The organism is Brachybacterium sp. AOP29-B2-41, assembly GCF_052378395.1.
In the GTDB taxonomy this organism is placed as follows: domain Bacteria; phylum Actinomycetota; class Actinomycetes; order Actinomycetales; family Dermabacteraceae; genus Brachybacterium.
The window spans coordinates 113,838-154,760 of sequence record NZ_JBQSXR010000011.1; the positions used below are offsets into that span (position 1 = coordinate 113,838).

Here is a 40,923-nt window from a genome sequence, read left to right on the forward strand (position 1 = left end):
GCAGCACCACCACGTCCAGCCCTCGGGAGCGGACCGCGAGCGCCCCGACCGCCCGCACCGGAAGCACCGCTCTCAGCACGGCGAGCACCCCCAGCAGCGCGGCCAGCAGCAGCCCGGCCAGCGGCACGGAGGCGAGCACGGCGATCGCCACGACCGCACCCAGTGCGCACAGGGCAAGAGTCAGCACCGCCTGCCGCTGGAAGGCGGCGGCGAGGGTGGTGGGGGAACGACGCTCGGACACGGACCCATCGTACGGTCCACGCCGTACGGTCCTCGCGTCGGCCCCGACGCGGCTACCCTGGCCGTGGTCGGCAGCGCCGTCGACCGCAGAGCGACCTGGAGGACTCCTTCACATGACCATCCCCGGTGCGATGACCGGTACTGCGACCCGCACGGAGCATGATCTGCTCGGCGATCGCGAAGTGCCCGCCGATGCCTACTACGGTGTCCAGACCCTGCGTGCGCAGGAGAATTTCCACATCACCGATGTGGCGCTGAGCCACTTCCCCCGACTGATCGAGGCACTCGCCCAGGTCAAACGGGCCACGGCCCGCGCGAATCACGGTCTCGGAGCGCTCGATGACGAGCGAGCGGCCGCTATCGAGCAGGCCTGCTCCGAGATCGCCGGCGGTGAGCTCCACGAGCACTTCGTGGTGGACATGATCCAGGGCGGCGCCGGCACGAGCACCAACATGAATGCGAACGAGGTGATCGCGAACCGGGCGCTGGAGATCCTCGGTCACGCCAAGGGCGAGTACGAGCACCTCCATCCGAACAACCACGTCAACCTCTCCCAGTCCACGAACGACGTGTACCCCACCTCGCTGCGGCTGGCGATCCTGCTGACGTTCCCGGCTCTGGTGGACTCGATGGAGCATCTGATCTCCACCCTCCGCACCAAGGGCGCGGAGTACTCCGAGATCCTGAAGATGGGTCGCACCCAGATGCAGGACGCGGTCCCGATGACCGTGGGCCAGGAGTTCAACGCCTGGGCCACCACGATCGAGGAGGACGTCGAGCGACTCACCCGCACCGCGTCGGCGTTCCAGGAGATCAACCTCGGGGCCACCGCGATCGGGACCGGCATCACCACGGATCCGCGTTACGCGCAGCGTGCCACCGAGGAGCTCTCGTCCCTGACCGGCATCGACTTCATGGTCTCGATCGACCTCGTCGAGGCCACCAGCGACACCGGCGCGTTCGTGACCTTCTCCGGGATCCTGCGCCGCATCGCGGTGAAGATCTCCAAGATCTGCAACGACCTGCGCCTGCTGTCCTCGGGCCCGCGGGCCGGCTTCCACGAGATCAATCTGCCCGCGGTGCAGCCGGGCAGCTCGATCATGCCGGGCAAGGTGAATCCGGTGATCCCGGAGGTCGTCAACCAGGTCGCCTTCGAGGTGATCGGCAACGATCTCACGGTGGCCTTCGCCGCCGAGGGCGGGCAGCTGCAGCTGAACGCCTTCGAGCCGGTCATCGCGTTCAACATCCTCGAGTCCACGCGCATCATGACCCGGGCGATGAACACGCTCGCCGATCGCTGCATCGCCGGCATCACCCTGAACGAGGACATCCTGGAGGACCACCTGCGCCGCTCGATCGGCGTGGTCACCGCGCTGGTGCCGGTGATCGGCTACGCCGCCGCGACCGATGTGGCCGCCACCGCCCTGGACACCGGCCGTCCCGTCGCCGATCTGGTGCTCGAGCGAGGCCTCCTGGACGAGACCCGGCTGAAGGCACTGCTGTCCCCGGCCTCGATGACCCGCCCGCACCGCACCACCCCCACCGGCACCCTGCCGGCGCTCTCGGAGGAGTGGCTGGACTCGGGGGAGATCGCCCGCCTGCCCGAGGAGCCGATCACGGAGGGCTGACTCCCCTCGCTCCCCTCGCCCTTCCCCCGCCCCTCACTCTCGACCGCGACACGCCGACCGAGAACACCGGCTCCGTCCCCGAACGGGAGCTGCCGGTGTTCTGGGCCGGCGTGTCGGTGCGTGCGAGTGCGGGAGGGGTGCGTGCGTGCGCGCACGGTATATGCGGGCGCGCCGAGGGAGCATCAGCTCACTCGTCGGCCTCTTCCATCTTGCCGCGCATGACGAGCTTGGGATCGGGGAGCCCGACGACCTCGTGGTCCTTGTCCTCGTACTCGAACTGCGAGAGGAAGTAGCGCATCGCGTTCAGCCGCGCCCGCTTCTTGTCGTTCGAGCGGATGATGGTCCAGGGCGCGTACTTCTTGTCCGTGCGGCGGAACATCTCCTCTTTCGCCTCGGTGTACGCCTCCCAGCGGTCCAGGGACTCGAGGTCCATCGGGGACAGCTTCCACCGCCGCACCGGATCCAGCTGGCGGATCGCGAAGCGGGTGCGCTGCTCCTTCTGGGAGACGGAGAACCAGAACTTGGTGAGGTGGATGCCGGAATCGACCAGCATCCGCTCGAAGTAGGGCACCTGGTTCATGAACGTCTCGTACTGCTCGGGCGTGGCGAAGCCCATAACCCGCTCGACTCCGGCCCGGTTATACCAGGAGCGGTCGAACATGACCATCTCGCCATCGGTGGGCAGATGCTGGATGTAGCGCTGGAAGTACCACTGGCCGCGCTCGCGGTCGCTGGGCTTGTTCAGCGCCACCACCCGGGCGGTGCGCGGGTTCATGTGCTCGGTGAAGCGCTTGATGGTGCCGCCCTTGCCGGCCGCGTCCCGCCCCTCGAAGATGATGATCGACTTCTGATCGTTGTCTTCGAGCCAGTACTGGTACTTCAGCAGTTCGACCTGGAGCTTGTACTTCTCGCGCTCGTACTCGTCCCGGTCCATGCGGGTCTCGTACGGGTATCCCTCCTGCCAGGTGTAGACGGGATTGCCCTGAGGGTCGATGAGATCCGGGTCCGGAGTGTGCCCGTCGAGGACCGAGTACCCCTCTTCGCGCAGATGCTCGATGTACTCGCGCAGGCTCTGGTTGTCAGGGATCTTCACGGTCGCTCCTTCGCACGCTGGTGTATGGGTCCAACTCTAGAGGCCCCGCATGTCCATTCGGTGAACTGAGGGCCCCTCGACATGCGCGATGGGGGCACCGGCGCCCCGCGTGAGCGGGACGCCGGTTCCGCGGGCGCGGATGCCTGCACCGCCCCGGCGAGAGTCCTCGCCGCCGGGGCGGGCGACCGGCTCAGTGCGCGAAGTGGCGCGTCCCGGTGAGGTACATGGTCACCCCGGCTGCACGGCAGGCCTCGATGACCTCCTCGTCGCGGATCGAGCCGCCCGGCTGGACGATCGCGCGCACGCCGGCGTCGAGCAGGATCTGTGCACCGTCGGCGAAGGGGAAGAACGCGTCCGACGCGGCGACCGCACCGCGGGCCCGCTCAGGCACCGCGGCACCGTCGGCGGCCTGTCCCAGGCTGTTCGCACGGGCGACGGCAAGACGGCACGAATCCAGGCGGTTGACCTGGCCCATCCCGATGCCGACCGCTGCGGAGTCCTTGGCCAGCAGGATCGCGTTGGACTTCACAGCCCGCACCGAGCGCCAGGCGAAAGCGAGGTCCGCGAGGGTGGCGGCATCCGCCGCGTCGCCCGCGGCGAGGGTCCACTGCGAAGGATCGTCGCCCTCAGCGGCGATGGTGTCCGCGTCCTGGATCAGCATCCCGCCCCAGATCTCACGCATCTCGACGCTGCGGGAGTACTCCCCCACCAGTCGCAGGATCCGCAGGTTCTTCTTGGTGCGCAGCAGCTCGAGCGCCTCGTCCTCATAACCGGGGGCGAGGATGACCTCGGTGAAGACCGGCTTGACCTGCTGGGCCATGGCGAGGGTGACCGTACGGTTGGTCGCGATGACACCGCCGTAGGCGGAGACCGGATCGGTGCCGTGGGCGCGGGCATGGGCGAGTGCGATGTCCTCGGACTCGTCGGCCACCGCGATACCGCAGGGGTTGTTGTGCTTGACCACGGCGACGCTCGGACGGTCGTGGTCGTAGGCCGCGCGCACGGCGGCGTCGGCGTCGACGTAGTTGTTGTAGCTCATCTCCTTGCCGCCGAGCTGCTCTGCGCCGGCCAGGCCCGGGGCGCTCTCGTCGGTGACGGCCAGACGCGCCCGCTGGTGCGGGTTCTCGCCGTAGCGCAGGGTCGCGGTGATGCCGAGCTCGGCGGCGTCGGCATCGGAGAGGTCGAGGATGGAGATGTCCTCGTCGTCGTCGAAGGAGCCGTCCTCGTCGGAGTCTGCCTGGTCGTCGGCGCCGGTCGGGGTGTCATCCTCGGCCGTGTCCTCGAGCTGCTCGAGCATCCAGTCGCTGATCGCGTCGTCGTACTCGGCGGTGCGGGTGAAGGCGATGGTCGCGAGCTCCTGGCGCTCAGCGAGGGTGAACCCGCCGGCCTCGGCGGCCTCGGCGGCGATCCGGTAGACCTCCGGGTCGACGACGACGGCGAGGGAGGCGAAGTTCTTCGCTGCGGCGCGCACCATGGTGGGGCCGCCGACGTCGATCTTCTCGATGATCTCGTCGAAGGTGCCCCCGGCGGCGACCGTCTCGCTGAACGGGTACAGGTTCACCACGACCAGGTCGAAGGGTGCGATGTCGTGATCGGCCAGCTGGGTGCGGTGCGCGTCGAGCCGCTGATCGGCGAGGATCCCGCCGTGGATGCGCGGGTGGAGGGTCTTGACCCGGCCGTCGAGCATCTCGGGGAAGCCGGTCACGCTCTCGACGTCGGTGACGGCGATGCCTGCGTCACGGATCGTGGACCCGGTAGAGCCGGTCGACACGATCTCGACGCCGTTCTGCGCGAGGGTGCGGGCGAGGTCGACGATGCCGGTCTTGTCGAAGACGGAGATGAGGGCTCGACGGATGGGGCGGCGTTCTGCGGTGCTCACGGGGCGTGCTCCTGTTCGGATCTGCTGCTGCGGGCACCCAGGCGGTCGATGTCCACGCTCGTCACTCCCCGGTGGTCCCCCACCTTCGCCAGTCGTGTGCCGCCATCCTAGCCGGGGCCCGTAGGCCCCTTCGGCTCAGCCAGCCGCGGTGAGACGCCGCACAACCTCGACCAGCAGCGGCTGCTCGACGGCCTTGATCCGTTCGTGGAGGGTCTCCTCCGTGTCCTCGTCGAACACCTCCACGGCGGTCTGGGCGAGGATCCGTCCGGTGTCCACACCGGCATCGACCTCGATCACGCTGCAGCCGGTGACCTTGACCCCGTGCGCGAGCGCGTCGCGCACCCCGTGAGCTCCGGGGAAGGAGGGCAGCAGCGCGGGGTGGGTGTTGATGATCCGCCCGCCGAAGGCTTCCAGCAGCGGCGGCCCCACGAGCTTCATGAAGCCGGCCAGCACCACCAGGTGCGGGCTGTGCGCCGCGACAGCGGTGACGAGCGCCTGATCCCAGGCGTCGCGGTCCGGATGCGCGGACAGTGACACCACCTCGGTGGGGATGGCAGCGGCCCGGGCATGCTCGAGGCCCGTGGCATCGCGGTCGGCGATCACGGCGACGACCTCATAGGGACAGTCCTCGCCGCGCGCGGCGGCGAGCAGGGCGGCGAGGTTGGAGCCGGTACCGGAGATGAGGACGACGACGGGGAGGCGGTTCACCGCTCCAGAGTAGTCATCGCAGTCCTCCTGCAGCAGCCACGACGAGCTGCGCGGGCCGCATTCCCTCGAACAGGTCAGAACGACGGGTGCGGCTGACGGGTGCGGCTGACGGCTGCAGCCGACAGGTGCGACCGACAGGCCCGGCCGACGGATGCAGCTGACGGGCCCGACTGACGGGTGCGGCCGACGGGTCCGACCGACAGACCCGTTCGACGAGCGCGTGGTGACGAGTCGGCGATAGAGAACCGGGTTGGCCGTGCCTGCGCGCGCGAACGGGCACAATGGACTCGATGAACAGCGACTCCTCCCCCGGCCCGAAGCAGGACCAGGCATCGCGGCGCCGCCCCCGCCTGGTGGGCGGGCTGACCCTGGCGATGCTGGCCTCCTGGCTGCTGATGCTCTCCCCGCTGCCGTATTCGCTGCTGTCCGGAATCACGGGCCTGGTCGCCCTGGGACTGCTGATCCCGGTGATCGTGCTGTCGATCAGGGAACGGCGCTATTCGATGGCGGTGATCGGTGCACTGCTGGGCGTGCCGGCGACGCTGCTGATCATCGCGGGCGCGACACTCAGCATCCTGTTCTACGGACCGATGGCCGAGCTCGAGGAGTGCCGCTCGACGGCGATCACCGAGCAGGCCCGGATCCAGTGCGACGACGCCGCTCAGGGCTCCATGGCCCAGTGGATCAGCGGTCTGTTCGGCGGCTGATCCCCGAGCCGGGCTGCGCGGGGTCCGAGGCATCCTCGGTATCGAGCGACCAGGCATCAGGCTCGAGGTCGGCGCTCGCCTCTGCGCTGGTCTTCCCTGCGCCGGTCTTCCCCGCGTCCGTCTTCCCTGCACGGTTCCGCCCTGCGCCAATCTTCTCAGCGTCGAGCTTCACGGCGTCGGCGGTCGCAAGGATCACGGGCTCGGGGACGTCCTCGACTGCTGAGCTGTCCGCCGACTCCGCCCCGTCCGCCGTCGCAGTGTCCTCGCCACCGGCGTCCTCTCGACCTCCGGCGTCCCCACTTCGCTCGGTGCGCTCCGCTGCCTCGACCCGCTCCCGCATGGACCGGAACGCATCGCGGGTCCAGGGGATCAGCGGGGTCGCGAGCACCCCGAGCACGACGGCTGTGGTGAGCACCACGACCCCGATCAGCGGGAGCACCAGGGTGCTCATCTGCGGTCCCAGATGCACCAGGCGCCCGTCACCGATGCCGCCGGTGGACAGACCGGCAAGCAGCAGCAGGGCGACGATGACGACCAGCGGATACGCCACCCAGGCGGTGATCCGGTCGCGCCGCTCGAGGGCGGCGACGTCGCGCACCAGTCGCACCGCCCCCAGCGCCACCGGGATCGCGGGCAGGATCATCAGCACCCAGGCCCACCCGGGGAAGGACCCGGGAGCCGGCAGCGCACCCAGCAGAGGCAGCGCGGGCAACACGCCGGTCTCCGCACCGGCCAGGGAGATGCCGGTGGCCGTCCCGACGCCCACGGTGCCGCCGAGCACCACCGTCAGCGCCCACACCGCGAGCAGCGGCAGCAGGGCGAGCTGGACCAGAGCGAGCACGAGCCCGCCGACGGGGCCGGGGGCGAGGCCGTCGAACAGCGCGGACTGCGCCGGCACGGAGAGCAGGAGCATCACCACCACGACCGCCATGCCGACGCCGAGCAGCCCGGTCACCGCGAGCAGCGCGGAGCGTGCGATATCGCCATACGGTGCGGGCAGCAGGTCCAGGACCCGCACCCCGGGCACCGACTCCGTCGGCTCCCGGCGCAGGGACCACAGCAGCCCGATCAGACCACCGGTCACCGCGACCATCGCCCCGGAGACCACCGCGGAGGTGACCATGGGCGAGGAGTCCGCACTGCGACCGATGCTGGCCACCAGCGCCAGTCCGATCGCATAGACCAGCGCGTACATGCCCAGCGCGGAGCCGACGTCACGCAGCGCGCCGGTGCGCAGCAGGCCGTCGTCCCGCACCGGCCGCAGCGCCCGGCCCACCCGTCGCATGGCGCTGGCGGACAGCAGCACGAGCAGGAGCAACAGGCCGAAGGGGGTCAGCGTCACGGCGCCGTCGATCACCCCGGTGCTCAGCATGATGCCGCCGCCGTGCCCGAGGATCAGCAGGTTCAGGGAGATGATGATCGCGTCGAGCGCGGTCGCGGTCGACGCGGTCCCGGCGACCTGTGCGGCCAGCGCCGGCACCACCACGACGGCGACGGCGATGCCGAGCGAGGTGAGCGCCCCGAGGACACCGCGGACCAGAGGTGTCGCGATGCTTTCGGCGGTGCTGCTCACGTGCTCGCTCCTTCAGGAAGTGAGGGGACGGGGACGCGGGGCCGGGAGCGGCTCCGCACGCCCCTCGGGCGGGGTCGCCGGTCCATGGTCGCACCTCGCAGCAGCGGCTCGGCGCATCTGGCCACGGGACGCGGGTCACGGCCCAGAGCGGCTGCGGTGTCGCATAATGACGGGGATGTCTGCCCCGCTCCATGCCCCCGACGCCCCCGCGGCGACCCTGTTCGTGCGCACCCAGCGGATCGAGGACCCGGTCGACCTGCTCGAGCACGTCCCCGCCGAGGTCAGCGGTGCCTGGATCCGTCACGGCCAGGGAGTGGTGGCCCTGGGCACGGCCTGGTCCGTGCAGACCACCGGCCGGCACCGCTTCACCGCCGCGAGCGCCGCATTCCGCGAGATGGCCGACCGCGCCCGGGTCGATGACGAGGTGCGGGTGCGCACCAGCGGGCTGATCTCGCTGGGCAGCTTCTCCTATGCCGACGCCTCGCAGCGCCCCTCGACGCTGATGGTGCCGCGCGCTCTGCTCGGCGTGCACGACGGCGAGGCCTTCCTCACCGTCGTCGGCGTCGACGAGGAGCCCTCGCTGCCCACCTCCTGGCGGGACCTCTTCCCCTCGCCCCCGGTGTCCGCGGCGGGCCCCGACCAGTTCGACCTGGAGGCCGACCACACCCCGGAGGAGTACCAGGCGCTGGTGCAGGAGGCGATTCTCGAGATCCACGCGGGCCGCGCCGCGAAGGTGGTGCTCTCCGAGCGGACCACCGTGCGCAGCCGCGTCCCCCTCGAGCCTGCGGTGCTGCTCACCCGGCTGGCCCGCGCCTATCCGAGCACCTGGGTGTATCACCTCGAGGATGTGGTGGGCGCGAGCCCCGAGATGCTCGCCCAGACCGAGGACGGCCGGGTCTTCTCGCGGGTGCTGGCCGGCTCCCGCCCGGTGGCCGACGACGGCGAGCTCGACGAGGTGGACCGCCGCGCCTTCCGCGCCGATGCGAAGGAGCGCTCCGAGCATGCCTTCGCCGTCGATTCCGTGGTGGACCGGCTGGCCGGCCTGGCGGAGGAGATCGAGGTCTCGCCTGAGCCCTTCGTGCTGCGCCTGCCGGGACTGGAGCATCTCGCCTCGGACGTCTCAGCACGGCTGCGGAACGGCACCACGAGCCTCGATGTGGCCTCGCGCCTGCACCCCTCGGCTGCGGTGTCCGGCACGCCGCGGGAAGAGGCCGACGAGATCATCGCGCGGCTCGAGCCCCAGGACCGCGGCGGCTACGCCTCTCCGGTGGGCTGGATGGACGCCCGCGGGGACGGGCAGTGGGCGATCGCGCTGCGGATGGCGCACCTGGTCGATGACCGGACGGTGGTGATGCAGGCCGGTGGGGGCCTGGTCGCCGCCTCGGATCCCGTCTCCGAGCATGCTGAGGCGCTCGCGAAGTGTCGGCCGATGCTGCGCGCCCTGCGCGGAGAATCCTCCGCCTGAGGCTCAGGAGGGACGCACCCCGAGGGTGACCTCGAGCGTCTGCACGGCACCATCCCGCACCACCTCGAAGCGGTGCGTCGAATCGATCTCGAGCCCGCGCACCACGCCCGTGAGCGCCGCGGCACCGCCGACCGGGACGTCGTCGACCTCGATGATGAGATCGCCTTCCCGCAGATCGACCTCGGAGGCGGGACTCTGCTGCTCGACGCTGACGACCTCGGCCCCACGATGGGTCGCTCCACCCTCCGAGGAGGATCCATCCTTGCTGGTCACTCCGAGGAAGGCGTGCTCGGCGGTGCCATCTTCCTGGAGCTGGCGGGCGATCATCGTCGCGGTGTTCGACGGGATCGCGAAGCCCAGTCCGATGCTGCCGGCCTGACCGGAGGCGTTGGGGATCCCGGCGATCGCGGTGTTGATCCCGATCACCTGGCCGGCGGCGTCCACCAGCGGGCCGCCGGAGTTGCCGGGGTTGATCGCGGCATCGGTCTGGATCGCGGACGAATAGGTGGTGTCGGACCCGTCGGACTCCTCCCCGGAGGCGGTGACCGGACGGTCCAGGGCGGAGACGATGCCGGTGGTGACCGTGTTCCGCAGTCCCAGCGGGGTGCCCAGCGCCATCACCGGCTGCCCGACCTCGACCGTCGTCGAGTCGGCGAAGGCGGCGGGCTGGAGGTCCCCAGGCGCGGAGTCCATCCGGAGCACGGCGAGGTCCGTGATGGAGTCGGTGCCGACGATCGAGGCCGGGTAGCTGAGCCCGTCGCTCGTGGTGACCTCGACGCCCTGGGCTCCATCGACGACATGGTTGTTGGTCAGGATCGTGCCCTGCTCGTCGAGGATCACGCCGGTGCCCTGGCTGGTGCCGCTGCCGGTGGAGACGTGGATCGCCACCACACTGGGCCCGACCAGCTCGGCGATCCTCGCCCAATCAGCGTCCTCGCCGCTGGACAGCGCGGCCGGTCGGGCCTCGGCGCTCGAGACGGGGGCCTCCTGCACGATGGGGGCGAGATCGGAGCCGCTGAGCTGGTCGTAGGCGACCACTCCCCCGAGCGTCGCCCCGCTGGAGAGCAGCATCCCGAGCGCCACCAGACCGGTCACCCCGCCCCAGCCCGGCCCGCGACGCGACGGAGCAGGTGCTGGTCCAGGAGCAGGCGCAGCTGCACCGCTCATGACGGTGCCGGCGGTGGCGGCGGTGCCAGCGGGGTCAGGGGTCGAGACGGCGGGGATCGCGGTGGTGGGAGTGGCTGCAGCGGACACGGCTGCAGGGTTCGACACCTCGGCAGTGGCCGAGGGGGAGGTGCCCTGATCGGTCCGAGAGTCGGGAGCCAGAGGGTCGGGCGCCAGAGGGTCGGAAGCCGGAGACTCTGACTGCCAGGGCTGCCCGGAGGCGGAGAAGTGATCATCCTCGTGCGAAGCGCGCTCGTCCTTCATGGGGTCCATATCAGCATCCCTGTTCAAGAGTTCCTCGGGATGCTGCTGGATGTCTCCTGGACGACCAGAACGCGCAGACCGTGGGCCGGCTCGGCCAGAGCGGCCGGGAGCGTCTGAGGGGTGACCTGCTGGGTTGTCGCCCCGAGCGCAGCGGCCGCGGCGGTGATATCGACCCCGTGCGGGGTCGTGAAGAAACGTCGCAGCAGCGCGGGCGGGGCCGCGGCATGCTCGAGTCCGGAGAAGATCCGGCCGCCGCCGTCATCGACCACGATCAGGTCCAGCTCTGGAGTCTCCTCCTCCGGTCCGATGATCAGCCCGGTGAGGTCGTGCAGGGCCGTGAGGTCGCCGACCAGCGCCCGCACGCGTCCGGGAGCGTCCCGCGTGTCGGGGGCCCGCTCAGCCGGCTGAGCCGGCTGCGCCGATTGCGCCAGCTGGGCCTGCAGGGCCTGCAGGGCCAGGGCGATGCCTCCGGCCATCGCGGCGGTGCCGTCGATACCGGCCAGACCACGATTGGCGATGACCCGGGCCGCGCTCGGGCCTGCGTGCTGTTCGAGGTCGCGGATCAGGCTCGAGGAGCCGAGCACCAGCACGTCCTCTGGGCCGGAGGCTTCCCAGACGGCGAGCGCGGCGTGCTGCTGCCAGGTCATCGGCAGCGCCGCTGCGGCAGCGGTGGCCGCCTCTGCCCAGGCCGCCAGCCGCTCGGTGCGCCGTGTCTCGTCCACGGGGAGCGTCTCCTGCCCTACCGCGGCAGGGACCACGAGTCGCGCCCGGCGGGCGACGTCGGGCCAGTCCAGGTGCGGATCCACCACGATCACCTCGACGTCCTCGGCCCCGAGCAGGGCGCCGACGACGGGACGGGAGAGCGTGGGATGGCCGAAGACGATCGCCCGCTGCGGTCGCAGCAGATGCTCCGGATCAGCCATCACGGCGCGCAGCTGCGCGGGATAGCGGGGCACCAGGCTTACCCCGTGGAGCGCACCGGAGCTCGGTTCGGCCAGGAGCGGCAGCTGGTGGCGGGCAGCGAACTCGGCGGCGGAGGGACCTGCGCCGTCCCCTGCGACGACCACCGTGCGGTCATCGACCGGCACCGGCTGCGGGGCAGGTGCCACCGGGTGGGCGCGGTGGGTGAGCACGATCCGCTCACGGGAGGGTTCGGAAGCGCTCCGGGTCGAGTCGTGGTCCGGTGAGTCACCGGCCTGTGGGCGCGGCACCAGCGGGTCCCGGAAGGAGAGATTCAGGTGCACCGGGCCCGGATGTTCCGCCGTCGCCGCGGCCAGCGCCCTCGCAGCGGTGGAGACGGCGGTGCGCAGCTCGAGGGGGCTCGCCTGGACGGCCGCAGGAGCCGGCAGGTCCACGGCCAGGCGCACCAGGGAGCGGAACATCCCGGCCTGCCGGGTGGTCTGATTGGCACCCACCTCCCGCAGCTCGGCGGGACGATCCGCAGTGAGCACCAGCAGCGGGATCCGGGAGTGGTGGGCCTCCATCACCGCGGCATGCAGGTGCGCGGTGGCGGTGCCCGAGGTCGTGACCACCGCTGCCGGATGCGCCGGGTCCTGACGGCTCAGCCCGAGCGCCGTGAAGGCCGCCGCCCGTTCATCGATCCGCACGTGAGCGCGGATCCTTTCCGCGTTCCCCTCCACGGCCAGGGCGTAGACCAGCGGGGCCGATCGGGAGCCGGGGGCGATCACAGCCTCGCGCACGCCGAGCGCTGCCAGCGCGCTCCAGAGCGCCACGGACTGGTCGACCGCCCCGGAGCCTGTGGGCACGGGGGCGTCGATCCACGCGGGCGGGGTGGTCAGGGAGGTTCGCTCAAGCACCCCGTCAGCGTAATGCGCGCGGGGTCAGCACCGCGGCGAGCGTCGAGTCAGAGCTGCGCGGTGCACGCCTCGAGGCGCTGCTCCCAGCGGGCGGTGAGCTCGGCGCCCGCGGCGTGGCGCTCCAGCAGCTCAGGAGCCGGCTCGGGGCGGTCCACGGGCAGGACACCCTGCGCCGCGCGGAGCGGCTCGTCGACGAGATCGCCGGTGAGCAGCGTGGCGGTGGCGAGACCGCAGGCATAGGGCAGCTCCGGCAGCGCGGCGGCGAGGGCGAGGCCGGCGCTGAGTCCCACGCTGCTCTCGAGCGCGGAGGAGACCACCACCGGCAGGCCGGCCTGTTCGGCCAGCTCCAGGCAGCGCTGCACTCCCCCGAGGGGCTGGACCTTCATCACCAGCAGGTCAGCGGCCTCGGCGCGGGCGACGAGCAGCGGGTCCTCGGCGCGGCGCACGGATTCGTCTGCGGCGATGGGAATGCCGAGGGCGCGGCGCAGGGCTGCGAGGTCCGCAAGCTCGGCGCAGGGCTGCTCGGCGTACTCGAGACCGCCGGCGGCGCGCTCCAGCACGGGCAGTGCTGTGAGTGCCTCCTCGAGGGTCCAGGCGGCATTGGCGTCGATCCGCAGGCGGGCGGCGGGGCCCATCGCGTCACGCACCGCCTCGAGCCGCTCGGCGTCCTCGGCGAGGGTCGATCCCGGATCGGCGACCTTGATCTTCGCGGTGCGGGCTCCGCCGACGGTCGCGATGCGATGGGCGAGCACCGCGGGGACCACGGGGATGGTCGCGTTGACCTCGATCTGGTCGCGAAGCGGGGCGGGGCGTTCGGTGGTGGCGTCGGCGAGCGCGGCGCGCAGCCAGGCAGCGGACTCCTCCGCGTCGTAGTCCCAGAACGGGGAGAACTCCGACCATCCGGCCGGGCCGTGCAGCAGCAGGCCGTCGCGCTCGGCGATGCCGCGGAAGCGAGTGGTCATGGGGATCGACCACGCGTGGACGCGATCGATGCCGCGCTCGCGCAGGGCGGAGGGGATTCTCATGCCCTCGAGGGTAATGAGGTGGCGGCGTCGAGACCAAGCCGAGAGGATGGCACCGTGACCGCGCCCTTCCTCCCGGACTCTCCCACACCCTCCGCCCGGCCTCTTCCTCCGGACCCATCCCACGGCTACCGGCTGCGTCCCGTGCGCACGGACGACTCTCCTGCCCTCCTGGAGGCCTACCGCTCCGCGCCGGACATGGCCCGGCAGGGCACCGTGACCACTCTCGAACAGGCTCGGGAGCAGACGGCGTGGCTGCTGTCCTCTGAGCGCCGGGCGACCGCGATCGTCGATGGGAACGACGTTCTCGTGGGCCTGGTCGCGATCAGCATCGACGAGGAGAACCGGAACGGCTGGTTCTTCTACTGGCTCCATGCCGCGCACCGCGGGAGCGGATTGGCTGCCCGGGCGGCGGCAGCGGTCGCCGATTGCGCGCTGGCGCCGTCGGCCTTAGGAGGGTGGGGGCTGGAGCGCCTCGAGCTCGGCCACCGCGCGAACAATCCCGCCTCCGGCGCCGTGGCCCGCGCGGCGGGTTTCGTTCACGAGGGCACCGAGCGGGGGAAGTTCCTCATCGACGGGGAGCGCCTGGACGTGCTGACCTACGGCCGGCTCGTCGGCGATCCTCAGTCGACGGCGGCCGGACTACCCTGGCTTCCATGACCACCCCGCCTGCTCCGCTGCCCCGTCGGGTCTCCGACACCTTCGATCCGCACCTCTGGCGGGAGGTGCCCGCGAGCGAGCACGGCGGGCCCGCGCTGACCGACCTGACCTACCATCGGGCGGTCCAGCGGATCGAGTCCGCCGATGGGGAGCGCACCGAGCGGGACCTGCCCACCGTGCGGATCGCCTTCGACCGCCCCGAGGTGCGCAACGCCTTCCGCCCACACACAGTCGACGAGCTGTACCGGGCGCTGGACCATGCGCGGCTGGACACCGGCGTGGGCGTCATCCTGCTCACCGGCAACGGCCCCTCTCCCAAGGACGGCGGCCATTCCTTCTGCTCTGGCGGGGACCAGCGGATCCGGGGCCGCGCAGGCTACGAATACGCGGCGGAGGAGGAGTACGGCGACACCGCGCAGGTGCGGACCGGCTCCTCCGGCCGGCTCCACATCCTCGAGGTGCAGCGCCTGATGCGCACCATGGGCAAGGTCGTCATCTCGCTGGTGAATGGCTGGGCTGCGGGCGGTGGGCATTCTCTGCACGTGGTCTCGGACCTCTCGATCGCCTCCCGCGAGCACGCCCGGTTCAAGCAGACCGATGCGAACGTCGGCTCCTTCGACGGCGGCTACGGCTCCGCCTATCTCGCCAAGCAGGTGGGTCAGAAGCGGGCCCGGGAGATCTTCTTCCTCGCCGAGGAGTACTCCGCCCAGGACGCCTACGACTGGGGCGCGGTCAACCGCGTGGTCGATCACGCTCAGATCGAGAATGTGGCGCTGGAGATGGCGGCGACCATCGCCACCAAGTCGCCGCAGGCGATCCGGATGCTGAAGTTCGCGTTCAACCTCGCCGATGACGGGCTGATGGGCCAGCAGGTCTTCGCCGGGGAGGCGACGCGCCTGGCGTACATGACCGACGAGGCCGCCGAGGGTCGCGACGCCTTCCTCGAGAAGCGCGACCCTGACTGGTCCCGGTTCCCGCACCCGCAGGGCTGAGATGAGCGACCACTCCCCCGCGGGGTCCCTGCCCTGGCTGGTCCCGCCCGGCTATGACGCCTCCGCAGCCTCCCTCACCGCTCACGTCGAGGCGATCGGTGAGGTGATGGCAGGGCGGGCACGGCTGTGGCTGGGGCCGTTCGCCGCTCCGTCGCAGCTGCCGGCCGGCTTCGAGGACACCGCGCTGGTGGTCCCCACCTCCGGTTCGACCGGCATCGCCAAGGCGGTCGCGCTGACCCGCGAGGCGCTGCTGGTCTCACAGGATGCGACCGCGCAGCTCTTCGCGGCCGACGGCACCGCCGCGGACAGCCGGGGGCATGGCTTCTGGCTGCCCCTGCTGCCGCCCACCCATATCGCCGGGGTGCAGGTCATCGCCCGCGCTCACCGCACCGGCCAGGTGCTGGGCCTGGGCCGGCCCGCACTCCCGGAGCCGCTGCCGGATCTGCGCGGCCACTTCGATGCCGCGGCGTTCGTGGCGCTCGCTGGACCCGCTCTTACCCGGGCCGAGCAGCTCGGCCTGCCCACCTTCACCTCGCTCGTTCCCACCCAGCTGAGCCGGATCGTCACCGGCACCTCCGGGGCCGACGTGCGCGCCCGCTCCCTGCTCAAGCGCTTCGCCGCCGTGCTGGTGGGTGGTGCGGCGACCAGTGCCGACATCCTCGCCCGGTGCCGCGCCCAGAAGATCGCTGTGCGCACCACCTACGGCTCTTCCGAGACCGCTGGCGGCTGTGTCTACGACCGCGCGCCGCTGCCGGGCGTGCGGCTGCGGCTCACCGAGCCTGACGCCTCCGGGGCCGGGCGGCTCGAGATCTCCTCCCCCACCCTCGCACTCGGGTATCTCACCGCTGACGGCGGCGTCGACACCACCCCCTTCGCCTCTCACACGACTGCGGATGCAGGCGCAGGCGCGGATGCGAGTGCAGGTGCAGGTGCAGGTGCAGGTGCAGGTGCAGGTGCAGAGCGTGCGTTCCTCACCTCCGACCTCGCCGAGCTCTCCGTCGACGGAGCGCTGACCGTGCTGGGCCGGGCCGACGACGTGATCAACACCGGGGGCCGCAAAGTCCTGCCCCAGGACGTCGAGCGCGCCATCGACCGCTCGCTGATGCTGCGCGGGATGGTGCGCACGAACGTGGTCGTGGGAGTCGCGGACCCGGAGTGGGGGCAGCGCATCGAGGCTCTGGTCACCCTCGAGCCGGGGATCGACCCGGCGGAGGCCACCTCCCTGGTGCGTTCGGCGCTGCGAACCTCTGAGGTGCCTGCCCACATGATCCCCAAGCGGGTGCACGTCGTGGAGCAGCTGCCGCTGCTGGGCATCGGCAAGGTGGACCGGGCCACCGCCCGCCGCCTCGCCAGCGAGGCCAGGTAGCGCCCCACCCGAGCGGGGCCTGACAGGCGGAGTGCAGGGGCCGGTCGCTGAGGCGCGATCCAGAAGCGGGCGTGATGCAGAGGCGGGGTGTGATTCGGTGCCGGGGCCGGTTCCGGGATCTGACCGCGGCGTATCCTCGTGGAGGCCGTCGTGCGGCGGCCAGCACTCTTCCCCCACTCTTCCCCCGCATCCTCGAGGAGCACGATGGCCAGTCTGTCCCAGTGGGTGCAGGGCGCCCGACCCCGCACCCTCCCCGCCGCACTGGCCCCGGTCGCCGCCGGCACCGGCGCCGCCGTCTGGCAGCTGCAGAACCTGCACGGGGACGTGGACTGGTCACTTGTCATCCCCCGGGCGCTGCTCGCCCTCGCTGTCTCGTTCTCCCTGCAGATCGGCGTGAACTACGCCAATGACTACTCCGACGGGATCCGCGGCACGGACGATGACCGGGTGGGACCTTTCCGCCTGACCGGCTCCGGCGCAGCCGCCCCCGCCACCGTGAAGCGCGCCGCGATCCTCGCACTGGCCCTCGGTGGCCTGTTCGGGCTGGCGCTGATCGCGCTCGCCCAGATCTGGTGGGCCCTGGTGGTGGGCGCCGCCGCCATCGCCGCCTCCTGGTTCTACACCGGGGGGAAGAAGCCCTACGGATACCTGGGGCTCGGGGAGCTGTTCGTGTTCGTGTTCTTCGGGCTGGTCGCGGTCAACGGCACCGCCTACGCGATCACCCAGCAGCCCACCTGGATCGCGATGCTCGCCTCGGTCGCGATCGGGCTGCTCGCCGTGGCGCTCATGCTCACCAACAACCTACGGGACATCCCCACCGACGAGGTGGCCGGCAAGCGGACCCTCGCGGTGCGGCTCGGGCAACGGGGCACGCGCGGGCTGTACGCCGCGACGCTGCTGGTGCCCTTCGTGCTGATGGTGCCGGTGATCGCAGAGCAGTGGCCGGTGGCCCTGGTGCTGCTCGCCCTGCCGCTCGCGATCGGCCCGGTGCTCACCGTGCTGCGCGGGGCCCGGGGTCGTGATCTGATCCCGGTGCTCGGCGCGACTGGTCGCCTCGAGCTGGTCTACTCGCTCCTGCTGCTCATCGGTCTGATCCTCTGACCTGACCCGGCTGATCAGGGCCGGGCTGATCGTGGTCGGGCTCATCAAGATCCGGCAGCTGCGCCGGTCCCGCAGCAGGGCCCGCCGCGCCCGCGCCCCGAAGATCGCTCCCGGTGCCCGCCTCGCCGTTCCGGGCGGCATCGTCGAGCATGGCGTCCTCGTACTCGGCGTCCTCGTCGATGTCGGGGCCGCGGCGCTCTGCCCGGCGTTCGTCGGCCGCCTTCCAGCGCATCGCGGCGGCGTCCCGCAGCCGGTCCAGGAACAGGATCGAGATCAGCATCGCGATCAGCGCCGCCAGCACCCCGGCCAGCATCACCCCGACGTCCAGCAGGGTCAGTGCCCACCAGAGCAGGATCCACAGTCCCAGGCGGATGACGGCGTAGAGCAGGAATTGACGCATGGGTCCAGGGTAGTTCTCCTGCCTGGATCCGCTCGCAAGCCGCTGCCCGCGCCATCGGATCTGCCTCCCCCACCCGGCGATCAGGTCCGTTGCCTAGACTTCGGTCATGGCCCGCGGCATTCTTGCAGTTCTCTCCATCGCCCTGACCGTCTTCGCGCTCGCCGATTGCGTGCAGACCGAGGACGAGAAGATCCGCGGGCTGCCGAAATGGGCGTGGATCGTGCTGGTCGTGCTGATCCCCTGGGTGGGGCCGATCACCTGGCTCTTCGTGGGCAAGGACCGCAGCGTTCCCGGTGGCGGCGGGCGCCCGCGCCGGCAGGGCCCGTTGGCACCTGACGAGGACCCCGACTTCCTGCGCAGGCTCGACGAGGACATCCGTCGGGAGCGTCGGGAGCGGACGCAGCATGACCAGGATGAGCAGGGCGTGCAGGGAGAGGACCGGCCCGGCCCGGATGGCGGGAGCGATCCTGCTGCGGGCGAGGACGACCGCGGCGCCTGAGCCCCGCAACGGGACTGAGCACCGCACCGTGACCGCACAGTGACGGAGCTCCGCACCGAGACCTGAGCACCGCACACGGCACTGACGACGGGCACTGACGACGAACAACGGCCCGGGACGGAGGGATCCGTCCCGGGCCGAGTGCTGCCTGCTGCGGCTTCTGTGCCTGCTCAGATGCTCCTGATCCTGCTCACAGGCCCGAGTAGGAGTGCAGGCCGTTGATCACCGTATTGACGATGGTGTAGTTGAAGACCACGGCCACGAAGCCGGCCAGGGCGAGGCCCGCGGCGCGGCTGCCGCGGAAGCCGCCGGTGGCCCGCGCATGCAGGTAGGCCGCATAGATCACCCAGATGATGAAGGTCCACACCTCCTTCGGGTCCCAGCCCCAGAAGCGGCCCCACGCCTCTCGTGCCCAGATCGCGCCGAACATCAGGGTGAAGGTCCAGCACACGAAGGCGATCGAGTGGATGCGGAAGCTCAGCGACTCCAGCACCTTCGAGGTGGGCAGGCGGTCCAGCACATGGCCGGCGCGCCCCCAGTGCTCGGGCAGCACCTCGCCGGCGGCCGCCTTCTCCGCCAGAGCGTGCTCATGGCGGCCCTGCAGCAGCTGCAGGGCCGCGACCACCGCTCCGAGGATGGACAGGGCGGTGGCGATGATCGCGATGCCGATGTGGATGATCAGCCAGTGCGAGTTCTGGAGGCTCGGGGTGAGCGCCGCGGCGGGGACGATCCAGAACGTCTGGGCGAGCAGGAGCATCAGCAGCACCGGGCCGACCACGAAGGTGCCCAGCGTGCGCAGCTCGGTGCGCTTGATGCTGAAGACCAGGAAGGCGACCATCACCAGGGCGGAGCTGGTGGTCGCGAACTCGTACATGTTCGCCCAGGGCACGCGCTGGGTGGCGATCGCACGGGCCAGCACTCCCAGCACGTGCAGCAGCGTCGCGCCGATGGAGAGGATGAACGCGAACTTCTGCGCGGTCATGGCGCCGGGAGCATGCACCCCTGTTCCCTCGGCGGCGGCGAGCGGGCCATCCGGACCACTGGTCCCGCGCTCCACGGAGACCGGGGCGGCCCCTTCGGAGGCGACCGTCGCGGTCTGCAGGACGCGCGTCTCCTCCTGCTCGTCCAGGGCTGCGAGGCGCGCATCGCTGCGTCGCTGCGAGGTCGAGGAGAGATCGGCGGAGAAGCCGATCAGGGCGAGCACGTAGAGGACGATCGCCACCACGAGCGCGAGGTTCGAGAGCTCTGCGAGCTGCTCATTGATCACTGTGCACTTCCTTCAGAGGAGTTCTTCGCGGCTCGTGGGAGCCGTTCGTCGTCATTGCTGCGGTCCTCGGCCAGGGGTCCATCTTGCGCCGTGGAGAGCTTCGAGGCCAGAGCGTGCACGTCTGCCTCGAGAGTCGGGTCGTCGCTGCGGGCCAGTCCTGCCACCTCGAGCACGGCGCCATCGGCTGTGCTCCGCACCCGCACCCACACCCGGCGGCGGGGCACGAAGAGCGACAGGATCAGCCCGCCTGCAGCGACCAGGGCACTGACCAGGATCCCGCGCTCGAAGGGGTTGTGGGCGATGTCGAAGGCGGCGTAGCGCCGCAGCCCGTCGAAGCTGACGGTGGTGCCGTCGGGCAGCTCGAACTCCTGGCCGGGGTAGAGGCGGATCAGCACCGGGGTGCCGTCCTCCCCCGCCACTGGGGTGAGGGTGGTGACGTCCACCTCGTAGGCGTTCTGCGGGATCCCGGAGTCGAGGCCCAGATCGCCCTGGTGGACGGTCAGCGCGAGCTGTGGGTCCAGGGAATCCGGGTACAGCGAATGGGGGCCCTGCTCGTCGATGGTGCCGGTGGGCAGGAAGTATCCGACCACGGCGGTCTGTTCGGGCCGGGCATCCGGGGCCTTGATCACGAGCTGTGAGGTGTAGCCGACATCGCCCATGGGAACGGTGATGATCGGGCCCTCGGCGACCACGGTGCCCTCGGGGTCGGTGACGGTGACCTCGGGGGCGTAGCCGTTGCCCAGCAGGTACATCGAGGCGCCGTCGATGTGCAGCGGCTTGTTGACCTGCACGGTCTGCGAGCGCTCGGGGTCCCCGGGGGTGGTCACGGCGACGTCGGCTTCGAAGGAGCGGGGCTCGCCGACGTTGCCGGACTCCCCGGGCTGAACGTAGGTGGCGCGGAAGTCCTCGAGGGTGAGGCGGAAGGCCGGCATGTCCCGCTCGTCGAACCAGGCCCCGGACTCGAAGGAGTCGTACTGTGTCAGCGAGTTCGAGAACCCGGTGCCCTCGATCACCGTGATCTGGCCCCGGTAGCTGGTCATCTGCCCACCGGCGATGCAGACCAGCACCCCGACCAGGGCGATGTGGAAGGCCAGGTTGCCGGTCTCCCGCAGCAGGCCCCGCTCGGCGCTGACTGAGCGGGAGGCGGTCTCCTCCCGCACCTCGGTGCGATAGCGCGAGCGGCGCAGCGCATGCTGCGCCTGCTGCAGCAGGGTGTCAGCATCGGCACCGGGCAGCTCGACCCGGGTATGGCCGACGAACCGATTCAGCCGCGAGGGGGTCCGCGGCGGCTTCGAGCGCAGCTGCCGCAGGTGCACGCCGACGCGCGGCACGATGCAGCCGATCAGCGAGATGAACAGCAGCAGGTAGATCGCGGAGAACCACGGCGAGGAGAAGACCTCGAAGAAGCCCAGCGCGTCGAGGAACTCCCCCCACTTGCCGTTCTCCTCGAGGAACTGATCCGTCAGTGCCGGGTTCACGCTGCGCTGCGGGTAGAGCGAGCCGGGCACCGCGGCGACCGCCAGCAGCATCAGCAGGATCAGCGCGGTCTGCATGCTGGTCAGCTGGCGCCAGAGGAACAGCAGCGTGCCGCGCAGGCCCAGGCCGGGCACGGTGACCGGCGCGGTGCCGTCGATCTCGGGCTTGCTGCTCCAGGAGCCGCTCGCCCCGCGAGCGGCAGTGTCCGGAGCAGGAGTGTCCGGAGCGTCGGTGCCAGGGTTGTTCCCGGGCGTCTTCTCGTTCATCACACCACCGGCTCGAAGGTCGCGATCAGGCCCTGCAGCCCGCTCATCCAGGTCGACCACACGCCGGTCATCAGCAGCACCCCGATCGCGATCAGCAGCGCCCCGGAGAGCAGGCCGATGGTGCGCCGGTGGGCGGCGAGCTTCTTGCTCAGGCCCAGTGCCCGCTCGAAGAGCAGCGCGAAGACGATGAAGGGGATGCCCAGGCCCAGCGAGTAGGCCAGTGCCAGCACGGCGCCGCGCAGCGCAGCACCTTCGCCTCCGCCGTCGAGGGAGAGGGCGACGATGGCCGCGTAGGTGGGTCCGATGCAGGGTGTCCAGCTGAGCCCGAAGATCAGTCCCATCAGCGGAGCACCGAGCAGTCCCGCATCGGGTCGCTTCGAGGAGACGGGCCGGGTGGCGGACAGGCCGGGGAACACCCCCATGAACAGCAGACCCATGAGGATCACGATCGCGCCAGCGACGCGGTTGATCCACACGCTGTACGCCTGGAGCAGGTAGCCCAGCGCGCCGGCGAATCCGCCGAGCACCATGAAGACGATGGCGAAGCCGGCGACGAACAGTGCGCTGCCGGCGAGCAAGCGCCCGGTGCGGGGTCGGGCGCGCTTCGCGCCGGCGCCCGTGCCCGGTCCCACCGCGCTCTGCCCGGCGAGCCCCGAGACGTAGCCGAGGTATCCGGGCACCACCGGCAGCACGCAGGGAGAGAGGAAGGCGACCAGGCCCGCGGCAGCGGCCACGGCCACGGCCAGCAGCAGCGAGCCGGACAGCGCGGTGGCCTGGAAGGCGGCCCCGACCTCGGCGACGATCATTCGGCGACCACCACATCGATCATCGCGCGCAGCACCGAGGGGTCCGCGGCGCCGGAGATGCGTGCGGCGACCCGACCCTCGCGGTCGATCACCAGGGTGGAGGGCACCGCATTGGGTGCGACCTGGCCTCGCAGCGAGAACATGATCTCGGCGTCCGGATCGGGCAGTGAGGAGTAGGTGATCCCGTAGCGCTCCTCGAAGGCCTGCGCCGGGCCGGCGGCATCGCGCACGTTGACCCCCAGGAAGGACACGCCCTGCTCCGCGTACTCCTCGTGGATCGCCTGGAGGTCAGGAGCCTCCTTGCGGCAGGGCGGGCAGGAGGCGTACCAGACGTTCAGCACCAGCACCTCGCCCCGCCGGTCGGCGGCCGCGATCTGCTCACCGTCGTAGGAGGTGCCGGAGAACTCGAGCGGCTCACCGCGGTCCGCCGGCGGGATCTCGGTGGCCACGCCGTCGCCGGAGACGTATCCGGAATCCCCGGAGGCATAGCGTTCGCCGGTGTCGGTCCCGCAGGCGGCGAGCAGCAGCGCGGCGGAGGCGCCGCCGGCCGCTCCCAGCAGGCCGCGCCGGGTCAGGCGCAGGGTGCGCGAGGATGAGGTCCTGATGCTCACGTGAGCTTGCCTCCGGTGGCGTCGACCGCCCCGGCGTACAGCGCGGCAGCGGGTTCGGCGTAGCCCACGTCCGCGAGGTGCGGGCCCACGAAGCGGAGGCTGGTGACCGAGCACAGCCCGCACTGGCGGCGGCGCGGATCATGGAAGAGAGGCTTGCCCTCGGCGCTGCGGCGCGTCACCCAGATCGGGAGCTGGTGGAGCACGAGCACGGCCTCACGGCCTTCGGCCGCGGCGCGCGCGTCGTGCACCGCCGAGACCACCCGTGCCACCTGCGCACGGTAGGGCTCGCCCCAGGAGGGGCGGAAGGGGTTCAGGAACCAGCGCCAGTTGCGCGGATCGCTCAGCTTGGCCTCACCATGGCCCATCCGGTGGCCCTCGAAGTGGTTGCCGGACTCGATGAGCCGCTGGTCGGTGGTGATCTCGAGGCCGTGCGGGCTGGCGATCGGGGCGGCGGTCTGCTGCGCGCGCAGCAGCGGGGAGGAGCGGACCACCGCGATATCCGCCTCAGCGAGATGCTGGCCGACCAGGCCTGCCATCTGCTCACCACGATCGCTGAGCCGGTACCCGGGCAGGCGGCCGTACAGGATGCGCTCGGGGTTGTGCACCTCGCCGTGGCGGACGAGGTGGACCGTGGTGGTGGTCATGGGCGGGGAGTCCTCTTTCACTGTCGCGCTGCGGGCTCAGGCCCGAGCCGCTTCACGGTACCAACCGAACCTCCGGATCAGCGGGGAGCGGAGGCCGTCTCGTGAGGTGCCGGACATCCGACGGCCACGGGGGCGTCCTCGTCGAGCGTCTTGCCGAGGATCCGGCCCAGCTCGAGCAGATCGTCGTGGCCGATCACATCGAGCAGGTGCTCGCGCACGGAGCGCACATGCGTGGGGGCGGCGCGCTCGAGCATCTGCTCTCCGGCTGCGGTCAGCTGGGCCTGCCGGCCGCGTCCGTCATCCGTGCAGCGAACCCGCTCCACGAGCCCCCGCTTCTCCATGCGGGTGATCGTGTGGGTCAGGCGGGAGCGGGAGTGGACGACCTTGTCCGCCAGCTCGGACATCCGCAGGAACTTCTTCTCCGCCTCGGACAGACGCACCAGGATCTCGTATTCACCGAGGGTCAGGTCGATCTCGGCATCCGCCTGGAGCGCCTCGCTGAAGCGGTCGTTCAGCAGGGTCGTCGCGTAGAGGTAGGTGCGCCATGCCGTCTGCTCCTGCGGAGTCAGCCAGAGCTCCCCCGGGGTCGAGCCTCGACCCTCGCCGGGCGTTATCGTGTCGTCCATCACGTTCTCCTCTTTCCTGGGATCCGATGCTTGCCATCCTCCCCCAGATTAGTTTATATTTCAAGCAAGCTCGTGGTGATCGCTTCCAGACCGCCACTGTCCATTCAACTCCAAGGAGACCTCTCATGACGGACCTGACCCCCGGCACCTGGACCCTCGACCCCGCCCACACCTCCGCTGCGTTCACCGTGCGTCACGCCGGCATCTCCAAGGCTCGTGGCCAGTTCCATGACCTCGAGGGCTCTCTCGAGGTCGGCCAGGGCGGCGAGAACCTCTCCTTCTCCACCGCGCTGAAGACCGCCTCGATCAACACCGCTCAGCCGGATCGGGACGCTCACCTGCGCAGCGGCGATTTCTTCGACGCCGAGAAGTTCCCGGAGATCACCTTCACCTCCACCAAGGTCGAGGGCGACAAGCTGATCGGTGACCTCACCATCCGCGACATCACCAAGCCGGTCGAGCTGGACTTCACCTACGAGGGTGCAGCCACCGACCCCTTCGGCATCTACCGCGCGGGCTTCACCGGTGAGACCACCATCTCCCGCAAGGAGTTCGGGCTGACCTGGAACGCGGCCCTCGAAGCCGGTGGCGTGATGGTCGGCGACAACGTCAAGATCCTCATCGAGGCCGAGTTCACCGCTCCGGCCGCCGCCTGAGCCTCCCCGCTCCCCCGGCGCGCTGCGCCGTATGAGTCCGACGGGCCGTCCGCACTGCGCGGGCGGCCCGTCGTCGTTCCCGCACCAGCTCGTCGGCCCCGCATCACCGCCGACCCCCGGCGCATCGCCGCCCGCCCCGCCTCGATAGGGTTCGCCCATGACCGCACCGCGCATCCCCTCACCCACCGATCCGGACGCTCGCGTCCTGTACCTCACCCGAGAGGGCTGCCACCTCTGCGAAGAGGCCCTGCCGGTGGTGCGGGCCGAGGCGGACCGGGTCGGCTCCACCGTGGAAGTACGCGACATCGATGCCGATGATCAGCTGCGCGAGGACTGGGACTACGACGTGCCGGTCATCATCGTGGACGGCAAGGTCCACGCGAAGTACCGGGTCGATGCCGGGCAGCTCCGCGCAGCACTCGCCAAGCGCCCCTGGTGGCGCCGCCTCACCGGCCGCGCCTGAGCATTGGCCGTCCGGCCGCGCCCGAACCTCCCGCTGGCCGCGCCCGAGCGTCTCTCCGGCCGCGCCTGAACGCCGCGTGATGAATGCCCCGTGACATGCGTCGGCCCCCGCCTGATGGCGGGGGCCGATGTGCGTCACGCAGAGATCACCGTGCGGCGATCACTTCTTGTTACGACGCTGGTGACGGGTCTTGCGAAGCAGCTTGCGGTGCTTCTTCTTGGACATGCGCTTGCGTCGCTTCTTGACGACTGAACCCATAGGGAACCTCAGTTCTGCAGGTCAGTGCCTGCGGTGATGCAGCGGATCAGGTATGCGCGGCCCGCGGAGACTGCACGGGGAGCTGCCTCGTGCGGGCCCGACGCCACGGTCGACCAGTAATTCTACACAACCACCCTGCATCCTCAGCCGTGGGCGAGTGCGAGATCCCTCGCAGCCGTCGCCGCGAGCGTCAGCTCGGCCTCGACCTCGTCGACGACGAGGTCGTGCGCGACCTCCCTGACACGGGCCGTGAGCACTCGTCGCGCCCGGCGGCGGTGCCAGGAACCGGTGAGTGCGGCGACCACTCCCCCGGCCACGCCGATCAGGATTCCTGCCGCGATCCCGAGCACCACCAGCACGGTGGGCAGCGGGATCGGGATCCAGAGCTCCTCGACCATCGGCATCGGCGGCGGCGGAACCCCGAGGAATGCCAGCAGCGCGTTCAGCCCGAGCCAGCCCAGGCCCACCACCCAGGTGAGCAGCGCCAGCCACTGGAGCACATCGAGCACCGGCCACCACCAGGAGGTCGTCGTCGCGCGCAGATCGGCGCCGGCGACCGCCTGGTCGAGGGCATCGGGCAGCTCCTCCTCATGGGAGCGGGCCGCTGCCCGTACGGCGGCGCGCCAGGGATCGCTGCCGCCGACGGAGGCGGCATCGGCGAAGCGACGAACCCCACCGGCGGCGCGGGCTCGGGCTGCGGCGTCCGGTGCGGGCAGGGACGTGCGCTCGAGCCCTTCGCCGTCGCGTGCCCGGCCGATGCCGAGGCGGCGCAGCGGATCGGGCCGCGCAGCGCGCAGCCAGCGCAGCGGGGGCCAGCCCACCTTCCCCGCCGCTCGGTAACGGTAGGAGGCGCCCACGGCGCGGGCCACCGGCTCGACGCGGGCTGCGGTGGCGAGATCCTCGACCAGGTCATCGATCTCGGCCGGGGTCGCGGCCGCCGGCAGCCCGGTGGGGTCGGCGGCGTCCTGCAGTGTCTCGGCGGCGCCGCACACGTCGGCCCGGTGCCGGGAGGCGATGGCCTCGCGGCTGCGGGCGATCTGCAGCAGATGCTCGCGCAGCTCGTCGACGCCCTCCCCGGTGCTCGCAGAGGTGGCGAACACGGGGGCCTGCTCGAGCCCATCGGTCCGGGCGAGGGAAGCGAGGGAGGCGAGCACGGCCTCCCGCTCACTTTCGCGGATCCGGTCGATCTGGTTGAGCACCAGCACGGTGACGGCGTCGTGGCCGGCAAAGGGGCGCACGAACTCCTGGTGGAGGACGGCGTCGGCGTACTTCTGCGGGTCGGTGACCCACACCAGCACGTCGACCAGGCCCGTCATCCGTTCGGCGACGGCACGGTTGGCGCTCTCGACCGAATCGAGGTCAGGCAGGTCCAGCAGCACGATGCCGGGAGCACCCGAAGGCCCAGAGGCCTGCTCCCGCCGGGCGCGGCGGCCCGAGGGCGCCTGGACGGCGGAGGTGGCGAGGGCGGCGTCGGTCCCGTCGAGATGGTGGCGGTCCTCGACCTCGAGCCAGTCCAGCAGCGCATCGCTGCCGGGGGCGCCGAGCACGGCGGCGACCGGCTTCGCGGTGGTCGGCCGGCGCACCGCGGCGCGGGAGACATCGACCCCGACCAGCGCATTGACCAGCGATGACTTTCCGGAGCCGGTGGCCCCGAAGAGCCCGATCACGGTGTGTTCGGCGGAGAGCGCGCGGCGCCGGTCGACGCGGTCCAGCAGCTCCGTCACGCTCTCGAGCGGTCCGTCAGCGGCGACGCCGTCGAGCGCCTCGAGGGCGCTCTCCAGGGCGTCGATCCGTTCTGCGAGCGGGGCGGGGCCCTTCGCGGAGCGGCTCAGCAGCGGGCTCATGCGTCCTCCCGGATGTCGCGGGCGAGCTGGGTGAGGGCATCGGCGTCGGCGCCCAGCAGCTCGCCGGTGCCGACCTCGCCGAGGGCGTCGAGACGGTCGAGGAAGGGTCCGGAGCGTTCGGCGACCAGTGCGTCCAGCCGGGAGGTGAGGCGCTCGCGGGCGATCGCGGCCATGCGGCGCACGGCGTCGTCGCCGAAGATCGTCTCCAGCAGCTTCTGGCCGACGACCGCGGTGGCGGCCCCCGCCCCGACCTCGAGGCCGGTGGGGATGAAGGCGGTCGAGGCGAAGACGACGACCATCAGCGCGACGCCGACGACGTTGACGCCGAGCGAGAGCATGCGGGCCTTGGTCCGGCGGTCGGCGCCCTCGGAGCGGACCAGTTCGAGCACGTCTCCCTGCCAGGCCCGGATCGCGCTCGAGACCTCCTCGCTGTAGCCGTCGGGGAGGCGGGAGAGGTCCTGTCCCTCGGTGAGGTGTCGCCCCGCGGCGGAGGAGCGCCAGGCGTTCTCGGCCCGTTCTGCGCCGCGGGCGGTCTCGTCGATGACCACGTGCACCAGGCCGGTCCCCAGCGCCTGCTCGGCGGCGACGGCCGGGGCGGGCTTCCCGCTGAGCATCTGGCCGATCCGGTCCCGGGCCCTGGTGACCAGGGACTCCACGCCGCGGAAGAACTCCCCGGTGCCTACCACATCCTGCCAGCGGGCGAGCACCTCGCCGCGCAGCAGCGAGCCGTCCCCGAGGGCGTCGTCGATCCGTTCGCGCGCTCCGGAGAAGGCGGCGATCGCCTGCTCGCGCAGCTGCTGGCGCTCGGCGTCCTGCACGGCGGCGTGCTCGGCGATCGTCCGCGCGGAGCCGGCCAGGCCATCGAGTGCGCCGGCGAGGGTGCGGCGGGCGATGCGGCTGCGGGCCTCGCCGTCGGCCGCGAGGGTGCTGAGGTGCTCATGCAGCTCGGCGATCACTGCGGGCGGCAGCATGCCGTCCTCGTCGATGTCGGTCTCGGGGACCAGGAATAGGCGGTCCACGTCGATGCCGTTGCGCTCGAGCATGCCGCGGAGGTCCTCGGCGAGCTCCTCGGAGACGCCCTCGCGCGGAGGGATCCGGTTCATCACCACGTCGACGGTGACATCGCGCTCGGCGGCGGTGCGCAGCACGTCCCATGGCACGGCGTCGGCGTAGCGGTTGGCGGTGGTGACGAACAGCCACAGATCCGCAGCCCGCAGCAGCTGCCGGGCGAGCTCACGGTTGCCGACCGCGACGGAGTCGATGTCCGGCGCGTCCAGCAGTGCGAGGCCCTGCGGCACCCGCTCCTCCCCACGCAGCTCGAGGGAGGTCGCAGGATCGATGTCGCCGGTGGTGTCGCCGGTGCCCGGCGCCTCGGGATCACGCCGCTGACCCGCATGGACCCGGGCGAGGCCGGGCAGGATGCGGGCGCCGGTGAACCAGGGCTCATCCAGCGGATGGTGCAGCAGCACCGGCCGACGAGTGGTGGGACGGATCGCGCCGGACCGAGTGACCGGATGGCCCACCAGCGCATTGACCAGGGTGGACTTGCCGGCACCGGTCGAACCGCCGATGACCACCAGCAACGGGGCGTCGAGCGACTTCAGGCGCGGGATGACATGGTCGCCGAGCTGGGAGCGGGCGGCTCGAGTCTCGGCGCGGGCGATCTCGACACCCTCGACAGGCAGCGGGAGCTCGAGGACACGCAGATGCTCGGCGAAGGCGTCGAGCACGGCGGTGGTCCGGTTCGTCATGGATCCCCCTGAGGTCTGTGCACGAGTGGTGACGGCGTCATTGTGGCAGGCTCGCGCCATGACGACGGCGTTCAGAGCATTTCCCCCGGTGCTGATCCTGGCCGCGCTGACGGTGATGGTGCTGCCCACCTGGCGGACGGAATGGATCGGCCCGACGGTCGATTCGGTCCATGTCGTCGAGTTCCGCTGGTTCGCGCCGATCATCCTGGGGTACGGGAATCCGTTCCCGCTGCTGTGCCTGGGATCCACGGTGCTCGCGCTGGTCATCGCCCTGGCGCGACTGACCGGCGGCCCCGGCGGCCCCGGCGAACGCAGCGGTCGCCGCGGAGCCGACGGCAGCCGCGGACTCGGTGACGGGCGCGGAGCCGGTGGAGGGCGCGGCATCGCCCTCGAGGTGGTCCTGGGCGTCGCGATCGCCGCAGCGGCGTGTGGCGCAGTGATCTTCGACGGCTTGCACGGCTGGGCCCTCGCGGCGCCGGCCCTCCTGCTGCTCTGTCTGCTGGTCCTGCTGCTCTCGCGTCTGGTCGCGAGGGTGAGGCGCTCGCGAGCTGGGCACTCACAGCCAGGGAGCCCACCGCCGGGGAGCCCACAGCCGGGGAGCGTGCGAGAAGAGATCAGTCCAGGAACGGATCCAGGCCCCATTCGGGGAAGCTGACCCGCCGCGCCGCCTGGACCGCTCGGTCCAGGCCGTCCTCGGGATCGAATCCCTGCTCCCAGTCCCGTACGGCCAGGGGTCGCCCGTCCCCGAAGGTGATCAGCCCCGGCTCCGGGGAGAGCCCATGGGCGGTACGCGCCGCATCGGCAGCGGCGATGTACTGGGCCGGCAGCGGGGCGGTGGCCTCGATCGCCTCGCCGGTCGCGATCGCGATCAGGTGCGCCCAGGAGCGCGGCACCACGTCGATCACCGCATACCCGCCTCCGCCGAGGGCGAGCCAGCGCCCGCCGCAGACCTCATCGGCCAGCTCTCGCATCAGCAGCATCACCCCGCGCTGTGCCTCGAGGGAGACCGTGAGATCCGCCAGCGGGTCCAGCCGGTGGGTGTCGGCTCCGTGCTGGGTGACCAGCAGCGTCGGCTTCACTGCGCGGACCAGGGCGGGGACGGTGGCGCGGATCGCGCGCACCCACCCGTCGGCCGTGGTGCGCGAGGGCAGCGGCACGTTGATCGCGGTGCCTGCGGCCCCTGCCCCGCCGGTGTCCTGCACGAAGCCGGTGCCGGGGAACAGCCGTTCCCCGGTCTCGTGGACGGAGAGGGTGATCGCGCGGGGCTCGTCCCACATCGCGCGCTCCACGCCGTCACCGTGATGGACGTCGACGTCGACGTACATCACGCGCTCCTCCCCCGTGTCCAGGGCGTGGCGGATGGCGAGTGCGGCGTCGTTGTAGACGCAGAAGCCCGAGGCGGTGGCCGGCTTGGCGTGATGCAGCCCTCCGGCGAAGTTCACGGCGCGCCGCACCCGGCCCGAGAGGATCGCGTCGATCGCGGCGATCGACCCACCGGCGATCCGGGCGGAGGCGATGTGCATGCCGGGGAAGGGCGGGACATCATCACCGCCGAGTCCGAAGCGGATCAGCTCGTCGAGCTCCTCCGCCGTCATCTCCTCCATCGGCCGTGAGGCCTGCTTGACCGCCGCGATGTAGTCGGGGTCATGGACTCGGGCGAGCTGTTCATCGCTCGCCACCGGTGCCGGGAGGGTCACCACCCCGGGGCGGCCCAGCAGCCCGGCACCGCGGGCGAGCTCCCGGGTGAGCGTGAGCCGGATCGGGGCCATCGGGTGGAAGGGTCCGAAGTCGTACTCGCACAGCGCGTCGTCCCACACGATCCCGGTGGGGGCCGGCGGATCGGCGTCGTCGACCGGGTCGACGGGGAGGGAGGGCAGCGCAGCATCGAGCATGGATCGAAGCGTACCCAGGGTGACGGGTTCGTGCCCGCCCACCGGTCCCCCGCCTGCCCGGCCGTCGCATGGACGTCCCGCACGGGCATCAGCGCATGGGAGCGCGCCGGTGCAACGGTCGTAGACTGCCGCGGACCGCGACCGCCGGTCACGGTCGTGGAGCGAGGAGCAGTATGAGCACACCCGGAAGACGCGCACGCCTGCAGCGCACCCGGCCGCTCGGTGCCCAGAGGCGTCCACCCGAGTGGCGCATCGCCATGCATTCCCTCACCCGCGCCACCCCGGCACGGATCGCGCTGGCCGTTTTCACGGGCTTGATCGGGGCGTTCACCGCACTCCTGTCGCTGCCTGCAGCGACCCTGGAGGGGGTGCGCACCAGCTTCACCGACGCGCTGTTCACCGCGGTCTCCGCGATCTGCGTGACCGGGCTGTACACGGTCGAGACGGGCACCCACTGGTCCACCTTCGGCCTCACCGTGATCATGATCGCGATCAAGCTCGGCGGCCTGGGGCTGATGACCGTCGCCTCGCTGCTGAGCCTGTCGGTGATGCACCGCCTGGGCCTCGCCCAGCGCGTGATCACCGCCCAGGAGACCCGGGCCGAGCGGCTCGCCGAGGTCGGCGGGGTGCTGAAGGTCATCCTCATCACCTCGACCACCTTCGAGGTAGCGACCTTCGTGGCACTGACCCCTTACATGTTCATCACCGAGCACGGGATCCGGGAGTCACTGTTCCTGGGCCTGTTCTACGCGATCAGCGCCTTCAACAACGCCGGTTTCGTCCCGGAGGCGGCGGGGACCGCGCAGTACGTCGGCGACCCCTTCTTCACCATTCCCATCGGCCTGGCGGTGCTGGTGGGCTCGCTGGGCTTCCCCGTGATCCTGGTGGTGGTGCGGAAGCTGCGCACGCCCCGGAAATGGAGCGTGCACGCGAAGCTCACGCTGACCACCACCGCGCTGCTGCTGCTCCTCTCCTTCCTCGGCTATCTGGGCCTCGAATGGTCCAATCCCGCGACCCTCGGTGACCGCCCGCTGGGCACGAAGCTGCTCGGTGCGGCGTTCGCGGCGGTGATGCCGCGCTCCGGCGGGTTCTCCACGATCGACGTGGGGCAGCTGACCGCCGAGTCGCGCCTGCTGACCGACCTGCTGATGTTCATCGGCGGCGGCTCCGGCTCCACCGCCGGCGGCATCCGCGTCACCACCTTCGCGCTGCTGATGCTCGCGATCTGGGCGGAGGTCCGAGGCAACCCGGATGTGGAGGTCTTCCACCGCCGGATCCCTCGGGATACGATCCGCCAGGCCATCGGGGTGCTGGTCATGAGCGCCTCCGTGGTGTTCCTGGCAACCTTCCTGCTGCTGCGGCTGACCCCGTACACGCTGGACCAGACGCTGTTCGAGGCGCTGTCCGCCTTCGGCACCGTGGGGCTGTCCACCGGGATCACCACCTCCCTGCCGGAAGAGGCGAAATGGGTGCTGATCCTGTGCATGTACGTCGGGCGTCTGGGGCCGATGACCCTCGGGGCCGCGCTCGCGGTCCGCTCCCGGGTGCGGATGATCCAGCTCCCCTACGAGCGCCCGATCGTCGGCTGACCCCCAGTCGGGCCTGGCGGCCGAGGCTCTAGACTGTGCCCGCTCAGCTCGCGGGATCCCCGCGGGCCCGTCCCTGAGGAGCAGACATGCCACGCAGCACGCGCGACGAGGGAGTCCTGGTTATCGGGCTCGGCCGTTTCGGCGCCTCGATCGCCCTGACACTCGAGAAGCTGGGCACCGAGGTGCTCGCGATCGACACCGACGAGGGGCTGGTCCAGAAGTACTCCGGGCAGCTCACGCACGTGGTGCGGGCCGACGCCACCCAGCCCGAGGTGCTCGAGCAGGTGGGTGCCGGTGACTTCTCGATCGCCGTGGTGGGGGTGGGCACCACCATCGAGGCCAGCGTGCTGATCGCCGCGAACCTGGTGGACCTCGGCAAGCCCGTGATCTGGGCGAAGGCGATCTCCGCCGCGCATGGCAGGATCCTCCAGCGCATCGGCGCGCACCATGTGGTCTATCCGGAGGCCGACGCGGGCAAGCGGGTCGCGCACCTGGTCAACGGCCGGCTGATGGACTTCATCGAGTTCGACGATGACTTCGCGATCGTGAAGATGCGTCCCCCGCACGAGGTGCAGGGCATGACGCTCGCCGAATCAGATATCCGCAAGCGTCACGGCGTGACCGTGGTGGGGGTGAAGTCACCGGGCAAGGACTTCACCTATGCGGTACCCGAGACCATGGTCGCCGCGCATGACCTCCTGATCGTCTCTGGGCGCACCGGGCTGATCGAGAAGTTCTCCCACCGCGCCTGAGGGCGGCTGGGCTGGGCGACCGGATCAGCCCTGGTCACTGGCCGACCGGATCAGTCCTGGGTCATCTCCCGGGACTTCTCGGCGGCGGCGGCCATCGCGGCGGCGACCCCGGCCCGCATCCCGGCGCGCTCGAGCGCGGCGAGCCCCTCGACGGTGGTGCCGCCGGGGCTGGAGACGCCGTTCTTCGCGACTGCGGGATGGATGCCGTGCTCGGTGAGCATGGTCGCCGCGCCGCGCACCGTCTGCTGGATCAGCGTCGCCGCCAGGTCGCGCTTCAGACCCAACCGTACGGCCTCGTCGGTCATCGCCTCGATGATCGCGAAGACGAAGGCGGAGAGTGATCCGGCGGCGCCGATGAAGGCGTGGACCTGTTCCTCGGTGATGTCCACGGCGACTCCTGCGCGGGAGAACAGCGCATGGACCAGTCGATGCTGCTCGTCGGTCACGGCGCTGCCGCGCATCAGGCCCACCGCGCCCTCCCCGACCGAGATCGGGGTGTTGGGCATCGCCCGCACCACGGCGCTGCCCTCGGGGAGTGCCCCCTCGAGCTGGGCGAGGGTGATCCCTGCGGCCAGGGAGATCACGACCGCGCCGGCGGGGAGCTGCTCCCGCAGCTCGCCTGCCAGGTCGAGGATCTGGTACGGCTTGACCCCGAGCACCACGACATCGGCTTGCGCGAGCGCGTCCTCACGGGAATCGGCGGCGGTGGCGCCGAGCTCTTCGGCGGCGCGGCGGCTGCTGTCCGCGCTGGTGTTGGCGATCCGCAGCTGGTCGGGCCGCACCCCGGCGTCGAGCATCGTCCGGGCTACCGGCCCACCCATGTTGCCGGCGCCGATCACGGCGACCTGAACAGCGGCGAGGTCGACGCCGTCGGCGGTGGGGACGGTGGAGTCGGTGTCGTTCATATCCCCAGCGTAGTGCGGGCCGGGCTCAGGGACGGCCCTTGCGCTGAGCGGGATGGCCCGTTCAGCGGCCGCGGCCCCAGTGCGGGGGCACGTCCCCGGCGATGCGAGCATCGTTGGACTCGTCGACCCCGGGTTCCGGAGCGTCCTCGTCGACGCGATCGGGGAGGATCGGTCGGCGCTCCTGGGGGGCGCGGCCCGCCGGCGACGGAGAGGCGGGCTCGTCCCACGGGATCGGCTTGCCGGTCACCGAGGAGATGACCACCCGGCGTGCGGGGCGTGCCGCGCGCTCGTCGGCCGGTCGTCCGCTGCTCGCCGCGCGGTCAGCAGCTCCGCCGTCAGCTGCTGCCCGGTCAGCAGCTCCACGCCCTGCCGGACCGTCTGCTGCGTCGGTGCTCACTGGCGCTCCTGGTAGCGGCGGATGGCGCTGGAGACGGAGACGTCCAGCAGCACCGAACGCTGCTCGAAGCCGAGGAAGCTGCGCACCTCGGTGGCCAGGTGCTCCTCGAGGCGAGCCCTGCCGTCGGAGCAGATGTATTCCACCACCGCATCGAAATCGTCGCTCGAGTAGAAGGACAGCTGATGGCCGGCAGGGATCTGCGGTCGAGGGAGGCGATGGCGGATGGTGCCGACGCCCGAGGGTGAGTCGGAGCGCTCCTCGGCCTGGACCAGGCGCAGTGCCCGGTCCACGGCGCGTCGGATTCGCTCGGCTTCGCCGTCGGGGTCGATGAACAGCGCCCAGGACCAGACCCGTTCGGTCGCCCAGCCGGCGGCCTCGAGCCGTTCGGCGCGCAGCCGGTCGCGTTCGCGCTGGCTGGGGGTATCGACGTAATGGGAGCCGTCGGTATCCACGGCCAGCAGCAGGCGGCCCGGCATCTCCGGATGGCCCAGTGCGAGCTCGATCCGGTCGGCGGAGAGTCCGAAGTCACGTTCGACCAGCAGGCCGAGCCGGAACAGCCGATCTGCGAGGTCCTGCACCAGAGCGTCGGTCTCGAGCTCCCGGGGGGCACGGGGCTCAGGAGTGGGCTCAGCAGGCTCGGCGGGCTCTGCAGGCTCGGCGCCGGATCCGGCAGCTGTCTCTGAAGCTGCCTGCTCGGTGCCCGTCTGGTCGTCCGCCGTGGGCTCAGCACCCACGAACTCGCGCTCGCTCTCGTTCTCGTTCACGGAGGCGTCGAGCGGCGCGGTGCTCTGCGGCGACTGGGCGGACTTGCGGCTCAGCGCCGCTTCGATCGCGGCGTCCATGTCCTCGTCCGACAGCTCCGCCGGCGCAGACTTCTCGTCGGCGGGCGGGGCAGCGGCCGGGGTCCGCTGCTGGATCGGCACCGCCGGGGAGAGCCGTGGCTCCTGCGGGGCAGGCGGGACGATCTCCTCTTCGCTGCCGGTGAGGGAGGCGACATGCGGGACGACGGGGACGTCCGGCCCGCCCTGCAGCACCCACAGCATGGCCCGCAGGTCGCGGGCGCCGTCGGAGCGCAGGCGGGCATGCTCGAGATCCTGGACCCCGATCGAGGAGACCACGGTGGTCCGGCCCCGGGCGCGCGTGATCACCGTGGCCAGCGCCTTGCGGCCACCGGCCTCGGAGAGCGGCCCGAAGCGGTGCAGCAGCCTGCTGTGCGGGGTCTTCCCGAAGCCGACGGAGACGATGATGTCGTCACGCACCACCGCGGTGGCCTGATCGGCAGGCAGGACGGTGAAGACCTCTTTGGCCGCAGGATCGAAATAGTCGCGCAGCGCAGGGATCACGGAGACGGTGTTCATGATCCGCTCCATCAGCCGACGGGCATGGTCCTCGGTGAAGGTGAGCACCGCGAGCGAACGCTCGGGGCGGCTGCGAGCGTGCTCGATCACCAGATCGGTGACCCGTCGCAGCTCGGCCTCGGTGCTCTCGACGTACTCCATGCCCTCGGTGACCGGGCCGCGCCCGTTCTCGACCATCACCAGCCGGTCCTGCTCGGGAGCGACCGGGCTCGGCACCGCGACCACCTCACCGACCAGCGCTCGGCGCTGCGCGAAGCCGCGCAGCCCATCGGTGGCGGGATGGGGATCGCGCAGGATCTCGACGTGCGGGGCGATGCGCAGCATGTCATCGAGCAGGCTGGGTGCGGAATCCCCGCCGTACTCGAGGGGATCGCCGACCACCACGGTCTGCTCGGCCCGGACGATCGAGGGCAGGGCGGCGGCGGTGGGCAGCCGGCCGCCGTCGGACACGATCACCACGTCGAAGTGGCGGCCGCGCGGGATCACCTGCGGGACCAGGTACGGCGAGGCGAGCCAGGCCGGACGCGCCGCGAAGAGGATGTCCTCGTACTTCGCGGCCAGGTCCCGGATGGAGACGGTCGAGGAGCGGGCGAGCTCCGCGATCGCGGAGCGGGAGGTGTCCGGGTAGGACTTCATGGTCTCCACGCGGTTCTCGTCGGCCGCGGCGTGCACCCGGGCGGCGGCGTCGGCGAGGTATCCCGCATCCAGGCGGCGGAAGCGCTCGGCGACCTGGGACAGCGAGGTCCCGTCGTACTGCGAGATGGTGGGCTCCGCTCCGGCGATCAGCTCGAGCACGCTGCGCCACCAGCTCAGTTCGAGCTCCGCGCCGACCTGCTCGGCGGGCACCCGGCGCAGGCGGAGGTCCTCGACCAGCTCGCCGAGTCCGTCGAAGCTGAGGCGGCGCAGCAGCTCGGTGCGGCGCGGGAGGGTCTCGAGGTCCGAGCGGTCGGCGGCGAGGGCATCGATCCGCTGCTCGAGCTCGTCGAGGTCGGTGCGGGTGAGATCGGCGCCGGCGGGGGTCCCGTGCAGCAGCACGGACAGCTCGTCCAGGGCCTTCTCGGACCGGGCTGCAGCGCGGCGGACCGCCTCGAGATCGTCCGGCAGCGCAGGACGGGACAGCTCTGCTCTGTTCCCGGAGTTCCCGGAGTTGCCGGAGTTCCCGGAGTCTCTGGCATCGTCCGGCGCCGGCTCGATCGCGGCTCGGCGCCAGCTCTCCGCGATCTTCCTCGCCTCTCCCAGATCCTGGTGGAGATCCGGGGAGAGCGCGGCGGGGCGCTGCAGGGTGGTGGCCTCCCGACGCAGGCGCCGACGCAGGCCGAAGCCCATCGTGACCCCATGGTCCTCGCGCCAGCGCTTGTCCGCGGTGGCCGCGACGAGGTCCGCGAGCGGCGCGGAGAACACCGCTGACTGGAAGGTGCCCAGCAGGATGCGCACCCGATCCAGCAGAGCGAGACGCTCGTCCAGCTGAGCCAGGGTGGTCGGCTCGGTGAGTCCGAGCTCGCCCCCGGCGCGGGTGCAGGTCCGACGCAGCTGAGGCAGGATCTCCTCACGCAGCTGGTCCACGAGCTCCTCGGCGCGCGCGGCCTGGGTGTCACTGCTGATGGGGGCTCCGTACCAGCTGGTCAGCTCCGGTCCGGTGGTGAGCACTCCGACCTCGGCGGCCTCCCGCAGCACTGCGGCGTAGCGGTCGCGCTGTTCGCCGATCATCTGCGCGGCGACATCCGCGCGCAGTCGCACCTGGGTGCGGGGAGCCGGGTTCAGCCTGGTCAGAGCGGCGAGCGCGGAGATGGCGTCGTGCGCGGAGGCGTCCCAGGGCTGCTGCACCCGGTGCATCGCCTCGACGTGGCCCACCAGGATGTCTCGGCTGGCGCCGAGCTCCTCCGGGATCCCGTCGTCGGGACCCAGCCCGTGGGATCCGGCACGTCGCAGGCTCCGCAGCAGCGACGCGGAGGCATTGCGCTGCAGGGAGGGGTCCGGGGAGAGGTCGAAGACGAGCTCCTCGAGCCCTCGACGCTGCGCGATCTCGATCAGCTGTGCCAGATTCCGGCGACGCTGGGAGACGATCAGCACGGAACGGCCGCGGGCGTTGAGCTCCTCGGCGAGGTCGACCACCAGGTCAAGGCTGGTGGTGCCGGGCGGGGTGACGACAGCGAGATCCTGCCCCGCGAGGACCCGGGCGAGCACATCGCGGTGACCGGGGTCGACGGCGGCGACCAGCTCAGCTTCCGGCACCTCGGGAACGGCGGCGGCAGAGTCCTCCGCGCGCACCACGGCCTGCGCCTCCGGGTCGCCGGCGAGGGCCGCGACCAGCGGGGAGGAGGCCCAATCTGGACGGTCCGCGGCGAGATCATCGGCGACCGAGCCGGTCGCGTCCATCAGGTTGCCGACCACCAGGGCGTGCACCACGCGGAAGCCGGGCAGCGGCTGACCCAGGGAACGGAAGGCGTCGAGCACCGGGGTGGGGTCGAAGCCGTGGGTGCTGTCGGTGGTGGCGAGCAGGGCCCGGGCGTCGACGGCGACGCCGGCCTCGCGCAGCGAGCGCAGCAGCACCGGGTTGAGGTCGGCGGTGGTGTCGACCTCGAGGTCGACGTCCTCGCGGGCATTGCCGCGCAGCCGCAGGGTGATGGGGCGCACCAGCACCGGGGCATGGATGGGCGCGGAGCCGTCCTCCGGGTACCAGATCGCCTCGCCGATGCCGAGATGGCAGGTGGTCAGACCCACCTCCTCCGCGTGCCGCTCGGCGATCTCCCGGATGGAGCGGGCGTGGGCGCGGGCATCGGCCAGCGCCCCCACCTCGCGCACCAGGGAGGACAGCCGGGTGGGGCCGCGGCCGGCGAGCAGCTGGGCAAGGCCCGAGGGGTGCGAATGGGTCAGGTCCAGCACCACTCCGCCGGCGCGGATCTGGGTGAGGAAGGAAGGGGCGGCGACCCCGCCGGTGAGCTGCTGGGTCCAGCGATCCAGGGCGTCCGCGACCCGATCCTCGCGGCTGAGCGGACGGTGCTCCCGCGGGGTGACGGGAAGATCGTCCTCGTCCTGCTCGGGGGCGATGCCGGCGCCGACCTCGTCGAGGTGGCGGTCGACCACCACTTCGTAGCCGCCGGTCTCTCCCGGTGCCGCGTCGCTGTCCTCGGGGGCAGCGGCAGAGCCCGGACCGGTCCTGTCCGAGCTTTCCGAGCTGTCGGGGTGTGCGCGCGAGGCGCCTCGGCGCTCACGGGCCATGGCCGAGAGGGCATCGTCACGAGGGGTCGTGTCCTCGTCCGATCGCTCTGACCGCTTCTTCCCGCGCAGGAAACTCCACATGGTCGCTCACGCTACCGGGGCCGGGGCGCACGAGGGTGCAGGCGTGCCGCAGAACCGCTGCCCGGCCTGCTCACATCGCACGAGGCCTGGGCCCGCGCTGCACCCGCACCCCGCCTCCGCCTCCGCCTGTGCTGCTCGCCCCTCTCGCATCGCCCCGCTCACACCTCGTGCAGGCGCACCGAGGCCTCCGCGAGATGGTCCCGCAGCCCGTCCGGGACGGGTCCGGCGATCACCAGGTCGGTGAGCACCGAGACCGGGCAGATGCCGGCCAGTGCGCGGTGCCCGATCTTGTCGGCGGTCGCCAGGCCCACCACCCGGCGGGCATGACCGATCATGATCCGAGTGACCCCCGCCTCAGCGTCGGAATTGCAGGTCAGACCCGCATTGAGGTCGAGTCCCACGGTGCCCACGAACATGGTGTCGAGCCACAGGTCGCGCATGGTGGCGGTGGCGAGCGGGCCGGTCAGCTCGAAGGAGTACGGCTCGGCGACGCCGCCGAGCACCACCGTGCGCACGGAGGGCCGCAGGACCGCCTCGGTGGCGATGTTCAGCGCCGCACAGACGACAGTCAGGCCCGGCTTCCCGTCCCGCGAGTCGATGTCCGGCCGCGACACCGCACGGCGCGCGGTCGAGGTGGTGGTGCGCCCACCGTTGAAGCCGATGATCTGTCCGGGCTCGACCATCGCCGCCGCTCTGTCGGCGACGCGCTCGCGCTGGGCAGCGCCCTCGTCGGCGCTGCGGGGGACGGTCGCCAGCGAGTAGGCGACGTCGACCGCGACGATCCCGCCGTGAGTGCGCCGGGCCAGCTGTGCGCGCTCCATCTCCATGAAGTCGCGGCGCACGGTCGACTCACTCACCCCGAGCTCCGCGGCCACCGCGGCGACGCTCAGCCGCTTGGTCGATGCCAGCAGGGTGAGGACATGGTCCCAGCGGGCGCTGCGGTCCGCGGGCGGGGTGCGAGACCCATCCCCCCGCTGCGCCCTCTTCTGGTCGGCCTTCTTCTGGCCGGCCATGTTGTCGTCGGCCCTCGTGTCGTATTCAGAATTGCGCAGAGTCACGCAGTCAGTATTGCGTGTTCGTCGCCGACTGGCCGGGAACCCGTGCAGAACATGCCACGTCTTCGCAGGATTCGGAGGTCACGTTTGAGCCAGGAGTCCTTCCCGTCGTAGGTTGACCGCGTCGCCCTGCACGGGGCGGTTCCGCGAACGGAAGGACATCCTCATGGGTTTCGATGACGCGCTGAACAAGGCCAAGAATCTTGCTTCCGAGAACCCGGAGCAGGCTGAGCGGCTCCTGGACGCCGCTGGCGACCAGATCAAGGAGCGCACCCCCGACAACGTCGATGGGCAGGTCGACTCCGGTCTGGATGCAGCCCGCGACAAGTTCGGACTCGGCGGGGACGAGAACAAGGGCAACTGAGCCCGGTCTTCCCGACCACGTGAGGAGGGGCCCCGCCCCCCACGGCGGCGGGGGCCCACGACCGC

General features: G+C 71.2%; 37 protein-coding genes and 1 riboswitch (1 of these 38 cut by a window edge). Of the genes, 14 read left to right on the forward strand and 23 right to left on the reverse strand.

The genetic code is table 11. The annotated features are described in order from the left end of the window. Positions 1–241 carry the 5' portion of a DUF3017 domain-containing protein gene (locus tag ACT3T9_RS12035; RefSeq protein ID WP_441446244.1) on the reverse strand. 50 nt of this gene lie to the left of the window's left edge, so only the first 241 of its 291 coding nucleotides appear in the window; the start codon lies at positions 239–241; the stop codon falls past the left edge of the window. A 112-nt stretch (positions 242–353) separates the two neighbouring features. On the opposite strand from ACT3T9_RS12035, the gene ACT3T9_RS12040 reads away from it, so the two are divergent. Next, positions 354–1,868 carry an aspartate ammonia-lyase gene (locus ACT3T9_RS12040; protein WP_444606677.1) on the forward strand — a complete coding sequence of 505 codons (1,515 nt, stop codon included), beginning with the start codon at positions 354–356 and terminating at the stop codon, positions 1,866–1,868. A 187-nt stretch (positions 1,869–2,055) separates the two neighbouring features. On the opposite strand, the gene ppk2 is transcribed toward ACT3T9_RS12040, so the two are convergent. The 3 genes from ppk2 to purN all read right to left on the reverse strand — a co-directional run bounded on the left by ppk2 (position 2,056) and on the right by purN (position 5,548). Beyond that, positions 2,056–2,961 carry a polyphosphate kinase 2 gene (ppk2, locus tag ACT3T9_RS12045; RefSeq protein ID WP_441446339.1) on the reverse strand — a complete coding sequence of 302 codons (906 nt, stop codon included), beginning with the start codon at positions 2,959–2,961 and terminating at the stop codon, positions 2,056–2,058. A gap of 190 nt (positions 2,962–3,151) precedes the next feature. Continuing rightward, entirely contained in the window at positions 3,152–4,840 is a 1,689-nt protein-coding gene (gene purH, locus ACT3T9_RS12050) for a bifunctional phosphoribosylaminoimidazolecarboxamide formyltransferase/IMP cyclohydrolase (RefSeq protein WP_442332574.1), read from the reverse strand. A gap of 28 nt (positions 4,841–4,868) precedes the next feature. Beyond that, positions 4,869–4,946, reverse strand: a riboswitch (ZMP/ZTP riboswitch). Positions 4,947–4,975: 29 nt separating this feature from the next. Further along, complete coding sequence (gene purN, locus ACT3T9_RS12055) at positions 4,976–5,548, reverse strand: phosphoribosylglycinamide formyltransferase (RefSeq protein WP_441444450.1); 573 nt, start codon at positions 5,546–5,548, stop codon at positions 4,976–4,978. A gap of 290 nt (positions 5,549–5,838) precedes the next feature. On the opposite strand from purN, the gene ACT3T9_RS12060 reads away from it, so the two are divergent. Then, positions 5,839–6,255 carry a hypothetical protein gene (locus ACT3T9_RS12060; RefSeq protein ID WP_442332576.1) on the forward strand — a complete coding sequence of 139 codons (417 nt, stop codon included), beginning with the start codon at positions 5,839–5,841 and terminating at the stop codon, positions 6,253–6,255. Here ACT3T9_RS12060 and ACT3T9_RS12065 read toward each other — a convergent pair. Continuing rightward, positions 6,233–7,828 (reverse strand): cell division protein PerM, encoded by a 1,596-nt coding sequence (locus tag ACT3T9_RS12065; RefSeq protein ID WP_441444448.1) that lies wholly within the window; start codon positions 7,826–7,828, stop codon positions 6,233–6,235. The two genes, ACT3T9_RS12060 and ACT3T9_RS12065, sit on opposite strands and share 23 nt — an antisense overlap. Before the next feature lie 175 nt (positions 7,829–8,003). Between ACT3T9_RS12065 and ACT3T9_RS12070 the strand changes: the two genes are divergently transcribed. Further along, positions 8,004–9,293 (forward strand): isochorismate synthase, encoded by a 1,290-nt coding sequence (locus tag ACT3T9_RS12070; protein ID WP_441444447.1) that lies wholly within the window; start codon positions 8,004–8,006, stop codon positions 9,291–9,293. A gap of 3 nt (positions 9,294–9,296) precedes the next feature. Here ACT3T9_RS12070 and ACT3T9_RS12075 read toward each other — a convergent pair whose 3' ends face one another. From ACT3T9_RS12075 to ACT3T9_RS12085, 3 genes are all read right to left on the reverse strand, one after another. Then, the gene (locus ACT3T9_RS12075) at positions 9,297–10,547 is read right to left on the reverse strand and encodes a S1C family serine protease (RefSeq protein ID WP_444600792.1); all 1,251 of its coding nucleotides are present in this window, start codon (positions 10,545–10,547) and stop codon (positions 9,297–9,299) included. Positions 10,548–10,744: 197 nt separating this feature from the next. Further along, positions 10,745–12,538 carry a 2-succinyl-5-enolpyruvyl-6-hydroxy-3-cyclohexene-1-carboxylic-acid synthase gene (gene menD, locus ACT3T9_RS12080; protein WP_444600791.1) on the reverse strand — a complete coding sequence of 598 codons (1,794 nt, stop codon included), beginning with the start codon at positions 12,536–12,538 and terminating at the stop codon, positions 10,745–10,747. Positions 12,539–12,585: 47 nt separating this feature from the next. Continuing rightward, the gene (locus ACT3T9_RS12085; RefSeq protein ID WP_441444444.1) at positions 12,586–13,563 is read right to left on the reverse strand and encodes an o-succinylbenzoate synthase; all 978 of its coding nucleotides are present in this window, start codon (positions 13,561–13,563) and stop codon (positions 12,586–12,588) included. A gap of 54 nt (positions 13,564–13,617) precedes the next feature. Between ACT3T9_RS12085 and ACT3T9_RS12090 the strand changes: the two genes are divergently transcribed. From ACT3T9_RS12090 to ACT3T9_RS12105, 4 genes are all read left to right on the forward strand, one after another. Next, positions 13,618–14,220, forward strand: coding sequence for a GNAT family N-acetyltransferase (locus ACT3T9_RS12090; protein WP_444606678.1), 603 nt, complete (start codon positions 13,618–13,620; stop codon positions 14,218–14,220). Continuing rightward, positions 14,217–15,212, forward strand: a complete 996-nt coding sequence (locus tag ACT3T9_RS12095) for a 1,4-dihydroxy-2-naphthoyl-CoA synthase (protein WP_441444442.1) — start codon at positions 14,217–14,219, stop codon at positions 15,210–15,212. Before ACT3T9_RS12090 ends, ACT3T9_RS12095 begins: the two co-directional genes overlap by 4 nt. A gap of 1 nt (position 15,213) precedes the next feature. Next, complete coding sequence (locus ACT3T9_RS12100) at positions 15,214–16,578, forward strand: AMP-binding protein (RefSeq protein ID WP_444606679.1); 1,365 nt, start codon at positions 15,214–15,216, stop codon at positions 16,576–16,578. A gap of 204 nt (positions 16,579–16,782) precedes the next feature. Next, positions 16,783–17,679, forward strand: coding sequence for a 1,4-dihydroxy-2-naphthoate polyprenyltransferase (locus ACT3T9_RS12105; protein ID WP_444606680.1), 897 nt, complete (start codon positions 16,783–16,785; stop codon positions 17,677–17,679). On the opposite strand, the gene ACT3T9_RS12110 is transcribed toward ACT3T9_RS12105, so the two are convergent. Further along, entirely contained in the window at positions 17,660–18,079 is a 420-nt protein-coding gene (locus ACT3T9_RS12110; RefSeq protein WP_444606681.1) for a DUF4229 domain-containing protein, read from the reverse strand. The two genes, ACT3T9_RS12105 and ACT3T9_RS12110, sit on opposite strands and share 20 nt — an antisense overlap. Positions 18,080–18,185: 106 nt before the next feature. On the opposite strand from ACT3T9_RS12110, the gene ACT3T9_RS12115 reads away from it, so the two are divergent. After that, positions 18,186–18,578, forward strand: coding sequence for a PLD nuclease N-terminal domain-containing protein (locus tag ACT3T9_RS12115; protein ID WP_444606682.1), 393 nt, complete (start codon positions 18,186–18,188; stop codon positions 18,576–18,578). 190 nt (positions 18,579–18,768) lie between these two features. Here the strand turns inward: ACT3T9_RS12115 and ccsB are convergent, their stop codons facing one another. The 6 genes from ccsB to ACT3T9_RS12145 all read right to left on the reverse strand — a co-directional run bounded on the left by ccsB (position 18,769) and on the right by ACT3T9_RS12145 (position 24,274). Continuing rightward, complete coding sequence (ccsB, locus tag ACT3T9_RS12120) at positions 18,769–19,845, reverse strand: c-type cytochrome biogenesis protein CcsB (protein ID WP_441444437.1); 1,077 nt, start codon at positions 19,843–19,845, stop codon at positions 18,769–18,771. Then, positions 19,842–21,587, reverse strand: coding sequence for a cytochrome c biogenesis protein ResB (gene resB / locus ACT3T9_RS12125; protein ID WP_444606683.1), 1,746 nt, complete (start codon positions 21,585–21,587; stop codon positions 19,842–19,844). The genes ccsB and resB overlap by 4 nt, the downstream gene beginning before the upstream one ends. Continuing rightward, positions 21,587–22,393 carry a cytochrome c biogenesis CcdA family protein gene (locus ACT3T9_RS12130; protein WP_442332292.1) on the reverse strand — a complete coding sequence of 269 codons (807 nt, stop codon included), beginning with the start codon at positions 22,391–22,393 and terminating at the stop codon, positions 21,587–21,589. Before ACT3T9_RS12130 ends, resB begins: the two co-directional genes overlap by 1 nt. Continuing rightward, entirely contained in the window at positions 22,390–23,004 is a 615-nt protein-coding gene (locus tag ACT3T9_RS12135) for a TlpA family protein disulfide reductase (protein WP_444606684.1), read from the reverse strand. Before ACT3T9_RS12135 ends, ACT3T9_RS12130 begins: the two co-directional genes overlap by 4 nt. Next, the gene (locus ACT3T9_RS12140) at positions 23,001–23,648 is read right to left on the reverse strand and encodes a histidine phosphatase family protein (protein ID WP_441444433.1); all 648 of its coding nucleotides are present in this window, start codon (positions 23,646–23,648) and stop codon (positions 23,001–23,003) included. Before ACT3T9_RS12140 ends, ACT3T9_RS12135 begins: the two co-directional genes overlap by 4 nt. A 77-nt stretch (positions 23,649–23,725) precedes the next feature. Further along, complete coding sequence (locus tag ACT3T9_RS12145) at positions 23,726–24,274, reverse strand: MarR family winged helix-turn-helix transcriptional regulator (protein WP_441444432.1); 549 nt, start codon at positions 24,272–24,274, stop codon at positions 23,726–23,728. Between the two features lie 125 nt (positions 24,275–24,399). Here ACT3T9_RS12145 and ACT3T9_RS12150 point away from each other — a divergent pair, with 125 nt between their 5' ends. Further along, positions 24,400–24,930, forward strand: a complete 531-nt coding sequence (locus tag ACT3T9_RS12150) for a YceI family protein (protein WP_441444431.1) — start codon at positions 24,400–24,402, stop codon at positions 24,928–24,930. A gap of 157 nt (positions 24,931–25,087) precedes the next feature. Further along, positions 25,088–25,393 carry a glutaredoxin family protein gene (locus tag ACT3T9_RS12155; protein ID WP_441444430.1) on the forward strand — a complete coding sequence of 102 codons (306 nt, stop codon included), beginning with the start codon at positions 25,088–25,090 and terminating at the stop codon, positions 25,391–25,393. A 159-nt stretch (positions 25,394–25,552) separates the two neighbouring features. On the opposite strand, the gene ACT3T9_RS12160 is transcribed toward ACT3T9_RS12155, so the two are convergent. The 3 genes from ACT3T9_RS12160 to ACT3T9_RS12170 form a co-directional block, all read right to left on the reverse strand. Continuing rightward, entirely contained in the window at positions 25,553–25,651 is a 99-nt protein-coding gene (locus ACT3T9_RS12160) for a 30S ribosomal protein bS22 (protein WP_019174583.1), read from the reverse strand. A gap of 143 nt (positions 25,652–25,794) precedes the next feature. Further along, positions 25,795–27,495 carry a GTPase family protein gene (locus ACT3T9_RS12165; protein ID WP_444606685.1) on the reverse strand — a complete coding sequence of 567 codons (1,701 nt, stop codon included), beginning with the start codon at positions 27,493–27,495 and terminating at the stop codon, positions 25,795–25,797. Continuing rightward, complete coding sequence (locus ACT3T9_RS12170) at positions 27,492–29,246, reverse strand: dynamin family protein (RefSeq protein ID WP_444606686.1); 1,755 nt, start codon at positions 29,244–29,246, stop codon at positions 27,492–27,494. The genes ACT3T9_RS12165 and ACT3T9_RS12170 overlap by 4 nt, the downstream gene beginning before the upstream one ends. 58 nt (positions 29,247–29,304) lie before the next feature. Here ACT3T9_RS12170 and ACT3T9_RS12175 point away from each other — a divergent pair, with 58 nt between their 5' ends. Beyond that, on the forward strand, positions 29,305–29,901 hold the full coding sequence (locus ACT3T9_RS12175) for a hypothetical protein (RefSeq protein ID WP_444606687.1): 597 nt from the start codon (positions 29,305–29,307) through the stop codon (positions 29,899–29,901). Here the strand turns inward: ACT3T9_RS12175 and ACT3T9_RS12180 are convergent. After that, entirely contained in the window at positions 29,861–31,138 is a 1,278-nt protein-coding gene (locus ACT3T9_RS12180) for an acetoin utilization protein AcuC (protein ID WP_444606688.1), read from the reverse strand. The two genes, ACT3T9_RS12175 and ACT3T9_RS12180, sit on opposite strands and share 41 nt — an antisense overlap. Positions 31,139–31,311: 173 nt before the next feature. Here ACT3T9_RS12180 and ACT3T9_RS12185 point away from each other — a divergent pair, with 173 nt between their 5' ends. Both ACT3T9_RS12185 and ACT3T9_RS12190 read left to right on the forward strand, forming a co-directional pair. Beyond that, positions 31,312–32,727, forward strand: a complete 1,416-nt coding sequence (locus ACT3T9_RS12185) for a TrkH family potassium uptake protein (protein ID WP_444606689.1) — start codon at positions 31,312–31,314, stop codon at positions 32,725–32,727. An 86-nt stretch (positions 32,728–32,813) separates the two neighbouring features. Then, complete coding sequence (locus ACT3T9_RS12190; protein WP_441444424.1) at positions 32,814–33,479, forward strand: potassium channel family protein; 666 nt, start codon at positions 32,814–32,816, stop codon at positions 33,477–33,479. Between the two features lie 50 nt (positions 33,480–33,529). Here the strand turns inward: ACT3T9_RS12190 and proC are convergent, their stop codons facing one another. The 4 genes from proC to ACT3T9_RS12210 all read right to left on the reverse strand — a co-directional run bounded on the left by proC (position 33,530) and on the right by ACT3T9_RS12210 (position 40,497). Then, positions 33,530–34,384: a pyrroline-5-carboxylate reductase gene (gene proC, locus ACT3T9_RS12195; protein WP_444606690.1), complete on the reverse strand. Its 855-nt coding sequence runs from the start codon at positions 34,382–34,384 to the stop codon at positions 33,530–33,532. Positions 34,385–34,445: 61 nt separating this feature from the next. Continuing rightward, positions 34,446–34,781: a hypothetical protein gene (locus ACT3T9_RS12200; RefSeq protein ID WP_441444422.1), complete on the reverse strand. Its 336-nt coding sequence runs from the start codon at positions 34,779–34,781 to the stop codon at positions 34,446–34,448. Further along, on the reverse strand, positions 34,778–39,439 hold the full coding sequence (locus ACT3T9_RS12205; protein ID WP_444606691.1) for a hypothetical protein: 4,662 nt from the start codon (positions 39,437–39,439) through the stop codon (positions 34,778–34,780). The genes ACT3T9_RS12200 and ACT3T9_RS12205 overlap by 4 nt, the downstream gene beginning before the upstream one ends. Before the next feature lie 158 nt (positions 39,440–39,597). Continuing rightward, the gene (locus tag ACT3T9_RS12210; RefSeq protein WP_444600785.1) at positions 39,598–40,497 is read right to left on the reverse strand and encodes a DeoR/GlpR family DNA-binding transcription regulator; all 900 of its coding nucleotides are present in this window, start codon (positions 40,495–40,497) and stop codon (positions 39,598–39,600) included. A 163-nt stretch (positions 40,498–40,660) separates the two neighbouring features. Between ACT3T9_RS12210 and ACT3T9_RS12215 the strand changes: the two genes are divergently transcribed. Beyond that, on the forward strand, positions 40,661–40,858 hold the full coding sequence (locus ACT3T9_RS12215; RefSeq protein WP_444600784.1) for an antitoxin: 198 nt from the start codon (positions 40,661–40,663) through the stop codon (positions 40,856–40,858). Positions 40,859–40,923 lie beyond the last annotated feature (65 nt).

Excerpts from the sequence above, each read along its gene's own strand:
- ACT3T9_RS12140 (WP_441444433.1), bottom strand. The coding sequence starts at position 23,648 with ATGACCACCACCACGGTCCACCTCGTCCGCCACGGCGAGGTGCACAAC.
- ACT3T9_RS12130 (WP_442332292.1), bottom strand. The coding sequence starts at position 22,393 with ATGATCGTCGCCGAGGTCGGGGCCGCCTTCCAGGCCACCGCGCTGTCC.
- ACT3T9_RS12100 (WP_444606679.1), top strand. The coding sequence starts at position 15,214 with ATGAGCGACCACTCCCCCGCGGGGTCCCTGCCCTGGCTGGTCCCGCCC.
- ACT3T9_RS12060 (WP_442332576.1), top strand. The coding sequence starts at position 5,839 with ATGAACAGCGACTCCTCCCCCGGCCCGAAGCAGGACCAGGCATCGCGG.
- ACT3T9_RS12165 (WP_444606685.1), bottom strand. The coding sequence starts at position 27,495 with ATGAGCCCGCTGCTGAGCCGCTCCGCGAAGGGCCCCGCCCCGCTCGCA.
- ACT3T9_RS12085 (WP_441444444.1), bottom strand. The coding sequence starts at position 13,563 with ATGAGAATCCCCTCCGCCCTGCGCGAGCGCGGCATCGATCGCGTCCAC.
- ACT3T9_RS12110 (WP_444606681.1), bottom strand. The coding sequence starts at position 18,079 with ATGCGTCAATTCCTGCTCTACGCCGTCATCCGCCTGGGACTGTGGATC.
- ACT3T9_RS12145 (WP_441444432.1), bottom strand. The coding sequence starts at position 24,274 with ATGGACGACACGATAACGCCCGGCGAGGGTCGAGGCTCGACCCCGGGG.
- ACT3T9_RS12115 (WP_444606682.1), top strand. The coding sequence starts at position 18,186 with ATGGCCCGCGGCATTCTTGCAGTTCTCTCCATCGCCCTGACCGTCTTC.
- ACT3T9_RS12205 (WP_444606691.1), bottom strand. The coding sequence starts at position 39,439 with ATGTGGAGTTTCCTGCGCGGGAAGAAGCGGTCAGAGCGATCGGACGAG.
- ACT3T9_RS12040 (WP_444606677.1), top strand. The coding sequence starts at position 354 with ATGACCATCCCCGGTGCGATGACCGGTACTGCGACCCGCACGGAGCAT.
- ACT3T9_RS12150 (WP_441444431.1), top strand. The coding sequence starts at position 24,400 with ATGACGGACCTGACCCCCGGCACCTGGACCCTCGACCCCGCCCACACC.
- ACT3T9_RS12105 (WP_444606680.1), top strand. The coding sequence starts at position 16,783 with ATGGCCAGTCTGTCCCAGTGGGTGCAGGGCGCCCGACCCCGCACCCTC.
- ACT3T9_RS12155 (WP_441444430.1), top strand. The coding sequence starts at position 25,088 with ATGACCGCACCGCGCATCCCCTCACCCACCGATCCGGACGCTCGCGTC.
- ACT3T9_RS12170 (WP_444606686.1), bottom strand. The coding sequence starts at position 29,246 with ATGACGAACCGGACCACCGCCGTGCTCGACGCCTTCGCCGAGCATCTG.
- ACT3T9_RS12215 (WP_444600784.1), top strand. The coding sequence starts at position 40,661 with ATGGGTTTCGATGACGCGCTGAACAAGGCCAAGAATCTTGCTTCCGAG.
- ACT3T9_RS12185 (WP_444606689.1), top strand. The coding sequence starts at position 31,312 with ATGAGCACACCCGGAAGACGCGCACGCCTGCAGCGCACCCGGCCGCTC.
- ACT3T9_RS12180 (WP_444606688.1), bottom strand. The coding sequence starts at position 31,138 with ATGCTCGATGCTGCGCTGCCCTCCCTCCCCGTCGACCCGGTCGACGAC.
- proC (WP_444606690.1), bottom strand. The coding sequence starts at position 34,384 with ATGAACGACACCGACTCCACCGTCCCCACCGCCGACGGCGTCGACCTC.
- ACT3T9_RS12095 (WP_441444442.1), top strand. The coding sequence starts at position 14,217 with ATGACCACCCCGCCTGCTCCGCTGCCCCGTCGGGTCTCCGACACCTTC.
- resB (WP_444606683.1), bottom strand. The coding sequence starts at position 21,587 with ATGAACGAGAAGACGCCCGGGAACAACCCTGGCACCGACGCTCCGGAC.
- ACT3T9_RS12190 (WP_441444424.1), top strand. The coding sequence starts at position 32,814 with ATGCCACGCAGCACGCGCGACGAGGGAGTCCTGGTTATCGGGCTCGGC.
- ACT3T9_RS12175 (WP_444606687.1), top strand. The coding sequence starts at position 29,305 with ATGACGACGGCGTTCAGAGCATTTCCCCCGGTGCTGATCCTGGCCGCG.
- ACT3T9_RS12070 (WP_441444447.1), top strand. The coding sequence starts at position 8,004 with ATGTCTGCCCCGCTCCATGCCCCCGACGCCCCCGCGGCGACCCTGTTC.
- ACT3T9_RS12160 (WP_019174583.1), bottom strand. The coding sequence starts at position 25,651 with ATGGGTTCAGTCGTCAAGAAGCGACGCAAGCGCATGTCCAAGAAGAAG.